We start from the raw sequence: 56668 nt of genomic DNA, 5'->3' as shown, positions 1-56668 counted from the left end.
ACCTCGCGTGCTTCCGCCCGGCCCTGGTCGGGAATGTCCGCAAGGGCCAGGCGTATCGGTTAACATGGGCGGGTTCGCCGGCTCCCACGGTCGAACCCATCTGATTCAATGAAGCCATGAAAACCGATCCATTAAAAGACACCGAACTGCACGACAAGATCAACCGCGAGACCGCCCGCATCAACTGGTCGGAACTGGAGCGCCATTTCGCCCACGGCGCGGTGATCTACGTGAGCCAGGAACTCGACCTGGTCGAGGTGGCCCTGCGCATCGCCCACGACGACAAGGCACACATCGCGCGCTGGATGAGCGAAGGCAAGGTCGCCAAGGTGTCGGACGCCCAGGCCCTCGAGTGGCAGGCGACCGACGCCCGCCTGTGGGCCTCGGTGGTCAATCCCTTCGTGCTGGTGCAGGCCGACAAGGCAGCCCCCGCCGATACCCTGCACTAAGCGGCTCGGCCAAGCATCCGGTAGCACGATGCCGCCGGCTGCTCCAGCTGGAAGGTGTTCACCACCGACGCCAGCTGCTCGGCCTGGATGCGCAGCGATTGCGCGGCGGCCGATGCCTCCTCCACCAGGGCCGCGTTCTGCAGCGTCATCTGGTCGAGCCGGGCGATGGCGCTGTCGACCCTTTCGATTTCGTCGCATTGCGCGCGCGTCGCAGTCGACATCTCGCCCATGAGATCGTTCACCCGGTGCACGCCGTCGACCACCGTGCGCATGGTTCGGCCGGCGTGCGCGACCAGCTCGGTGCCGGCGCCGACCTTGCTCACCGAATCCTCGATCATGGCCTTGATTTCCCTGGCGGCGGCGGCGGAGCGGTGCGCCAGGTTGCGCACCTCTGCCGCCACGACGGCAAATCCGCGCCCCTGCTCGCCGGCGCGCGCCGCCTCGACCGCTGCGTTCAGCGCCAGGATATTCGTCTGGAACGCGATGCCGTCGATCACGGCGATGATTTCCACAGCCTTCTTCGAGGACGCGTGGATCAGGTTCATGGTCTCGACCACGCCCTCGACCGTGTCGCCGCCCTGGCGCGAAACGCCCGCGGCGTCCCTCGCCAGCCCGGCCGCTTCGGCGGCAAAGTCCGCATTCCGGCGCACCGAAGAAATCAAGGCCTTCATGGCGCCGCCGACCTCGCCCAGTTCGGCGGCCTGGGACTCGGTGCGCTGCGACAGCTCGGCATTGCCGGTAGCGATTTGCGCTGAAGCCGAGGCGATCGTATCAGTGCCGCTGCGGACCTTTCCGACGATGCCGGACAGGCTGTCGCGCATGGCGCTCATCGCTGCCAGCAAGCTGCCGGGCCGGGCCCGGCGGGTATCGACGCCGTGCTGCAGCTCCCCCTTCGCGATCGCATGCGCAACACTGGAGGCGTAGGCCGGCTCACCCCCGAGCTCGCGCAGCAGTCCACGGGTAAGGGCCAGGCCAATGGCGGCGGCCAATACCACGCACAGCACACTCAATCCGGCAATTGTCCAGCGTGCCGACGCCGCGCTTGCGCTGGCAGCGATGCCAGCCTCCACGCTCTCCGCCTGCAACTGCTTGAGCAGGACGTCGATATCGGCGACGATCCTGCGGCGCAGCGGCGAACATTCCTTGACCAGGAAAGCACCGAAGGCGCCCATCTCGTTCGCCTGGCGGTATTTGCGCGGACGTCGCAGCTCCCGGATCATCGCCCCCATTCCCTCGCGCACCTTCGCGTACTGCGCATTGCCCTCCAAGGAACGATCCAGCTGGACAAGGGCCGCCTCCGCCTCGGCCACCTGCCTGTCGACCAGGTCGAGTTCACGCAGGGCGTCGCCGGCATCGGCGAAGATGTAGGCGTTGCGCGCCGCGATACCGGTCTGGTCGAGCGCCTCGCGCAGTGAATACAGCGGTTCGAGACGCGTGCTGCGCAGGCCGTCGGCATTCGCCAGGGCGTCTCCGATCCCATTCACGCGCGAGATGGCAAATCCCGCCAGCACCAGGGTCACCAGCACCACGAGAGCGAAGGCACTGTACAGCTTTGTCGAAATTGGTATTCTTGTCGACACCCTGCGCCCGTTCGTGCCATGATTGTCGTTCATCTCGCCGCTCAATTTGAGGAAATTGCCGATTCTGCCTTAGAAATTACAGATTAGCAACCTTTTTGATAGTTTTCGCGAGATTTTATATTGCTATTTAAGCGTGATTTTCTTCCTCTGGCGTCATAAGATCGTGGTATCGACAAGAAAGAAGATTTGAACAAAGTTATCCGCTATACTCACGGGATAAGAGGAAAGTTTATGCAGAGCAATACGAAACCCGACGATCCGGTGATGACCACGAGCGAAGTGGCCCGCCTGCTAGGCGTTGCTACCAGCACCGTGCAAATCTGGATGGAAAGTGGCGCGATCGAGTCCTGGAAAACGCCGGGAGGGCATCGCCGTACACGCTTGAGCCTGGTCCAGGGTCTACTGCATGGAAAGGACGACAACGCCCATCTGCGTCCCGCGGCCAGCAACGACAAGGAATTCCTGCCGGCGGCCGATCCAGGGTATCCGGTCCCGGCCGACGAACGCGCGCGCCTCGCGGCCGTCGGCGCGAGCGGCCTGGTCGACACCGACGAGGAAACCCGCTTCGACCGCATCGTCCGCCTCGCCACCATGGTGACCGGTTCGCCGATCGCCCTGATCTCCCTGTTGACTTCAAGCCGCCAGTGGTTCAAGGCCAGGGTCGGCCTCGAACCGCGTGAAACGCCGCGCGACTGGGCCTTCTGCTCGCACGCCGTGATGCAGGACGAGATGTTCGTGGTCGAAGACGCCCTCGACGACGAACGCTTCCGCAACAATCCCCTGGTCCAGGGCGATCCGCAAATCCGCTTCTACGCCGGCGTGCCGCTGCGCGACCGCTCCGGCCACGCGCTTGGCACCCTCTGTGTGATCGACCGCGAACCGCGCCGCCTGCGCGCCGCCGAGGTGCAGGGCCTGCTGGACCTGGCTGCGATTGCTTCAGGTGAGATTCAGGCTAGCCGGCCGAACCGGTTCTAAAGCGCCCCGTCGTGCCGGGCAACGTCCGGCACGACCGTTCATTTTGCCAAGTCCACCGCATACAACGCAAACCCCTTCCCCAAGCCATCGTCTGCAGCCAGCTGCGTCACATTCCCCAACCCGGCCGCGCGCGCCAGCTCCAGCTTGCCCGGCGCCGAATGGAACACCACCGGTCCCTTGGTCGCCACCTTCGCAAAGCGCCAGCTGCGCTGCGAACCATTGGCCTCACGGCTCAGGCGCTTCGCTTCCTTGATGTACGCGATCAGCACGTCGCGGCTGGCGTCCGGCGCCGTGAACACCGTCTTCGCGCCGCCCTCCAGGCCCGGGAAATTGCCGCCGCCGCTGGCGCGGTAGTTATTCGTCGCGACCAGGAATTCCTGCCCCGCCGGCAGCGGCGCGCCGTGCAGCTGGAGATTGCGGATGCGCTGGCCCGGCGGCCGGGTCAGGTCGATCTCGTAGCCGAGTTCCGGCGAGGTCACGGTGTCAAAGTTATAGCCGGGGAAGCCGGTGTTGACCAGCTCCTGCGGCTCGCTCCGGTCCGGATCGATGGTATTGAAGCGGCCCGCCGCCTTTTCCAGCCAGGCCTTCAGGCCGGCGCCGTCGACCTTCACCACCGCCAGCGCGTTCGGATACAGGTAGAGGTCGGCCGCGTTGTTCAGGGCCAGGTCGCCGGCGGCGACGTCGGTGTAGTCAAGCACGCCGGCCGAACCGGTCTTGAAGGGCGCCGATACCGACAGCACCGGCAGCTTCGCGAACTGCGGCAGATTCTCCGCCACGTAATGGCGCACGTAGGCGGCCTGGGCCTGGTTGACGATCTGGATCGCCGAGACGTCGCCGACGTCGGCGAAATAGGTCGACATGCGGAAGTCCGCGCTGCCGATCGGCGTCTTCACGTAGCGGATCGTGGCTTCGTGCTCGTCCTTCACCAGCGACATCACCGCCGGATCGGCCGACACATAGCTCTTGTCCGGCTGCTGGGTCGTGCGGTTCTCGACGATGGCGGCGTCCTGGTCGGCGCGCCAGCGCTTGCCGTCGTAGCGCAGCTGCAGGCGCACCACGCCCAGGTTCTTGCCCCAGAGGTTGGCCATCACGGTCGGCACGCCAAACACCCTGCCCTTCGCCTTGTCGACGTGCGGCAGGTTGAACTGGGCGACGGTGCTCGATGGATTCGGGAACAGCTGATGCGAATGACCAAGCAGCAGCGCATCAATACCACCCAATGCGCCGCCCGCCTGGGCCAGGTAGTAATTCCCGTTCTCCATTGTCGGCGAATACGGGCTGGCATCCAGGCCGCCGTGCGAGATCGCCACGATCAGGTCGGCGCCCTTGGCGCGCATCTCCGGCAGGTAGCGCTTCGCGGTCTCGACCAGGCCTTCGGTGTAGACCTTCCCCTCCAGCCAGCGGCGGTCCCAGTTGACGATGGCCGGCGGCGTGAAGCCGATGATGCCGACCTTGACGGTGGCCTCGAAGGATTTGCCCTTGGCGTCGACCGCCTTGATGCGCTTGCTGAGGATACGGTAGGGCTCGAAGAGGGGCTTCTTGGTCCTGGTGCTGTAGACGTTGGCGAGCACCACCGGCAAGCCCGGTCCGGCGCACTGCCTGCCAGGAACGCCCTCGACATCGAGGCGCTGGCCGGTCACCTGGCCCAGGTAGGCCAGGCCGAAATTGAAATCGTGGTTGCCGATGCCGATGCCGTCGTAGCCGATCTTCTTCATCGCCTTGTAGATGCCCAGCAGCTGGCCGCAGCGCAGCGGATCGACGGTGGCCTGGTAGTCGCCCAGCGCATTGCCCTGGATGGTGTCGCCGTTATCGAACAGCAGCGTGTTCGGGAAGTCGCGGCGCGCCTGGGCGATCAGCGAAGCGGTGCGGTCCAGGCCCAGCGAAGGGTCGGCGGCCAGCTTGAAGTAGTCGTAGCCGACCACCGCCGAGTGCAGGTCGGTGGTTTCCAGGATCGCCAGTTCGGCGCTGCTGCCGGCCGGTACGCGTGCGGCCGGCGCCGCGCTGGACAGGGAGCTCGCGCTCAGCGCGAACAGGACGAGGAAGCTCGATCGGGAAACCATAGGCGATATCTGAAGGATGACGGCCCGGATTATAAACGCCCGCTCACTTCTTCTCGGTATTGAAGGTCTTGTTCGCGATGAGCCAGCGTCCGTCCTTCTTCAGCAGCGCCATGTGGTCCGTGAATTTCATGTCGGGATAGTCGAGCGTGATCTTGGCCACCGCGGCGTCGCCGGTCAGGTCCAGCACTTCGATGCTGCGCCGGCGCTGGGCTTCGTCGGCGGCCGGCTTGCCGTCGAAGCGCGTGACGAATTCATCCACCGACAGGTTCACCTTGCCGCCGATGATGCGGGCGTCCGGACGGAAGGCCTCATGGACGTAGCGCCGCTCACCGCTCGCATGCGCGCGGATATAGGCCTCGAGCGGCACACAGACCGCGGCCAGTTCGCCGCTGGCACCGGCACACCCTTGCGTGGAAGCGGCCGCCGCACCGGCGGCGGCCAGCATGGATAGGCCGGCGATGCCGGCCGCTAGCAAGTTGTACATATTGCCTCCAAATAAACATTTTTATGGCGGCATGCTAGCAGAAACCGGCGCGCCTGCAGTGGGGTATAATCTCCGGTTCGATTCAACCTACTAAAAATACGTCACCGACCATGGAAGCTGAACGCATCAACGCCCTTTCCGCCCTGCTGAACGACCTGAGCAGCCGTGAAGCCGAACTTCGGAGGTATCTTTGACTTCGATAAGAAGTCGGAGAAACTAGAACAGGTCAACCAGGAACTGGAAGACCCGACCGTCTGGAACGACCAGAAGCGCGCCCTCGACCTGGGCAAGGAAAAGAAGGCGCTGGAAGGCGTCGTCCTGACGCTGGAAAAAGCCCGCGCCGACATCGACGACTCGCGCGACCTGTTCGAAATGGGCCGCGAAGAAGGCGATGACGACACCATCGAATCCGTCGAAGGCGACGCCGCCGAGATCGCGAAGGTCATCGAGCAGATGGAATTCCGCCGCATGTTCAGCAACCCGATGGACCATGCGAACTGCTTCATCGACATCCAGGCCGGCGCCGGCGGCACCGAAGCCCAGGACTGGGCCTCGATGCTGCTGCGCCAGTACCTGCGCTATTGCGAGCGCAAGGGCTTCAAGGCCGAAGTGATGGAAATCTCCGAGGGCGAGGTCGCGGGCATCAAGACCGCCACCATCAAGGTCGAGGGCGAGTACGCCTACGGCCACCTGCGCACCGAGACCGGCGTGCACCGCCTGGTGCGCAAGTCGCCGTTCGACTCGGCCAACGGCCGCCACACCTCGTTCACCTCGCTGTTCGTGTACCCGGAGGTCGACGAGTCCTTCGAGATCGAGATCAACCCGGCTGACGTGCGCATCGACACCTACCGCGCATCCGGCGCCGGCGGCCAGCACATCAACAAGACCGACTCCGCGGTGCGCCTGACGCACGCCCCGTCGGGCATCGTGGTGCAGTGCCAGAACGACCGCTCGCAGCACCGCAACAAGGCCGAAGCCTTCGACATGCTGCGCGCCAAGCTGTTCGAACTCGAGCTGCGCAAACGCATGGCCGAGCAGCAGAAGCTGGAAGACTCGAAGACCGACGTCGGCTGGGGCCACCAGATCCGTTCCTACGTGCTGGACCAGTCGCGCATCAAGGACCTGCGCACCGGCTTCGAGACCGGCAATACCAAGAACGTGCTGGACGGCGACCTCGACGACTTCATCTCGGCTTCGCTGAAGCAGGGAGTGTGATGAGCAAGCCCGCCTTCATCTTCGACATGGACGGCACCATCGTCGACAACATGGCCTTCCACACCAGGTCCTGGCTCGAGTTCTTCGCCCGCCGCGGCAAGGAGTACGAGGCCGAGGCCTTCTTCCGCGAGACCGCCGGCGCCCAGGGCCGCGAGATCCTGCGCGCCCGCCTGGGCGACGAGGTCACGGACGAGGAAATCGCCGCCCTGGCAGCGGAGAAGGATGCGCTGTACCGCGAGATGTACGGTCCGCACCGCGCCGCCATCAAGGGCTTCGACGACTTCGTGACCGCGGCCGACGAGCGTGGCGTGGCGCTGGCCGTGGCGACGTCCGCGCCGCCGAAGAACATCGTCTTCACCCTCGACGAACTCGACCTGCGCCGCCACTTCGGGGCCGTGGTCGGCGCGACCGACGTCAAGCAGGGCAAGCCGCATCCGGACGTGTTCCTGAAGGCCGCCGAGAAGCTGGGCGCGAATCCCGCCGACTGCATCGTCTTCGAAGATGCGCCGATGGGCGTGGAAGCCGCGCGCCGTGCCGGCATGCGCGCCGTGGTCATCACGACCACCCTGCCTGCCGACGCGTTCGCGGAGTTCGACAACGTGCTCAAGATCGTCAACGACTACGACGAGCTGTCCGTTGAGGACCTGCTGGGCGTCCTCTGACCTGCACGTGAACCAAACATAGATAGATACCTGATATGAGCACCGAAAACCAAGAACAAGGCCAGGAACAGCAAGCGGCTTCGCTGCAGCTTGATGACAACAAGATCATCGCCGAGCGCCGCGCCAAGCTGGCAGCGATCCGCGAAAAAGGCGTGGCCTTCCCGAACGACTTTGTCCCCCAGCACAAGGCTGCCGGCCTGGTCGAGACCTATGGCGGCTGGACCCGCGAGCAACTCGAAGCCGAACCCCAGCAGGTGGTGCTGGCCGGCCGCATGATGCTCAAGCGCGAAGCCGGCAAGAAGGCCGCCTTCGCCACCCTGCAGGACGCCTCGGGCCCGCGCGCCGACGGCCGCATCCAGATCTACGTCACCCTGGACAACACCGGTGAAGAAGCGATGGAAGCCTTCCGCCACTACGACCTGGGCGACATCCTGGGCGTGGAAGGCACGCTGTTCAAGACCAAGGTCGACGAGCTGACCGTCAAGGTGACGAAGCTGCGCCTGCTGTCGAAGTCCCTGCGTCCGCTGCCGGACAAGTTCCACGGCCTGGCAGACCAGGAGACCAAGTACCGCCAGCGCTACGTCGACCTGATCATGAACGAAGAGACGCGCCGCACCTTCAAGGCGCGCACCGCCGCGATCGCGTCGATCCGCCGCTTCATGCAGGACAACCAGTTCATGGAAGTCGAGACCCCGATGCTGCACCCGATCCCGGGCGGCGCCGCGGCCAAGCCTTTCATCACCCACCACAACGCGCTGGACATGCAAATGTTCCTGCGTATCGCGCCGGAGCTGTACCTGAAGCGCCTGGTGGTCGGCGGCTTCGATCGCGTGTTCGAGATCAACCGTAACTTCCGCAACGAGGGCGTCTCGATCCGCCACAATCCGGAATTCACGATGATGGAGTTCTACGCCGCCTACACCGACTACAAGTGGCTGATGGACTACACCGAGGCCGTGATCCGCCAGGCCGCGATCGACGCCCACGGCACCGCCGAAGTCACCTACGGCGGCCGTCCGCTGGACCTGGGCAAGCCCTTCCACCGCCTGACCATCGTCGAAGCGATCAACAAGTACGCGCCGGAGTACACCAGCGAACAGCTGAACGACGCCGAGTTCCTGAAGAAGGAACTGCTCGAGAAGTTCGGCGTCAAGCCGCACATCATTTCGGGCCTGGGCGCGCTGCAGCTGGCCCTGTTCGAAGAGACCGCCGAAGCCCAGCTGTGGGAGCCGACCTTCATCATCGACTACCCGGTCGAAGTCTCGCCGCTGGCGCGCGCTTCCGACAACCGCCCCGGCATCACCGAGCGCTTCGAGCTGTTCATGGTGGGCCGCGAGATCGCCAACGGCTTCTCGGAGCTGAACGATCCGGAAGACCAGGCAGCCCGCTTCCAGGCCCAGGTGGCCGCCAAGGATGCCGGCGACGAAGAAGCGATGTTCTATGACGCCGACTACATCCGCGCACTGGAATACGGCCTGCCCCCGACCGGCGGCTGCGGCATCGGCATCGACCGCCTGATCATGATCCTGACGGATTCGCCGAATATTCGCGATGTGCTGCTGTTCCCGCACCTGCGCAAGGAAGACTGAGCTTGAGTGACGCGTGATGCGTCACAAAAAAGGCGCGAAACGGGAGACCGTTCGCGCCTTTTTTAATGCCGTCATCCGTAAAACCGTCATCCCCGTGAAAACGGGGATCCATACGTCGCGTGATCTGTGCCTCAGGACGGTGGCTATTAACGGACCACCCGATAGCAGGGAATATACTCTTTGCCCGGCAACTTCATCCGGCTCTGCTCCACGAACGACTGCAGCAGCTTGTCCATCGGCGCCATGATCTCATCCTCGCCATGGATCTCGAACTTCCCATACTTCTCGATCGCCCGGATCCCCTCCTCCTTCACGTTACCGGCCACCACGCCCGAGAACGCACGGCGCAAATTGGCCGCCAGCAGGTGGGTCGCCTGGTTCTTGTGCAGCGACAGGCTGCGCATGTTCTCGTGATTCGGGCGGAAGGGATGCTGGAACTCGGGGTCGATCTTCAGGCCCCAGTTGAAGTAGTAGGCGTCGCTGCGCGACTTGCGGAATTCGCGCACCTGGCGGATCCCGGTGTGCATCTCCTGCGCCACCGCTTCCGGATCGTCGACGATGATCTTGTAGCGGCGCTGCGCCTCTTCGCCCAGGGTCAGGCCGATGAACTGGTCGATCTGCTCGAAGTATTCCCTGGCCGTCGACGGGCCGGTGAACACCAGCGGGAACGGCATGTCCGCGTTCTCGGGATGCAGCAGGATGCCGAGGATGTAGAGGATCTCTTCGGCGGTGCCGGCGCCGCCCGGGAACACCACGATGCCGTGGCCGGTGCGCACGAAGGCTTCCAGGCGCTTCTCGATGTCCGGCATGATGACCAGGTCGTTCACGATCGGGTTCGGCGACTCGGCCGCGATGATGCCCGGTTCCGAGATGCCGAGGTAGCGGCCGCCCTGCAGGCGCTGCTTGGCGTGGCCGATGGTGGCGCCCTTCATCGGGCCTTTCATCGCGCCCGGGCCGCAGCCGGTGCAGATGTCCAGTTCGCGCAGGCCGAGCTGGTAGCCGACGTGCTTCGAGTAGTTGTACTCGACGCGGTTGATCGAGTGGCCGCCCCAGCACACCACCAGGTTCGGATTGCGCTGCGGCTGGATCACGTTGGCGTTGCGCAGGATGTGGAACACGGCATCGGTGATGCCTTCCGGCCGCTGCAGGTCGAAGCGCGGATTGTCCGTCACTTCGAAGCTCACGTAGACGATATCGCGCAGCACCGCGAACAGGTGCTCGTGGATACCCTTGATCATCTTGCCGTCCACGAAAGCGTGGGCCGGCGCGCTGCGGATATCGAGCTTGATGCCGCGCTCGCGCTGGATGATCTTGATGTCGAAATCCTTGTAGCGTTCGAGCAGTTCCTTGCCGTCGTCGATCGAACTGCCGGAATTCAGTACCGCCAGCGCGCATTTGCGAAAGACCTGGTACAGGCCACCCTGGCTGGTATCGAGCAGCTTTGCCACTTCCGCCTTCGACAGCACTTCCAGGCGCCCCTCCGGGGATATCAATGTGTCGACAACGTCGTTCGTCATATTCCTCTTCCCTTTCTGTTCAGTGTTTCCGTACAGCCTTTTCGCCAATATACGACATCTCCCACGAGTTTGCCCCCACACTTGCGCAGCCTTTTCTCGTCAATACTATTGATCCGGAAAAAGTTGCCTTAACGAGCAGAATTTCCACTAAAATGCGACGCTATTGGATTTGCGCCCGCACACGATGCGGGCATGCGGCCCAATCATTCCTATTCTTATAAAACGTATTTGGGGAGGAACCGCATGAGCGGTGCAGCTACTTCTACCGTCGAACAGAAAGCGATCCCGGAATTCAAACAGATCATGGGACACCCAGCGCCGCTGTGGATGCTGTTCATGACCGAATTCTGGGAGCGCTTCGCTTTCTACGGCATCCGTTGGGCCCTGGTGCTCTACATCGTCGCCCAGTTCTACGGCGGCAGCGGCGTCGGCCAGGCCGACGCCAACCTGACCTACGGTTCCTACCTGGCGCTGGTCTACGCCGGCGCCGTGTTCGGCGGCTACATCGCCGACCGCGTGATCGGCTACCAGCGTTCGATCCTGGTCGGCGCAGCCTTCATGGCGGCCGGCCTGTTCGCCATCACCGTGCCCGATCCGAACGTGTTCAAGCTCGGCCTGGCCACCATCATCGTCGGCAACGGCATGTTCAAGCCGAACATCTCGACCATGGTCGGCCAACTGTACGGCATCGGCGACGAGCGCCGCGACTCCGGCTTCACCATCTTCTACATGGGCATCAACAGCGGCGCCTTCGTCGCGCCGATCCTGACCGGCTGGCTGGCCGGCGCCATGTCCGGCAGCACCGGCGTGCCGGCCTACAAGGTCGTGTTCTTCGCCGCCGGCATCGGCATGCTGCTGTCGCTGGTCTGGTTCCAGATCGGCCGCAAGGGCCTGAAAGGCATCGGCGCACCGGTCGGCGAACTGGCCAGCCCGACCCGCCTGATCGGCGTGATCGTCGGTTCGCTGGTCGTGATCCCGCTCGTCTACTTCCTGCTGAAGCTCGGCGCCGACACCATCCAGTACATTCTCTCGGCGCTGTTCGTCGCGCTGGCGGTCATGCTGCTGGTCGAAGGCATCCGCAACGGCAAGGTCGCGCGCGACAAGGCCATCGCCATGCTGGTCATCTTCTTCTTCAACGTGATGTTCTGGTGCTTCTTCGAGCAGGCCGGCAGCTCCTTCACCTTCCTGGCCGACAACATCGTGCGCCGCGACTTCGGCGGCTGGATCTTCCCGACCGGCTGGTTCCAGTCGGTGAACTCGATCGCCATCATCGTCTGCGCACCGATCGTGGCCGCAGTCTGGGTCTGGCTGGGCCGCGCCAATCCGTCGATCCCGCGCAAGTTCGGCCTGGGCCTGATCTTCAACGGCCTGGCCTTCCTGCTGCTGATGTTCGCGCTGCAGCACCTGGTCGGCGCCGACAGCAAGATCCCGTTCTGGACCCTGTTCATGGTCTACGTGATCCAGTCCATCGGCGAACTGTGCCTGTCCCCGATCGGCCTCTCGATGGTCACCAAGCTGGCGCCGGTGCGCCTGGTCGGCCTGGGCATGGGCGGCTGGTTCCTGTCGACCGGCATCGGCAACAACCTGTCGGGCATTTTCGCCAGCCACATCTCGGGCGAAAAAGGCATGAGCGTGGAATCGGCACTGAGCGGCTACACCTTCGGCTTCTACGCGCTGATCGGTTCCGGCATCCTGCTGTTCCTGATCGCGCCGCTGATCCAGAAGTTGATGCATGGCGTGAAGTAAACTTCCCGCGTCCCTGACGACACGGCGGCCTGCGGGTCGCCGTTATTTCTTCTACATCCGAACATCCCTGGATTCAGCATGAAAAGCAGTTCGATTAGCCGCCTCGTCTACTCCACCGAAAGCGGCCGCATGTGCCCCGATTGCCGGCAGCCGGCCGCGGAATGCATTTGCAAGGCCAGGACCGCGATCCTCGGCGACGGCGTCGTCCGCGTCTCGCGCCAGACCAAGGGCCGGGGCGGCAAATGCGTCACCATCGTCAAGGGCCTGCCGCTGGACGCGATTGCGCTGGCGGCGCTGGGCAAGCAGTTGCGCACCGCCTGCGGTTCCGGCGGCACCGTCAAGGATGGCGTGATCGAAATCCAGGGCGACCACTGCGAGCTGGTCGTCGCGGCACTGGCGAAACATGGACACCACGCCAAGCGGGCCGGCTGAACGAAGCCCCGATTATTGATTCGGTGTCGCCCTGGAATAACTGGCGATATAGAGCTTGGCCAGCTTTTCGGCCGCCTGGAACTCGGCCGGTGAGAGCTTGGGTAAGAGCCTTGCGAGCGACTGGCTCGCGTCGCGTGCAATCCGGGCCTCCAGCTCATCGGCGGCCGCAGACGCCTGGTTGGCCGTGGCTGCGCACCGATACCAGGCATACGCCTTGACGACACTTTGTTCGACGCCCTTGCCATCTTCGGCTGCATGACCAAGATGCCACTGGGATTCCCGATCGCCACTTTCCGCCGCCTGCGTCCACAGCGAAATAGCCTGGCTGATATCGGCCTTGCCTCCCAAACCGTAGTAAAGCAGATACCCGAGGTTGTTCTTGGCTGAGGTTTCGGGCTCTTCCGTGATTGCTTTTGCCCAGTGTTGGCGTGCCGAAGCGTAGTCCTTCGTTCTATAAGCCTGGACGCCGAGATTATATTCAGACGCTTTCGGCGTTGAACCGGCGCACCCGCAGAGCGCTGAAAAGCACAGGAACGCGACGGTCTTTTTAAACGATAGCTTGCTCATGTTGCCATTATAGCCAAAGCAACAGGGACTGGAACGGCGCCGCGTTCCGAACCTCCGCACGCCTGGATACGCGGCGAAATCCGACTCGTGGCATCCTACGACCTCGACCGGGCCGGCCCGGGAAAGGAGACTGCATGGCGAAGCATCCAGGAATATTTCCAACATTCTTCCTGTCCGGTTTTGAATGCTCCAATTTCCTCTGGGGCGAGCGTCCCGGGGTGCGCCGCAACCTGATCGCGGAAACCCGGCACGACCGCCACGCCGCCGAGGATTACCGTATCCTCGCCGAGCTCGGCATCGCCGTCTCGCGCGAAGGCATTCCCTGGCCCCTGGCCGATCGCGCCGGCGGCGGACAATACGATTTCTCGATGGTCGATCCCTTCATCGAGGCCATGAACGCGTCGAAGATCATTCCGATCTGGGACCTTTTCCATTACGGCTATCCGGACGACCTCGATCCGTACGACGACGCCTTCGCCAGCCGCTTCGCGGCCTATTGCCGGGCCGCCGCCGAATACGTGGTCCCGAAAGTGCGCGGGCCGCACTTCTTCACGCCGATTAACGAGATCACCTTCTTTTCCTTCTGCGCCGGCGAATGGGGATGGGCCGCGCCCTACCGCTGCAGCCGCGACGACCGGATGCGCCTGCGGCTGGCGCTGTGCCGGGCCGCGATCGCCGGCGTGAAGGCGATCCGCGAAGTCGATCCGGATGCACGCATGGTCCACATCGATCCGCTGGTGCGGGTGGTGGCGCCGCGCGACCGTCCCGACCAGATCGAGGCCGCGCGCCACGAGACCGAGGTCGACACCTTCCTGGCCTGGGACGTCATCTATGGCCGCGAGCATCCGGAGCTCGGCGGCGCGCCCGAGATCCTCGATATCGTCGGCGCCAACAATTACTCGTTCGGACAGATGGAATACCGCGAACACGGACCGCACAAGCCCCTGGACCCCGGCGACGACCGCATCGCCCCGCTGTGCGACATGCTGCAAACCGTCTGGGAACGCTACCGCCGGCCGATGATCATCGGCGAAACCAGCGGCATGCGCGACGGCCGCGCCGACTGGCTGCACGACGTGATGTGCGAATCGCTGGCGGCGGTGCGGCGCGGCATGGACCTGCAAGGGATCTGCCTCTTCCCCGCCGTCGACATGCCGGACTGGCATACCGGCGAGTGGCTGCACAACGGCATCTGCGACCTGGCCGAAGAGAACGGCGACCTCAAGCGCGTGCCGGACGGCAAATACGTCGACGAACTGCGGCGCTGGCAGAAGGAGCTGAACCGGGTCACCAGGCTGGACGAGGATCCGTTCAGCGACCCGGTTGAACTGCAGGACGTGGTCGATGCGGCCCAGCGCCTCGACATGCAGCCGGATAAAGACTGGTGCTGAGGGACTGGCGCTGAGCCGGCAGCCGCTTACTGCTTGTCGGACGGCTGCGTCTGGGCCGGCGTGGTGGCTGGCTTGGCAGCCGGTGTAGCAGCCGGTACCGGCGCACCCTTCTGCGCTTCGCTCGCAGCCTGGGCCTGCGCCTGCTGCATCTCCTGCGCCCGGCGCATCGCTTCGCGCGCCTGCGGGCTGTCGACGTTGATGCCGGCCGCCTGCATCGCATTGCGCACCGCGTCGTTGCCGGTCGTGCCGCCGAAGGTGTAGCGCAAGCCTACGTAGAGGCGGCGCTGGTGCACGGTGGTGTCGGTGCGGTCGCGCAGCACATCGGTCTCGACGCGGAATTTCTGGTCGGTCGAGCGCAGTACGTCGTTGGCGCGAATATTCAGCGACAGGCGCTTGTCGAACTTGTGTTCGTAGGCCAGGTTCATCATGCCGAAGGGCTCGCGGTAACCCTCGCCCGACAGCAGCTTACCCTGGCGGAAGGTCATCAGGGTCAGCACGTCGTCGGGGCCGATCTGCCATTGTCCGCCGCCCTGCAGCTGCAGCGAGGGCGAGGAACGCTTGCCGCCCGCCAGGCCCATGGCATCGGTGCGGTCCTGTTCGATGAAGCCGTAGTTACCGTTGAACATGAAGCGGATGTTCGGCAACGCGATTCCCCTGATGCGCATGTTCGGCGGGATCATGCCCATCACCGAGAACTCGATGCCGCCGGAGCGGCGGTCGCCCAGGTTCTCGCGCGTGGTCAAGAGCGTGTTCGCGTCGAGGAAAACGCGGCGGTCGGTGATGACGTCGGATTCCTTGCGCAGGTAGCCGCGCACGCTCACCGGCATCAGGCCCTTGATCTTGGTTTCGTAACCCAGCTCCAGCGAGTGCAGCTTGACCGCATGCAGGTGCGGATTGCCCGAGCTGACGTAATAGTCGTTGGCGTAGTTGACGAAGGGGTTCAGGTCGCCCGAGGTCGGGCGCGAGATGCGGTCGGCGTAGGACAGGCGCAGGTTCGAGTACTGGTCCAGCTTGTACGTCAGAAACAGGCTGGGCAGGTAGCTGGTGTACTGGTTGGTGGCCTGGACGCCGGTGGTGACCTGGTCCAGGTCCTGGTCGGTGCGCTCGACCCGCAGGCCGCTCTTGAAGGACCACAGCTTATTCAGCGGCATCTCGTAGGTGCCGTACACCGCCACCACGTCCTGGTCGAGGTCGAACAGGTTGCTGCGCCGGGTGTCCAGGCCGCCGCCGGTCAGGAACAGGTAGCGGTTGTCGGCGGTCTGCTGCAGGCGCTGCAGGCGTGCGCCCGCGTTCAGGAAGCCGGGGCCGGCCTTGCCCGAATAATCGGCGCTCAGGTCGGTCATGCGCACGCGCGTGTCGACGTTCTGCGCGTAGTCGCGCAGGGTGGGCGCGCCGGTGGCCGGCATCGCCAGGGCCTGGTACAGGGTCGAGGTGTCCGCGCTGTTGTTGTTCGACGAGTGGCGCAGGTCGATCTTCAGCGTCTCGCCATCGGAGTTGAAGCGGCGCTCGAAGCCGGTGACGATCTCGTGGTTGCGCGAATCGCCGTCGGTCTTGCGGCGCGTGGTGTAGTCGACGACCGGCGACTGGGTCGTGCGGAAGTCCGTGAAGTGCTGGTTCGAGTCGGCGTCGTTGCCGCGCTTGTTGACCGAGAACGAGCCGGTGATGGTATCGCGCTCGTTGTAGTTGTAGCGCCCGCCCATGCCGGCCTGGACGAAGGTATTGATGCCATGGTTGTGCGAATCCTGGCGCAGGCGGCTGATCGCGCCGGTCGTCGGATCGATGCGCTCGCGCAGCTGTTCGGTGTCGGTGTCGTTGCCGTCGCGGCGCACGTTCAGGGTGCCGTTCACGGAGGCATAGCCGGCGCTGTAGCTGCCGTTGGCGAAGGCGTTGGCGCGGCCGCCCGGGCCGACGTTACTGGCCACCGTGCCGTTCCCGCCCGGCTTGGTGTAGCGGCGCGAGATCAGGTTCAGGATCGGGCCGCCGCCCGCCTCGTTGCCGAACTCCGCGCCCGGGTTGTTGATCACCTGGACCGATTCATAGTTCTCGGCCGGCAGCGCATTGATGGCGGCGGCGCGGTTCTCGCCCTGCAGCTGGGCGGTCGGCTTGCCGTCGACCAGCACCGTCACGCGCTCGCTGCCGCGCAGGCGCACGGTGCCGTTCGGGTCGACGTTCACCGAAGGCACGTTGTTCAGCACGTCGCCGATCGATGCGCCGGCCGTGCTGGCGTCATTCTTGATGTCGTACACTTGGCGGTCGACGCGGTTGGTCTGGCGTTCGCTGACCACGTTCACGGTGGCGATCTGGCCCTGCGGCTGCTGCGGCGCATCGGCGCTCACCGCGGCCGGAGCTTTCGCATCCGCCTCCTTCGCTTTCGCCGTTGCGGCCGGCTTGGCGGCGTTGGTTTCGAGGGGCTTGTCGGCGGCAGGCGCCGTTTGCGCGCCGGCGTCGACGCTCAGGAACAGCAGGGCGATGGCCGCCGGGATGGCCTTGCAGGCGGAGGGAACAGTGACCGCGGAGTGACGAGACATATGTATAAGGAAAGATGATGAAAAGTAAAAAGATTAACCGTAGGAAAATATCATCTTTCGTACGTACATGCTAGAGAGGAAACATGAAAAGAACGATCGGCATCCTGCTTTGGCTCGCCGGACACGCCATCAACCTGCTCGTGCTGCTGGCGGGCGCCGTCTATCTGTTCGGTGCCGTCATCTGGATGCATGCGCCGCTGCTGGGCGCCCTTGTGACCGGTGCGCCGATGGCGCTGCCGGCTCTCGGCCTGGCCTGGCTGTGCACGCGGTTCGGGAAACGCCTGCGCGACGATGCGCCGGCACCGGCGCGATCGCCCGCCAAACGCTGGCTGCTGGCGGGAGTCGGCCCCGTCGCGATCGGCGCCTGCGCAATGGTGGTCCGCTCCGGCGTCAAGGAATATGAATGCCAGGCGGGCCGCTCGCGAAACGGCGACGGCCAGCTCGAGGCACAGCGCAACGGTTTCGAGCGTGTCTGTCCGGGCGATCTCGAGCGCTTCGACGTCGGCTTCCTGCCGGACGCCATCGCCACCCGCAAGCTGGCCTTCACGCCGGTCGACCTGCGCCACACGCCATTTACACTGCTCGAAGGCCTCGGCAGCCGCGCCGAAAAGGTCGGCGACGTCCGTTCCCGCCTGTACCGGGGCTTTCGCACACCGGACGGGCACCGGCTGACCCTGTTCGAACAGGACATGTCGGCGGACGGCAGCACCAGCTGGCGCGATCCGAAGGACGAACCGGAGCGCATCAATGGCCTGCCGGCCCGGCTGGTCGTGCTAGAAGACCCGTCGGGAAAGGCAGTCTCGCTGCTGTCGTGGAAGGAAGGCCGCCGCGATTACCAGCTATGGATCGATGCGAACCTCGTGCGCGAGCCCTTGCGCGATCGCCTGTTCGCGCTGGCGGCATCGCTGCCGCATGCGGCGCCGGCATGTCCGAACGAGCCGCCGCCCAGGCCTGTCGACGAGCCGATGCCGAAGGTATTGAGCGCGGCGCAGCTGGACGCGATGATGGACAGGAGCAAGCGGCCCTGTAAATAAGGGCGCTGCTTACTTCGCCGGAGGTTCGCCAGCGCGGCCATTGCCGGCATCGAGCGTGCGCCGCATCGCCTCCATCTCCGCATCGACCCAGGCACGAAACTGCTGCACCTTGGCCATCGCCTCCTTGTGCGGATTGACCAGGAAGCGGTAGCCGTTGCCATAGGGCGCGCTGCGGCATTGCAGCACCCGCAGGCTGCCGGAGGCGATGTCCTCGAAGGCGATCCCGTAAGGCACCAGGGCGATCCCCTGCCCGGCCACCGCGGCCTGGGCCAGCACGCCCCAGTGGCTGAAGGTGCGCGAAAAATCGTATTTGCCCTCGAATTTTCCCTTCAAGGCGCGGTTCTCGTTCAAGAGTTGCAGCCAGGCTTCCGGCGTGCGCTCGCACAGCAGCGGAAAGCGGGACAGGTCGGCAAGCGTGAGTTCCTGTTGGCCCTCGGCCAGCAGCTCCGGGCTGTAGACCGGCACCAGCCGCTCGCGGAACAGCAACGCCGGATCGCCGTCCTTCACCGGACCGAAGCGGATCGCGACGTCGACGCCATCGTCTTCCAGGTCGACCGGGGTGTCGTTCGAATCGATGCGGATGTCGAGTTCCGGATGCCGCTTGGTGAAGCGCGGCATCCGCGGCACCAGCCATTTGATGGCGAAGGAGTGCGTGGTCGAGATGCGCAGGATGGCTTCCTCGTCGCCACGCTGCAGTGCGGCGACCTTGGCGCGCAGGTCGCCGAGCGAGCGCCCGACCGCAATCGCCAGTTCCTGGCCCTTGGCGGTCAGCGCGATATGGCGCGGATGACGCACGAACAGGGGAAAGCCGACCGCATCCTCCAGGTGCTTGACCTGCAGGCTGACGGCGGCCGGGGTCTTGTGCAGCTCCTGTGCCGCCAGCTTGAAGCTGCCCCAACGCGCGGCACATTCGAAATCGATCAGCCCGGACAGGCTGCGCAGGGGCTTCAAGCCCCCACCATGCATAAGTTTTTCTTATTCATTGCAATGTTTTTTTCTTGTTTGAACAATTGCTGCGCTGCATACAAAATATAGCGGATTCACCACGAACCCGCCAGCTTTTCAGCGTCTTCAGCGTAAGGAAAACCATGTTCAAGAACATTCTGGTGATCGGCGGTACCCGTTTCATCGGCAGGCTGCTCGTCCAGCGGCTCCTGCACGCCGGCCACCGTGTCACCATCGCTACGCGCGGCTACGCGCCCGATCCCTTCGGCGGCCGCATCCAGCGCATCCGCGCCGACCGCCGCAACGAGCTGGCGATGCGCGCCGTGGCCAAGGCCGGCCCCTTCGATATCGTCTACGACCAGATGAGCTACAGCCCGCTGGACGCGGCGATCGCCGTGCGCACCTTTGCCGGCCAGGTCGGCCGCTATGTGATGACCTCGACCATCGACGCCTACCGTGTGCTGGGCTTCGGCGCAGCCGGGCTGCTGACGGAAGCCGGGCTCGCGGTCGAGGCCCAGCCCATCGACACCCAATACCCCTGGCACGACCCGCGCCGCGCCACCGAATGCTATGTGAGCGGCAAGGTGCAGGCCGAAGCCTACCTGGTGCGCGACGGCTCGCTGCCGCTGGTCACGCCGCGCCTGGCCCACGTGCTGGGCGGCCCGGAAGACTTTACAGGCCGCCTCGCCCACTACGTCGAACTGGCGCGCGCCGGCGCGACGCTGCCGTATTCGAACGAGAGCGCGGCCGTGTCCTTCATGACCGCGCATGCGGCGGCGGACTTCCTGTTCTGGAGCGGCATGCAGGACTTCACCGGTCCGGTGAACGCGGCCTGCGATGGGGCGCTGTCGGCTTCGCAACTGTACGAGCGCGTCGGCGAGGTGCTGGAGTCGCCGGTGCGGATGCGCCGTGCGGCGGCGCCGGCGGAGGCCGGGCGGCTGTCGCCCTTCGATTTGCCGGGGCCGATGGTGCTGGATACGTCGCGCGCCAAGGCACTGGGGTACAGCTTCGGGCATACCGATGAGTGGTTGGATCACACCATCCGGCAGCACGACCTCGCCTTCGTCTGAGTCGCCCGAACGCTAACGAACCCCGCGCCTCATAAACGTCGTCCCCGCCTGCGCGGGGACGACGATCATTTCGCCGCCTTCTCCCGACCCACCCAATACAACAACACGATCAAGGCCGCATACGGCAGGATCGACAGCGCATCCGAATTCACCCCCGCAAAGAAGGGATTCGCAGCCTCCGCCCACTTGTTCATCGCATTGTCGAAATCGGTCAGCACACCCGCCGTGATGGCGATGATGATGCCGGCCAGGGCGCCGCCGGCGATGTAGCCGGATGCCAGCAGCGTGCCCGAGCTGCGGTCGCCGGCGGCCTGCAGTTCTTCTTCGTTCAGGCCGGCGTACTGCGGCAGCTTGTTGTTGCGGCGGTCGACCATCCAGCGGATCAGGCCACCGATCGCGATCGGCAGGGTCGACACCAGCGGCAGGTACACGCCCACCGAGAACGCCAGCGCCTGCACGCCCGCCATCTCCAGCACCACCGCGATCATCACGCCGAACAGCACCAGGGTCCAGGGCAGCTGCTGGTCGAGGATGCCCTTGATGATGTAAGACATCAGCACGGCCTTGGGCGCGTCGTATTTCTTGACCTCGGAGCCGTCCGGACGGGTGTGGAACTGGCCGTTGATGCCAGGGTCGACCAGGTAGGCCAGCGAGCCGTCGTCGCGCACCAGGTATTTGCCGGCCGGCCCGCCGTTGGTGTCCGTCTTCTGCCAGACTTTATACCTTGCGTGGTCGGAGGAAGCCTGCGGACCCTGCAGCTGGGCGGTCTGGCTCAGCTTCGACGCATCGGTGGTGACGTGCGGCGCCACCTGAGCGGCCGGCACGTAGACGGTGCCGGCATCGTTCAGCTTCAGCAGGATCGGGCCGAGGATCAGGCTTGATGCCAGGGCGCCGGCCAGGATCGCGTACTGCTGCAGGCGCGGGGTCGAGCCCACCAGGAAGCCGGTCTTCAGGTCCTGCGAGGTGGTGCCGGCATTGCTGGCGGCGATGCAGACGATGGCGCCGACCGACAGCGCGGTCACGTAGTAGCGGCCGCCGGTCCAGCCCATCACCAGGAAGATCAGGCAGGTGAACAGCAGGGTCGCCACGGCCATGCCGGAGATCGGATTCGAGGACGAGCCGACCTCGCCGGTCAGGCGCGACGACACGGTCGAGAACAGGAAACCGAACACCAGGATCAGCAATGCGCCCAGCAGGTTCATGTGCAGCGGCGTGGCGAAGGTGATCACGGCGATGATGCCCAGGCAGCCGATCACGACCCATTTGAGCGGGATGTCCTGGTCGGTACGCAGTGGTGCGGCATCCCCCTTCGAGTCGCCGTTGCCGCCGCCCTTGAAGCCGGTCAGGCCGCCCTTCAATCCATTCCAGATGGTGGGCAGCGAACGCGCGAGGCTGATCAAACCGCCGGCGGCAACCGCACCAGCGCCGATGTAGAGCACGTAGGCGCTGCGGATGTCGTCCGGGCCCATGTCCTTGATGAGCATGGTTCCCGGCGCCAGCGGAACGCTCAGGAGCTCGCCGAAGAATTTGATCATCGGGATCAGCAGCAGATAGGACAGCACGCCGCCGGCCGCCATCGTCATCGCGATGCGCGGACCGATGATGTAGCCGACGCCCAGCAGTTCGGGCGAGATCTCGGCGCCGGCCGAACCGGCCTTCAATGGCGCGTTGAAGACGAAGTTGACGGTGTCCTTCCACAGCTTGAGCGAGATGCTCAACACCTTGTACAGCAGCCCGATGCCGAAGCCGCCGAAGATGAGGAAGGCGCGATGGCGGGCGGCCTTCTCCTCATCGGATCCTTCGATGCGCACCTCGCCCGCGGCTTCGCGCGACGAGGGCGTGGCGGCGGCCTTCAGCACCTCGGCGCAGGCCGTGCCTTCCGGGTACTTGAGTTCGCGGTGCTGGTCGACGATCATGGTGCGGCGCATCGGGATCATCATCAGGATGCCCAGCAGGCCGCCCAGCACACCGACCAGCATGACGCGCGAGATCTCGAGGTCGAAGCCGAGGATCATAATCGCCGGCATGGTCACGCCAAGGCCGAAGGCCAGCGATTCGCCGGCCGAACCGGCGGTCTGGGTGATCGAGTTCTCGAGGATGGTCGATTCGCGCCCGCCGGCCTTCTTGGCCATGCCGAACAGGGTGATCGCGATCACCGCCACCGGGATCGAGGCGCTGACCGTGAGGCCGACCTTCAGCACCAGGTAAAGCGAGGAAGCGCCGAAGATCATGCCCAGCACCGTGCCCATGATCAGGGCGCGCAGGGTGAATTCCGGGAGGTGGGCGGACGCCGGGATATACAGCTTGACCGCGGGTGGATGGGGATCGTACGGCATCTTTTCCTTGGGACGTATCGTGTTTCTGAACTGCAGGGACTGCTTAGCAGTGCCTTGAACTCGCACTATGGCACATGCCGTAATGGAAGAAAAGCGGATTATAATTTTGGCGTAGACCGTGTTTACGCCCTGTCGGCACGGCGATCTGCCGGTCATCTGACCGTCATCAGAGAGACAAGTTTGGCAACTAAGAGTACTCCGGCCCCGCGCCGCCCCAACCGCCTCCGTGGTTTTATATTTCTGGCCCTGGCCCTCATCCTCCTGTTCGTCGCCGGCGTGGTCGGCTACGTCGTGTTCCGCGTGCTGCCGAATGTGCCCGCACTGGACGCCGTCACCGACTACCGGCCCAAGATCCCGCTGCGCGTCTACACGGCCGACAAGGTCCTGATCGGGGAGTTCGGCGAGGAGCACCGCGATTTCGTCCCGATCCAGAAGATCCCCGACCTGATGAAGAAATCGCTGCTGGCGATCGAAGACGCGCGCTTCTACGAGCACGGCGCGATCGACTTCCAGCGCGGCATCGGCGCCGTCTATTCGAACCTGCGCCACGGTTTCGGCGCCGGCGGCGGCTCGACCATCACGATGCAGGTGGCGCGCAACTTCTTCCTGTCGCGCGAAAAGCACATCGGCCGCAAGGTCAACGAGATCGCGCTGGCCTACAAGATCGAGGCTGCGCTCAGCAAGGACGAGATCCTCGAGCTGTACATGAACCAGATCTACCTGGGCCAGCGCGCCTACGGCTTCTCGAGCGCCGCGCGCACCTATTTCAACAAGAACCTCGACCAGCTCAGCGTGGCCGAGATGGCGATGCTGGCCGGCCTGCCGCAGAACCCGTCGCGCCATAACCCGGTGGCGAATCCGAAGCGTGCGCGCGAGCGCCAGCATGCGGTGCTCAAGCGCATGCGCGAGCTGAATTACATCAGCGGGGCGCAGTACCAGCAGGCGCTGGCCGAGCCGCTGCGCGTGAACACCCGCGGCCAGGAATTCGACACCCATGCCGAGTACGTGGCCGAACTGGCGCGCCAGGCGGTCTACAACCAGTTCAAGGACGACGCCTATACCAAGGGCATCAAGGTCTACACGACCATCCTGAAGGCCGAGCAGGAAGCGGCCTACGCTTCGGTGCGCCGCAACGTGCTGGCCTACGACCAGCGCCACGGCTACCGCGGACCGGAAGGCCGCATCGAGCTGCCCGAGGACCCGCAGGAGCGCGAGGATACGATTACCGATGCCCTCAACAGGCGCCCCACCAGCGACGGCCTGATTCCGGCGGTGGTGCTGTCCGCATCCGGCAAGGCGGTGCGGGTCGAGACCATCGACGGCGACGACGTCACCATCAGCGGCGCCGGCCTGAAGTTCGCGGCCGCCTCGCTGGCCTCGAACGCCAAGGAAGAGCGCCGCATTTCTACCGGTTCGATCATCCGCGTGGCCAGGGATGCCAAGGGCGCCTGGGCTATCACCCAGGTGCCGCAGGTGGCCGCGGCCTTCGTCGCGATCGACGCCGACACCGGCGCCTACCACGCGCTGGTGGGCGGCTTCGACTACAACTTCCAGAAGTTCAACCACGTGACCCAGGCCTGGCGCCAGCCGGGTTCCGGCTTCAAGCCCTTCATCTACTCGGCCTCTCTGGACAAGGGCTATTCGCCGGCCACCCGCATCCTCGACGCCCCGCTCGACATGCCGGGCGAGGACGCCGGCAAGACCTGGTCGCCGCAGAACGACGATTTCAAATGGGACGGTCCGATCACCATGCGCCGCGCGCTGGCGGAATCGAAGAACGTGGTGTCGGTGCGCCTGTTGCGCGCGATCTCGGTGCCCTACGCCCATGATTTCATCGGCAAGTTCGGCTTCGACGTCGCGCGCCAGCCGGCCAACTACACGATGGCGCTGGGCACCGGCGCCGTCACCCCGCTGCAGATGGCCGGCGCCTACGCCGTGTTCGCGAACGGCGGCTACCGGGTCCAGCCCTACCTGATCGAGAAGATCGTCGACGCCGACGGCAAGGTGATCCAGGAGACCAAGCCGCAGGCGGCGCACCAGGAAGAGCAGCGCGTTCTGGATGCGCGCAATGCCTTCATCACCGACAGCATGCTGCGCGACGTGGCCCGCTACGGCACCGGCGCCGCCGCCACCAAGGCCCTGGGCCGCACCGACATCGCCGGCAAGACCGGCACCACCAGCGACGCCGTCGACGGCTGGTTCTCGGGCTACGGCGGCAACGTCGTGGCGGTGGCCTGGATGGGCTATGACGATCCGAAATCCCTGGGCGGCCGCGAGTTCGGCGCCACCCTGGCGCTGCCGATCTGGATCGACTACATGAAAGTGGCCCTGGCCAAGCGCCCGCAGGAAGAGCGTCCGCAGCCGGAAGGCCTGGTGCGCGAAAACGACGACTGGGTCTACGCCGAGTTTGCCGAAAGCCCGACCTTCGGCGGCGTCGACCTCGACCAGCAGCCGGCCGTGGACCCGAACGCCGATCCGAACGCGCCACCGCCACCGCAGCAGCAGGCGGCGCAGCCGCAACCGCAACAGCAGCAGCTCCAGAACAGCCTGTTCTAAGCCCGTTCCGCTTCCCTGCCCCCAAGGCCCCGCCACCCGCGGGGCCTTTTTCTTTGTGCGAACACTTCAAGCCAAATGCAGTTCTTGTAGGGAAATTTGTAGCAAGAGCGTCGTCTTTATCCTACATGGCTGGACGGACCCATCCTATTTTGGAACCCCATCCCCCACCCCATGATGGCGTCATCCACCACCGAAGGAGTAGATCATGAAACAATATCAAAGCGTGATGATTGCTGCCGCGATGGCCATGGGCCTGGCAGCCTGCAGCTCGACCGGCAGCAACTCCGACAGCGGCTCGATGGAAGGCAGCTCGAGTGGCAGCAGCGCGACCGGCACGTCCAACTCCGGCACCATGGGCACCTCAGGCAACGGCGCCGCCGGCACCGCCACCTCGGGCGCCAGCGGCAACACCGGCACCTCGGGCCGTAACGACTGGGGCACCGGCAGCGGCACCTCGGGTTCCGGCACTTCCGGCACCACCAATTCGGGCACGACCAGCGGAACCACCCCGCCTCCCACCAATACGCAGTGAGATAAGGCGCGAGGCAGGCCTACAGCCTGCCGGTGCCTCCCTCCTGCTGGCGGTGTCCCTGGCGGCGTGCGGCCCGAACGAAGGCAATAGCGACCATGGCGGCACCCCGCCTTACCGGTCGCCGCGACCCGGTTCGCTTGCCGCCAGCCTTACCGTGGCCTCCACCATGCGATCAACATAGGGAAACCGCTATGCAGCCATTCCAGACCGCATTCATCGGCGCCGCGCTGTCCTTCAGCCTGGCCGCCTGCAGCTCCACCAACCCGCATTCGAACGACAGCGCGACCGGCGCTTCCACCACCGGCACGGCCACCGCCACCGGCTCGGCGGCGGCGAAAGACAATTCCGACGCCAACCGCACCGGAAATACCACCCCCTCCGTGCGCGCTTCCAGCGACAGCGGCGCCGCCGGCCACTGAGCTCTGCAAACGCAATCCGGTCCGCCGCCGCCCCTCGGGTAGAATGGCCCCTGGCATAGTCGAGGGGCGTGGCGATGAAAAACTGGATTGCGCGGCTGTTTGGCGGCGTCGATGCCCCCGCGTCCTGCACGCCTGTGCCGGCCGCCGCACCCGCTCCCCAAGCGCCGGTGCAGGCGCCCGACCGGGCGCCCCTGGACCATGGCGATGCCTGGTGGCGCTGGCTGACCGCCGGCGCGGCGGCCGCGGCGTCGACCGCACGGGCGCAGCGGCACAGCCAGCTGGTGCTGGCCGAACTCGACCGCCTGCTCGATTCCCCGGACCACGCCGCCGACCTGGTCCCGCGCGTCCCCGAAGTCATTCCGCAGCTGCTGCGCAGCCTGCGCGACGAAGCCGCGTCGAGCGCCGAGCTGGCGCGCCAGGTGGCCCGCGATCCGTCCCTGGTCGCGGAACTCATCCGCGAAGCCAACAGTCCCTACTACCGTTCTTCCGGCCAGGTGCGCACCATCGACGCCGCCCTGCTGGTGCTGGGCCGGAACGGCTTGCGCATGCTGCTGGCCCGAGCCGCTTTCCGCCCGCTGATCGGGACCCAGAACGGCCGCCACAGCCGCCAGGCCGCCGCGCGCATCTGGAGCCATACCGAGAAATGCGCGCTGGCCGCCAGCCTGCTCGCGCCCGGCCTGGGCGCCGATCCTTTCGAAGCCTACCTGGCGGGCCTGATGGACGACCTCGGCCTGATCGTGGCCCTGCGCCTGTTCGACGGCATGCTCGACACCGACGCCCTGCCCCAGGACCCGGCCTTCGTCGCCGCGCTGCTGGCGCGCACCCGCACGCTGGCGGCCCGCATCGCCCTGCAGTGGGAACTGCCGCCGCCGATCGCCGCCGCGATCCTCGGCGCGGCGGGCAGCGGACCGTCGGCCGCCCAGCCGCTGTCCGTCAGCCTGGGCCGGGCCGAAAATCTGGCCCTGCTGCGCCTGCTGTTGGACGACGGCATGCTGGCCGGCGACGACCCGGCCGTGGCCAGCCTCGACGCCGGCTCGGCGCGAGTGCTCGGCGGCCTCGTTCGACTATAATTCCAGCATGCCTTTCGACCTGAAAAAACACCTCCCCAAACCCGGTCAACGCTTTGCCCTGCCGGCGCTGCATGGTTCTTCGGATGCCTATGCGCTGGCCCTTGCCGCGCTCGAGCTGAAGGCCGGCGGGCAGATGCTGACCGTGATCGTGGCGAACGCCAGCGACGGCCAGCGCCTGCTCGACGAAATCCCCTGGTTCGCGGACGGCAAGCTGTCCTGCCACCTGCTGCCGGACTGGGAAACCCTGCCCTACGATGCGTTCTCGCCGCACCAGGACCTGGTGTCCGAGCGGCTGGCCACCCTGCACGAGATCCGCAACGGCCAGTGCGACGTGCTGGTGGTGCCGGCCACCACGGCGCTGGTGCGCCTGGCGCCGCCTTCTTTTCTCGCCGCCTACACCTTCTTCTTCCGCCAGGGCGAGAAGCTGGACGAAGCCAGGCTGAAGGCGCAGCTGACCCTGGCCGGCTACAGCCACGTGACCCAGGTGATGTCGCCGGGCGAGTACTCGGTGCGCGGCGGCCTGATCGACCTGTTCCCGATGGGATCGAGCCTTCCCTACCGCCTCGACCTGTTCGGCGACGAGATCGAAACCATCCGCACCTTCGACGCCGATACCCAGCGCTCGCTGTACCCGGTCAAGGAAGTGCGCCTGCTGCCGGGCCGCGAGTTCCCGATGGACGAGCAGGCGCGCACCGCCTTCCGCGGCCGCTGGCGCGAGCGCTTCGAGGGCGACCCGACCCGCTCGCCGGTCTACAAGGATATCGGCAGCGGCATCGCCTCGGCCGGCATCGAATACTACCTGCCGCTGTTCTTCGACCAGACCGCGACCCTGTTCGACTACCTGCCCGAGGAATCCCCGCTGGCCCTGGTCGGCGACATCGAAGCCGCGATCCAGCGGTTCTGGGCGGATACGGAATCGCGCTACAAGTTCCTGAAGGCCGACCGCGAACGCCCGATCCTGGAGCCGAAGGAGATCTTCCTCGGCGCCGAGGATTTCTTCGTCAGCGCCAAGCCGCACGGCCGCTGGGCCATCGCGCGCGATCCCGCCGCCGCCGCTTCCGAATTGTCGGCGCCGATCCCGGACATCGCCGTCAACCGCCGCCTCGAAGATCCGCTGTCGAATCTGCGCTCCTACCTGATGCGCGTGGACACCCGCGTGATGATCTGCGCCGAATCGGCCGGCCGCCGCGAGACCCTGCAGCAGTACTTCAACGAGTACAAGCTGGACCTGGCCCTGATCGAAGGCTTCGAGGGCCTGCGCGCCAGCGATGCCAGAGTGGCCCTCGGCGTCGCGCCCCTGCAGGCCGGTTTCGAGCTGTCCGAGGAGTCGACCGGCCGCCTGGTCTTCATCACCGAGACCGAGCTGTATGCGGGCGGAGGCAAACGCGCCGGCAAGAAGAAACAGGAAGCCACGTCCCAGGTCGAGTCGATGGTGCGCGACCTGTCGGAGCTGAAGGTCGGCGATCCTGTCGTGCACATCAACCACGGCATCGGCCGCTACATGGGCCTGATCAGCATGGACCTGGGCGAAGGCGATACCGAGTTCCTGCACCTAGAGTACGCCAAGGAGACCAAGCTCTACGTACCGGTGTCGCAGCTGCACGTGATTTCGCGCTACTCCGGCGCCAGCCCGGAAGACGCGCCGCTGCACGCCCTCGGCTCCGGCCAGTGGGACAAGGCCAAGAGAAAAGCCGCCGAACAGGTGCGCGACACCGCCGCCGAGCTGCTGAACCTCTACGCCCGCCGCGCCGCGCGCCAGGGACACAGCTTCGAATACTCCGCGGTCGACTACGAGAACTTCGCCCAGAGCTTCGGCTTCGACGAGACGCCCGACCAGCGCGCCGCGATCCAGAACGTGATCCAGGACATGACCTCCGGCCGCCCGATGGACCGCCTGGTCTGCGGCGACGTCGGCTTCGGCAAGACCGAGGTCGCGCTGCGCGCCGCCTTCATCGCCGTCATGGGCGGCAAGCAGGTGGCGATCCTGGCCCCGACCACCCTGCTGGCCGAGCAGCATGCGCAGACCTTCAGCGACCGCTTCGCCGACTGGCCGGTGAAGATCGCCGAGCTGTCGCGCTTCCGCACCGGCAAGGAGATCAACAACGCGATCAAGGGCATGGCCGACGGCACCGTCGATATCGTGATCGGCACCCATAAACTGCTGTCGCCGGACGTGAAGTTCACGCGTCTCGGGCTCGTCATCATCGACGAGGAACACCGCTTCGGCGTGCGCCAGAAGGAAGCGCTGAAGGCCCTGCGCGCCGAGGTCGACGTGCTGACCCTGACCGCGACGCCGATCCCGCGGACCCTCGGCATGGCGCTGGAAGGCCTGCGCGACTTCTCGGTGATCGCCACCGCACCGCAGAAGCGCCTGGCCATCAAGACCTTCGTGCGCAGCGAAGACGGCTCCATCATCCGCGAAGCCGTTCTCCGCGAGCTGAAACGCGGCGGCCAGGTCTACTTCCTGCACAACGAAGTCGAGACCATCGAAAACCGCCTGGCGATGCTGCGCGAACTGGTGCCGGAGGCGCGCATCGGCGTGGCCCACGGCCAGATGCACGAGCGCGACCTCGAAAAGGTGATGCGCGACTTCGTGGCCCAGCGCTTCAACATCCTGCTGTGCACGACCATCATCGAGACCGGCATCGACGTGCCGACCGCGAACACCATCATCATGCACCGCGCCGATAAATTCGGCCTGGCCCAGCTGCACCAGCTGCGCGGCCGCGTCGGCCGTTCGCACCACCAGGCCTACGCCTACCTGCTGGTGAACGACGCCCTGAACATGACCAAGCAGGCGCAGCGCCGCCTGGACGCGATCCAGGCAATGGAGGAACTGGGCAGCGGCTTCTACCTCGCGATGCACGATCTGGAAATTCGCGGCGCCGGCGAGGTGCTGGGCGAGAACCAGTCCGGCGAAATGCTGGAGGTGGGGTTCCAGCTCTATTCCGATATGCTGAACGAGGCGGTGAAGGCGCTGAAGGCCGGCCGCGAGCCGGACATGAGCGCGCCGCTGTCTTCGACCACCGAGATCAACCTGCACGTGCCGGCCCTGCTGCCGGCCGACTTCTGCGGCGATGTCCACGAGCGCCTGTCGATCTACAAGCGCCTGGCCAACTGCGAAACCCAGGACCGCATCGACGACATGCAGGAAGAGCTGATCGACCGCTTCGGTAAACTTCCGGATGCGGTGAAGGCCCTGATCGAGACCCACCGACTGCGCATCTCGGCCAAGCAGGTCGGCATCGTGAAGATCGACGCCCACGCGGAAGCCGCCAACCTGCAGTTCATGGAAAAGCCGCCGATCGATCCGATCAGGATCATCACGCTGATCCAGAAAAACCGCCAGGTCAAGCTGGCCGGCCAGGACAAGCTGCGCATCACGGCCGCCATGCCGGACCTGCAGGCGCGCGTGAACCAGGTCAAGCAGACCATCAAACAATTACTAGCTTAAGTTCGCCATGTCCAAGAAACTGATCCTCCAGGGCCCCGCGGCCGACCAGGCCGTGCTCGCACAGGTCGCCGCGCCGGCCTGTCCGCGCAGCAGCACGCCCATCCACGCGCACGCGCTGCGCTGCGAAGGCCTCGACTTCACGCCCGCGCTGAAGGCGACGGTCGAATCCGCCGCCCACGCCGCCGGCGTCGACGCCACCTTCGTCGATACCGGTCTCACCCTGGCGGACTTCAGGCTGGTCGCGATGGACATGGACTCGACCCTGATCACCATCGAATGCATCGACGAGATCGCCGACATGCAGGGGCTGAAGCCGCAGGTGTCCGCCATCACCGAAGCCGCCATGCGCGGCGAACTCGATTTTTCGGAGAGCCTGAAGCGCCGCGTGGCCCTGCTGGAAGGCTTGCCGGTGGAAGCGCTGGAGCGCGTGTACGCAGAGCGCCTGCGCATTTCCGCAGGCGGCGAAGCGATGCTCGAGGCGGTGCAGGCGGCCGGCCTGAAGACCCTGCTGGTGTCGGGCGGTTTCACCTTCTTTACCGAGCGCCTGAAGACCCGCCTGGGGCTGGACTACGTGCACGCCAACGTGCTCGAAGCCGAGGGCGGCGTGCTGACCGGACGGGTGGTGGGCGGCATCGTCGATGCCGAAGAGAAGATGCGCACCGTGCAGCGCGTCTGCGCCGAACTCGGCATCGATCCGAAACAGGCGATCGTGATGGGCGACGGCGCCAACGACCTCAAGATGATGGGGATTGCCGGCCTGTCGGTGGCCTTCCGCGCCAAGCCGGTGGTGCGCGCCCAGGCCGATGTGGCCCTGAATTTCTCCGGGCTCGACGGGCTGCTGACCATCCTGCAATAAACCCTGCGCCACTCGCACGAGGTGTGAGGTGGCGCAAATACTTTTCCTGTTCCGGCTCCGCGATTGGCAGTCTAACGCTTGTCCAACCCCCAGGAGCCGAACATGAAACCGACCCAGTTTGCCGAAAACGATGGCGTCGAGAATGACGCCGCTCCCCCGGTTCAAGTTCCCCGGAGTCCGCGACGCCGCGATTTTCTCCGCGCCGGCCCCGCCCTCGCCGCGGCGCTGGCCCTGCCTGCCGCGGCACAGGAGCTGCAGGCCCAGGCGGTGGAAGCCTGGGCGGCCACCTGGGGGGCGGCGCCGGCCGGCCCGCCGCCCGCGGCCTCGACGATGGTGCTGGTCAACCAGACCCTGCGCCTGATCGCGCATGCCAGCGCCGGCGGCAGCCGGGCGCGCATCCGCATCTCGAACGAAATGGGCAGCGCGCCATTGTCCATCGGCGCCGCGCGCATCGCCCTGCGCGCCAGCGGCGCGGCGCTGGTTGCCGGCACCGACCGCCAGCTGCTGTTCGGTGGGCGGACCCCGGTCACGATCGCCGCCGGTACCGCCGTGCTGTCGGATCCGGTCAGCTTCAACCTGCCGCCCTTTGCCGACCTCGCGGTCAGCCTCTACCTGCCGGCCTCGACCCGCATCACGACCCTCCACAACCTGGCGCTGCAGGCCGGCTATGTCTCGAGCGCCGGCAACTACAGCGCGGCATCGAACCTGCCGGTCGCGCGCAGCATCGCCACCTGGCCTTTCCTGACCGAGGTCGACGTCAGCGGCGCCTATTCCGGCCTGGCCGCCACGGCGGCTGTCGCCACGCTCGGCGACTCGATCACCGACGGCCAGGGCAGCAGCGCGAATACCAACCGGCGCTGGCCGGACCTGCTGGCGCGGCGCCTGCAGCTGGAGCTGGGCGTGGCCGGGAATATCGGCGTGGCGAACCGCGGCATCGCCGCCAACTCCCTGTTGAAGGATTATCCGGAGGCGATGCTGACCGGCCAGAAGGCGCTCGACCGCTTCGACCGCGACATCGCGGCCACCTCCGGCGTGCGCTGGATGGTCGTGCTCATCGGCATCAACGACATCGTCTACAGCCCGGGGACGAATCCGATCCCGGTCGGCAGCCTGATCGCCGGCCACCAGCAGCTGGTGGCGAAGGCCCGCGCACGCGGCCTGCGCGCGGTCGGCGCCACCCTGACGCCTTTCGAAGGCCACGTCTACTACACGGCGGCGCGGGAGAACGTGCGCAAGAGCTTCAATGCCTGGATGCGCAGCGGCGGCACCTACGACGCCGTGGTCGACTTCGAGCTGGCGCTGCGCGATCCGGCCCGCATCACGCGCCTGCGCGCCGCTTACGACAGCGGCGACCACCTGCATCCGAACAGCGCCGGCTACCAGGCGATGGCGCAGGCGGTACCGCTGGCCCTCTTCACGCAGTGAAGGACGGGGTCACCGAGGGCGAGCGCTTCAGGCAGCGCAGCGTGAAGGTCGAGCGCGTGTGGCGCACGCCGGGCAGCTTGTACAGCTTCTGGCGCAGGAAGCGCTCGTAACCCTCGGTGCCGGCCACCGCCACCTTGATCAGGTAATCGTATTCGCCCGACAGCAGATAGGCTTCCATCACTTCCGGCAGCTCGGCAAGGGCGTCGGAAAAGGCCTTGAAGATTTCGTCGTCGTGGCGGTCCACCGTGACCTCGATGATCACGGTATCCGGCACGCCCATGCGGCGCTGGTCGAGCAGGGCCGCATAGCCGGTGATGTAGCCGCCGTCCTCGAGCGCCTTGACGCGGTGCCAGCAGGGGGTCGGCGACAGGTTCACCGTATCGGCCAGTTTCTGGTTGCTGATGCGTCCGTCGCGGCCCAGGGTGCGCAGGATCTGGCGGTCGATTTCGTCGAGTTGGCCGTCTTTCATGTCGTCTTCCTTGTCTATACAGGCATGGTTGAAGATAATTCTTTCGCATTTTACTCCAGACGCAAAAGAATCATCCATATTCCCCCGCTCAGGCAGCCGCAACAGAAGCACATTTTTTGTGCGCTGCAGTATGATTCCGGCGTCTTATGTAAGGAGTACTTTGTGTCGGAAGCAGTATCCCGCGGCGGGCTCGGTGTCCAGGGCGCCGCCTTCAATGCCGAATTGCCCCTCATGCTCATCACGCCCGCGCTGTTCGCCGCCAATCTGGTGGTCGCGCGCTGGGCACAGGGTGCGGCGATTCCTCCCGTGTTCCTCGCTTTCGGCCGCTGGGCGCTGGCCTTCCTGATCCTGATGCCGACCGTCGGCCCGCGCATGTGGGCGTTGCGCGGCACCCTGCTGGCCAACTGGCCGCGCATCCTGCTGTTGTCCACGCTGGGCATGGGCATGGCGGTGGCCCCGCAATACATCGGCGCGCGCCACACCGGCGCCGCCAACGTCGCCATCATCCTGGCCGCCTGTCCGGCCCTGGTGACCCTGGTCGAACGCCTGGTGTGGAAGGCCCCGCTGGGCCGCCGCCAGGGCTGGGGCCTGCTGGTGGCGATCGCCGGCGTGCTGGTGGTGCTGACGAAGGGCGACCTCGGCGCCCTCGGCCAGCTCGAGTTCGGCCGCGGCGACCTGTGGGTGGTGCTGGCCGCGATCGGCTGGTCGCTGTACACGGTCTTCAACAAGCGCGTGCCGCTGCCGCCGCTGCCCGGCACCGTCAAGCTGGCGGCCCTGATCGGCGGCGGCGCGCTGGTGCTGGCACCGTTCGCGGCCCTCGAAGCGGCCAGCGGCGATGTGCCGTCCTTCGGCGACGGCCGCCTCTACGTGGCGCTCGGCTTCCTGGCCATCGTCCCCAGCCTGGGCGCCTACTTCTGCTTCGACCGCCTGGTGGCGGTGGCGGGGCCGGCGCGGGCCAGCATGTCGGTCTACCTGATCCCGCTGTTCGCGACCCTGGCTGCCTGGCCGCTGCTGGGCGAAGCGCCCCACCTTTATCATGTGGCGGGCTTCGGGATGATCCTGGCCGCGGTGGCCCTGTCGAGCCGGCGCCGCCGCTCCTGAGCTTGCCTCACGTTTCAGGAGAGTGAACAGGTGTAACAGCCTGTAAATCAAAAAGCGGGCGCCACAAGAAACTGGGTAGTATGCAGGTGAGGAGAACTGCCATGAAAAAACTCGCCATCATTCTTGCAGTTGCCGCACTGAGCGGCTGCGCGACCCAGTATCCCGGTCCCGCCAACTACGGCACGCGCGCCTACGCGCAAGCGCCGGACGCGAACGGCTGGCAGGTCGTCTCGGTGACCCCGGTCCCGAACGGTACCGCGGCCCAGGCCGCCGCTTCGGGCAATGCCGGCCGCGTCACCACCTCGGACGCCGTCACTTACAGCCCGGCGCCGAGCGGCCCTACCTACGTGACCCAGCCGGTGTACGTGCCGGCTCCGATCTATGCGCCGGCGCCGGTCTATGATCCGTTCTGGTATCCGCCGATCTCGATCGGCCTCGGCTTCAGCTGGAGCAACTGGGGCGGCCATCGCGGCTACCACGGTGGCGGCCGCTGGCGCGGCCATCGCTAAGCCGTAAAATTTGCACTACAATGGGGAGGTCGCACTGCGGTGCGGCCTCTTTTTTTTCGCCCTGCCATACACCCTCTTCCTTACGTTTTTCTTACGCATTTGCATGAATGACGCATGGTGCAACGCGTCACATGAATCGTTTGCTGTTGCCCAATTGCTATCCTAGAATGGCTCGACGACGGGTCTGCGCCGGCCTCGGTGCGCGCCAGCGTGCGGCATAAAAATCAACTACGGAGACAGCAATGGATTTCAGACTGAAAGCATTGGTTGCAGGGGTAGCACTGGGTTTTTCGATGTCGGGCATGGCGGCGGAGCCGATCAAGATCGGCGTGTCGGGCCCCTTCACCGGCGGCTCGGCGCCGATGGGCGTGTCGATGCGCGACGGCGTCCGCCTGGCGGTAAATGAAATCAATGCCAAGGGTGGCGTGCTGGGACGCCAACTCCAGATGGTCGAACGCGACGACGAGGCCAAGCCGGAACGCGGCGTGCAGATCGCCCAGGAACTGATCAACAAGGAAAAGGTGGTGGCCACCGTCGGCTACATCAACACCGGCGTGGCCCTGGCTTCGCAGCGCTTCTACCAGCAGGCCAAGATCCCGGTGATGAACAACGTCGCCACCGGCTCGATCGTCACCAAGCAGTTCGCCAACCAGCCCGAGAACTACGTCTTCCGCAACTCCGCCAACGACACCATCCAGTCGACCATGATCGCCGAGGAAGCGATCCGCCGCGGCTTCAAGAAGCCGGCGATCCTGGCCGATTCGACCAACTACGGCCAGCTCGGCCGCGAAGACCTCGAAAAGGTCCTGGCCGCGAAGAGCGTGAAACCGGTCTCGGTCGAGAAGTACAACATCGGCGACGTCGACATGACGGCACAGCTGCTGCGCGCCAAGCAGGCCGGCGCCGACGTCGTGCTCACCTACGGCATCGGCCCCGAACTGGCGCAGATCGCCAACGGCATGCAGAAGCTGGGCTGGAAGGTGCCGATCGTCGGCAGCTGGACGCTCGCAATGGCCAACTTCATCGACAACGCCGGCGCCAACGGCAACGGCACCCGGATGCCGCAGACCTTCATCCAGAACCCGGATACGCCCAAGCGCAAGGCCTTCATCGACGCCTACGTGAAAGCCTACAACCCGCCTAACGGCCGCATGCCGTCGGCGGTGTCGGCAGCCCAGGGCTACGACTCGATCTACCTGCTGGCCGCCGCAATCCAGCAGGCCGGCAGCACGGAAGGCCCGAAGATCGCATCCGCCCTGGAAAACCTGAAGACCCCGATCGAAGGCGTGGTCACCACCTACAACAAGCCCTACAGCCACACCGACCACGAAGCCATCAACTTCGACAACACCAAGTTCGGCGAAGTGCAGAATGGCCGGGTTGTGCCGGTGAAGTAAGCCCGCGCACCTAGCGCACTTATCCGTCGCCCCCGCCTGCGCGGGGCGACGGGCAGACGTATCGGTCACTAGGGTAAAAAATGGACATCCTCCTCCAGCTGGTCTTCTCCGGGATCGCGCTCGGCATGATCTATGCCGTCATCGCCTTCGGCTATCAACTCACTTTCGCCACTTCCGGCACGCTGAACTTCGGCCAGGGCGAGGCCCTGATGCTGGGCGCCCTGGTCGGCTTGTCCCTGGTCGGGACCATCCATGGCGGTCCCTATATCAGCTACTGGCTGATGGTCCCGCTGGTGATGGTATTCGGCGCCCTGCAGGGCATGTTCGTCGAATGGATCGGGGTGCGCCCGGCGATCCGCATCAAGTCCGAATTCGGCTGGATCATGTCGACCATCGCACTGGCCATCATCTTCAAGAACGTGGCCGAGAATATCTGGGGCAAGGACGTGCTGCCCTTCCCCTCGCCGCTGTCGTCCGAGCCCTTCACGGTGCTGGGCGCGAACGTGCAGCCGATGCAGGTGGCGGTCATCATCGGCGCCGTCGCCATCATGCTGGCGGTCGAGATCTTCAACCGCAAATCGATCTACGGCAAGGCGGTGGTCGCCACCGCCAACGACCGCGACGCGGCCGGCCTCATGGGCATCAACACGCGCATGGTGATCACCTTCTCGTACGCCCTCTCCTCGGCGACGGCGGCCTTCGCCGGCGCCCTGATCGCGCCGCTCACCCTGACCTCCGCCACGATGGGCGCCTCGCTGGGCCTGAAGGCCTTCGCGGTGGCGATCATCGGCGGCCTCACCTCCGGCATGGGCGCGATCGTCGGCGGCATCATCCTCGGCATCGCCGAAACCGCCACCGGCTTCTACCTGTCGACCGGCTACAAGGAAGTGCCGGGCCTGGTGCTCCTGCTGCTGGTGCTGGCGGTGAAGCCGTCCGGCCTGTTCGGCAAGGCCGCGATCAAGAAGGTATAGAGCATGAACAAAAAACTCGCCGCCGCCGTCGCGCTGGGCATCGTCCTGGTCGCGGCCTATCCGCTGCTGTTCGCGAATCCCTACTACATCCACCTTGCCGAGACCATCCTGATCTACGCCATTCTGCTGTACGGCCTGGACATCGTGGTCGGCTACACCGGCCAGGTCTCGCTGGGCCACGCCGGCCTGTTCGGCATCGGCTCCTACATCACCGGGGTGCTGGTGCTGAAACTGGCCATGCCCTGGTACGCGACCCTGCCCGCCAGCGTGATCGGCTGCGCCCTGTTCGGCGTGATCCTTGCCCTGCCTGCCCTGCGCGTGACCGGCCCCTACCTGGCGATGGTGACGCTGGCCTTCGGCACCATCGTGCAAATCCTGATCAACGAGATGACCTTCCTGACCGAAGGCCCGCTCGGCATCCAGCTGCAGAAGCCCACCGTGATGGGCACGGAACTGACCGAGGTCCAGTACTACTACGCGGTGGCCGGCTTCATGTTCCTGTCCCTGCTACTGGTGCACCGACTGCTGCGCTCCCACATCGGGCGCGCCTTCGAAGCCCTGCGCGACAGCCCCATCGCCTCGGACTGCATGGGCGTGTCGGTGTACCGCTACAAGGTCTATGCCTTCGTGATCAGCGCCGGCTTCGCGGGCCTGGCCGGCAGCCTGTACGCCTATTCGGAGCAGTACATCTCGCCGAACAGCTACAACTTCGAGCTGACCATCCTGTTCCTGCTGGCCGTGATCATGGGCGGCCGCAAGAGCCGCCTCGGCTCGCTGATCGGTGCCACCATCGTGGTCATGCTGCCCAGCCTCCTGTCCGACATCGAGGTGTTCCGCAAGATCGCGATCTCGGCCGCCGTCGCCGCCGTCGTCATCGCCGCGCTGATGCTGGCCAAGCGCCGCACCACCGTAGCGCGCGCCGCGGTGCCGGTGGTGGGGACGATCGCGATGGCCGTCTTCGCCTACAGGCTGGACAGCATGGTCGACTGGCGCCTCACCATCTTCGGCCTGATGACCCTGTTCGTCGTCTACTACCTGCAGGACGGCATCGTCGGCTTCTTCAAGAGCCTGTTCGGACGCGGCCGCGTCCACGTCGCCGCGGTCCAGGGCGCCGGCGAGGCCGATCCGTTCGCCGGCATGAAGGCATCCGGTGCGCGTGCCGAAGCCGGCGCCGAGGGCGGCGAGCTGCTGCGCGTGGAGCAGGTGCTGATGCAGTTCGGCGGACTGAAGGCGCTGAACCAGGTCGACCTGAACGTGGCGCGCGGCTCGGTGCACGGCCTGATCGGACCGAACGGCTCGGGCAAGAGCACGATGATGAACGTCCTGACCGGCATCTACAAACCGACAGCCGGCGGCGTCGTGTTCGCCGGCCACGCCATCACCGGCCGCACGCCGTCGCAGATCGCGCTGGGCGGCATCGCCCGCACCTTCCAGAACGTGCAGCTGTTCGGCGAGATGACCGCCACCGAGAACGTGCTGGTCGGCCTGCACCACAGCTTCCGTTCGACGGTGGGTGACGCCATGCTGTCCACCCCGCGCTACAAGCGTGAGGAAGCGGCGGCCCGCGTGCGCGCGGCGGCCATCCTCGAATTCATCGGCCTGGCCGACCTGGCGATGGAAGAAGCGCGCAACCTCCCTTACGGCAAGCAGCGCCTGCTGGAGATCGGCCGCGCGCTGGCGCTGGATCCGCGCCTGCTGCTGCTGGACGAACCGGCGGCCGGCCTGACCGCGCCCGACATCCGCGAGCTGATGGCGATCATCCGCAAGATCCGCGACCACGGCATCACCATCGTGCTGATCGAGCACCACATGGACGTCGTGATGTCGATCTCGGATACCGTGACCGTGCTCGACTTCGGCCAGAAGATCGCCGAGGGCACGCCGGGCATGGTGCAGTCCGATCCGAAGGTCATCGAGGCCTACCTGGGCGGCGCCGCCGAAGCGCCGCCGCAAGCCGCCGCACATTGAGAGGACAAGCCAAGATGCTATCGATCCAGAATCTGCACGCCGCCTACGGCAAGGTCGACGTCCTGCACGGGATCTCCCTCGAGGTCCCGAAGGGCAAGCTGGTGACCCTCATCGGCAGCAACGGCGCCGGCAAGACCACCACCATGCGCGCCATCTCCGGCATGATCAAACCGAAGAGCGGCAGCGTGCAGCTCGGCGGCCGCGACATCACCGGCCTCGACTCGCACCGCATCGCGCGCGCGGGCCTGGCCCACTCGCCGGAGGGCCGGCGCGTGTTCGCCACCATGAGCGTCACCGACAACCTGCTGCTGGGCGCCTTCCCGCGCTTCACGCGCGCGCGCCCGAAAGGCGACATCCAGCACGACCTCGAACGCGCGCTCGAACTGTTTCCGCGCCTGAAGGAGCGCCGCCTCCAGCTGGCCGGCACCCTGTCCGGCGGCGAGCAGCAGATGCTGGCGATGGCGCGCGCCGTGATGCTGAATCCGGATGTCGTGCTGCTCGACGAACCCTCGATGGGCCTGGCGCCCATCCTGGTCGACGAGGTCTTCCGCATCATCGCGCGGCTGAAGTCCGAGGGCGTGACGATGCTGCTGGTGGAGCAGTTCGCGCAGGCGGCCTTGAACGTGGCCGATTATGGCTATGTGCTGGAGAACGGCACCATTGCCGTGCACGGGCCGGCGGCGGATTTGAAAAGCGATCCGAAGGTGGTGGCGGCTTATTTGGGGGGCGGGCAGGCGCATTGAGGACGCTACTGGCCCGTGCCTCCCCCGAGCTCGGGCCAGCTGTCGGGCGGTTTACTCTGTCTTCACCGCGTCGAAGATGAAGCCCTGCCAATAGATCACGAAATGGTTCTATCCCTTGATGAGGGCTTCGGTGCACGCCAGATCGACTGCCCCTACGACAGTCGGAATGCCGAGACGATCGACCGGCGCGTGCGCCGTCTTTCAAACGTACTTCGCAGCGTCTTCGTAGTGTCGGGCGAACTTCGGCGGTTTGCGGCAGCTTTTCCCCGCCACCGTGATGTTGTTTGGCGCGATGACCAGCTTTTTACCGATACGAGCTGCCACTTCCGCATCACCGATCGATGAGATTTCCGACGAATCGGGTACTTTCGTGAGGGTCCACGTGCCCAGCAAGTGGTTCCTCTTCGGTTCGTTCGCAAGCGCCGTTTCGGATACGCAGGTAACGACGCTCGGCGATACGGCTATCGTCGAGGTCTGCAGGTCCGCCATTAGTCGCCGAAAGGACAGGTGGGGCGCCAGGTGCAGCGTTCAGCGTGTCAGACAATCCAAACGCGTTGCTACCTTCATCTGTTGGCGCCGCACGAGCAGCACCCGGACGGCACTCGCAATCGACAGCGTAGCTGAGCAACGCCGGTCTCGGTAGCGCAAGACGATACCGCCGGCGTCGATTATCGACGCTTCGGATTCATCAGTTGATCGTCCAGTTCAAAATGTCATCATTCCCCGGTCCGCCGTCTACCGGCCACCACTGAAAGGCATGCATGAACCGCTTCAAGACCCTCCTTTGCGCCCTCGCCCTGCTCGCGCTGGGCGGCTGCGCATCGATGTTCCAGCACACCGGCGAGCGCCAGGCCGGCAGCATCGTCGACTACCTGTATCCGAACGCGAAAGAGGCGCCGAAGATGGAGCCGACCGTCACCAGGCTGCGCCTGCCGGTGCGTGTCGGCATCGCCTTCGTGCCGGGCGGCGGACGCGCCGCGCCGCAGGACGCCGAGCAGATGCAGCTGCTCGAGAAGGTCAAGGCCTCGTTCTCGGAGTATGACTACATCGGCAGCATCGAGGTCATCCCGAGCGCCTACCTGCGCCTGCGCGGCGGCTTCGACAACCTCGACCAGGTGGCGCGGATGTTCAACGTCGACGTGATCGCGCTGGTGTCGTATGACCAGATCCGCTTCAACGACACCAACCGGATGGCGGTGCTGTACTGGACCGTGGTCGGCGCCTATCTGATCAAAGGCGACCAGTACGACGTGCAGACCATGGTGGATGCCGCCGTGTTCGATGTCCGCAGCCGCAAGCTGCTGTTCCGCGCGCCAGGCATGAGTCAGGTGAAGGGGTCGTCGACCCTGGCCGGCTACAGCAGGGAGGTCCGCGGTGCGCAGTCGGACGGTTACGCGCAGGCGGTCGAGCGGATGATTCCGGCGCTGCAGATGCAGCTGGCGAGTTTCAAGGAACGGGCGAAATCCGATCCGGGCATCCAGGTCGAGCGCGGCGAGGGATACCGCGGCGGACGCGGCGCCGGCGGATTCGGCTGGACGGCGGCCCTGCTGCTCGCCGGCGCGGCTTGCTGGATCGTGCGCCGCCGTGCTTAAGACTGCGCCCGTCTCGTTAGCGCTGGCCGGCATCTGCCTGCTGCTGGCCTGCGCCGGCGAGCAGGCAGCGTCCGGACTCGCCTGGGAGCGCGCCGCCATCCTGCACGGCGAGCTGTGGCGCCTGTGGAGCGGCCACCTCGTGCATTTCTCGGCCTCGCATGCGGGCGCCGATGTGCTGGCGCTGCTCACGCTGGGTGCGCTGACCGAAGCGTTGATCGGCTCGCGGCGCTATGCCCTTGTGCTAGGTAGCGGCGCCTTGCTGCTGTCGCTCGGCCTGTTGATCTTCGTACCGGGGATGCACGAGTACCGCGGCGCCTCCGGCCTGGCCGTGCTGACCGCGGTGCTGGGCGGCGTGCCGGCCTGGGACCGCTACCCGGACAGCCGGCCCGTGCTCGCCTGTGCCGCGCTTGCGCTGGCCAGCAAGACGCTGTGGGAAGCCTGCGCGAACATGGCTGCATTCACCGACCTGCCGGCGGGCGTGGCCGTGGCCTGGCAGGCGCACGTGCTGGGCGCGCTGCTGGGTGGCTGCGCCGCGGCGGCCCTCTGCCGGTCAGCGCCTGAGGAAACCCATGCTTGAAATCGCTGTCGTACAGCCCGGCAAACTCGCCAGGATTGCCGGTTTCTACGAGGCCGCAGGATATGGCGGCGGCGTGTCGGCAGCCGACCTGACGTTCGCCGCAGACCTGGACGGCCGCCTGGCCGGCGCCGTTCGCTTGTGCGAGGAGCACGGCGACATCGTCCTGCGCGGCATGCAGGTGGCGCAGTCATTCCAGCGCCAGGGCATCGGCCGCGCGCTGCTGGCCCGCTGTATTCCCTGGCTGGACCGCGGCACGGCCTGGTGCCTGCCCTACGAGCACCTGACGGGATTCTACGGCGAGGCCGGCTTCGAACCCGCGCCGGAGGATGCGCTGCCGCCCTTCCTGTCCGAGCGCCTGGCCCGCTACCTGGCGTCGGGCCAGCGGGTGCTGGCGATGCGGCGCTCAGCCTCGGCCTGACTCCAGCGCCGCGCCCATCCGCAGCGCCTGCGCCACATTGCGCGCCGCCGAACGCAGGTTCTCGCGCGCCTCGGCCAGCGCCTCCTGCACGGTGCACGGCCGGCACACCGCCGCGAACACCGCATCGATGCCGTGCGCGTGCACGGCCGACGCATCCCGCGCCAGGCCGCCGCCGATCGCGATCACCGGCGTGCCGAAGCGCTTGGCCACCCGCGCCACCCCGACCGGCGTCTTGCCGCTGACGCTCTGGCCGTCGATCCGCCCTTCTCCCGTGATCACGAGATCGGCGTCGCGCACGGCCTGCTCCAGCCCGACCGCCTCGGCGATGATCTCGATGCCGGGCCGCAGGCGGCCGCCCAGGAAGACCACCATCGCCGCGCCGATGCCGCCGCCGGCCCCGGCGCCCGGCATGTCGGCCACGTCCTGGCCGAGGTCGCGCGCGATGAGGCGGCCATAGTTCGCCAGGCTGGCATCCAGTCGAGCGACCATCTCCGGCGTCGCGCCCTTCTGCGGCCCAAAGATGGCCGACGCGCCGTTCGGCCCGGTCAACGGATTGCTGACGTCGCAGGCGATATGGAATTGGCTGTCCTTCACGCGCGGGTCCAGCCTTGAAACGTCGATACGGTCCAGCCGCGCCAGTTCGGCGCCCCCCGGACCGATCTCCGCGCCGCCGGCATCGAGCAGGCGCACGCCGAGGGCCTGCAGCATCCCGGCCCCGCCATCGTTGGTCGCACTACCGCCGACGCCGAGCACGAAGCGGCGCACGCCGGCATCCAGGGCGTGCAGGATCAGTTCTCCGGTGCCGCGGCTGGTCGCGCGCAAGGGATCGCGGCGTTCCGATGGCACCAGTTCGAGCCCGCTGGCGGCGGCCATCTCGATCACGGCCAGCGGCGCGCCGCCGTCCGGTGACGAAGCCATGCCATAGAAGGCCCCGACCTGCTCGCCCAGCGGCCCGGTGGCCCTCAGCTCGACGCGGTGGCCGCCGGTGGCGTCGATCATCGCCTGTACCGTGCCCTCGCCGCCGTCGGCCACCGGCAGCTTGACGATCTCGGCGTCCGCGAACACCTCGCGCAGGCCGGCCTCGATGGCCTCGGCCACCTGCAGCGCCGACAGGCTTTCCTTGAACGAATCCGGGGCAATGACGATCTTCATGGGTCTCCTGGCTTGTGGACTTCCCTGCGAGTATAGGTGATCGACGATGCCCGGCACAGCCCCGACGGCAGCGCCGCCTACATGCCGAACAGGTCGTGTGAATCGAGAATGGCCCAGGTGATCTCGGGATGGCGGTCGAGCACCTTGCGGATCGCCGCCGGAATCGACTGCCTGACCTTCTTGCACAGGCCCGGCCGGTCTTCCAGCAGGATGACGATGCCGCGCAGGGTGCGCACCTCGTTCGGGCCCGGCACGATCTTCAGCTCGACGCCGAGGTTGGCGCGGATCTTCTCCTGCAGGCGCTTGAGCTCCTCGTAGCTCGAGATGTTCTCGATCCGGCCGATCAGCTTCTGCTCCTCCATGCGCGTCAGGCGCAGGGGCCGCAGGTCGGCGTCGGGCTCGACGAGCAGGCGCTCGCGCTCGCAGACGCAGGCGCCTGGCGGACATTCGCTGCGAATTGGGAAGCTTACCTGTTGCAACATGCTCTCACGCTGGTCGGCAAAGGATCGTCATAGTGTACATCACGGTCGGGTTCATTCATTGTGCGGCACGCGCCAGGACGGCGCTCATGCGCTGCCAGTGCGAGCCCTTCCAGTAGACCCGCCCGCACAGGTCGCAGGTATTGAATTCGTCCTGGACCGCCGCGACCTGGGGCGGCAGGCGGTCCAGGACCTCGGCCTTGGCGACGCTGCGCAGCGGCGCGTTGTCATGCAGGCAGCGCGTGAACGGGCGGGCACGCTCGGCCAGGCCGAAGTGTTCGAACAGGTCGTGCAGCTGGGCCTCCGGCCGCTGGGCGCGCACATAGCAGCCAAAGTCTATGCCGCGGCGCTTGAGCAGTGCGCGGTCGCGCGTCAGCACCACGCGTTCCTGGTCCGCCGCCAGCGCCTCGACCTGGTCGCCGCTCAGGCTGTTGTCGTAGATGGTGTCGAACCCGGCCATTCGCAAGAGGCGCGCGAGTCCGCCGAGGTGGGCGTCGGCCACGAAGCAAATCCGCCCCGGCGGCAGCGACGGCGCCGGCCTCAGGTCGCTGACGTCGAAGCGCGTGAAGTGCGGGTAGACGGCGACGCGGTCGCCCTCTTCCAGCGGCAGATCGAGACCGGCGCAGTCGCCATTCACCAGCACCAGCTCGACCTCGGTGTGCGGCACGCCGAGGGCTTCGATCATGTGCTTGGTGGTGGCCATGCGCGCGCATGGGGTGGTGATCTCGCGCCCCTTGCGCTCGCGCGGCAGGAAGTCGTTCAACTCGCCGTAGAAGCGGAAGGTGGCGCAGACCATGGTGCTCACTTGCTCATCACAGGCTTCAGCGCGCGCAGCACCTCGAGGGCGTTCGGCACCGCCGCGAAGGCCGCCGTGTTATCGAAGATGCACCAGCAGTGGGCGCCACCGGCGGTAAGCAGCGCGATCCGCCGCTCGACTTCGCGCAGGAATTCGGGCGGATAGCTCGAGTAATACACCTTGGGCGTGCCGTGCAGGCGGATATAGCCGGCCTCCGTGGTCGRCACATGCGGTCCGGGCTGGCCGGCGGGCGGATCGGCCATCACGCGGGTCACCCCGTGTTCGCGCAGGACGTCGGTGGCGGCGTCCGAAAACCAGGTCGGATGGCGGGCTTCGAGCGCCAGCATGCAGCCGACCCTTTCGCGCAGGCGCGGCAGGAAGTCGCGCGCCGCCTCTTCGTCGAACACGCCCTTCGGCGGCAGCTGGATCAATATACAGCCGAGTTTCGCGCCCAGGTGGTTGACCTCGCCGGCAAAGCGGTCGAGCAGCTCGTCGGCGTCGCGCAGGCGGGCTTCGTGGCTGATCGACTTCGGCAGCTTGACGGAAAAACGAAAGTCCGGCGGCACGCTGTCGGCCCAGCGGGCGTAGGTTTGCGGCTGATGCGGGCGGTAGAAGGAGGAGTTGATCTCGACGGCGGGAAAGACGGCCGCATAGCGCTCGAGGTGGCTGCCTTCTTCGGGGAAGTCGGGCGCCACATCCTTGTGGAGACTCCAGCCAGCGCAGCCGATCAGGCACGCGCCGCCAGCGGAGGTGGGGGCTGGGGTTTCGCTCATGGGCAGATTCTATTCCGGGAGTGCGGGCACGCGTCGCACGGCCGGCATTACAATATGAACAATCGCATATCGACTTCGCAGGAGAAACCCAATGACCGAGCCCTTGCACATCGTCTGTCCGCATTGCGACGCCGTCAACCGCGTCGCCAGCGAGCGCCTCGCCGACCAACCCGTCTGCGGCAAATGCACGAAAGCGCTGTTCGAAGGCAAACCGCTGGACGTGAACAGCGAGCGCTTCACGCGCCACATCAGCCGCAACGACATTCCGGTGCTGGTCGATTTCTGGGCCGCCTGGTGCGGGCCCTGCCGCATGATGGCGCCGGCCTATGCCCAGGCCGCCGGCCGGCTGGAGCCGCGGGTGCGCCTGTTGAAGGTGGATACCGAGGCCTCGCAGGACCTGGCGGGGCGCTACGGCATCCGCAGCATCCCCACCATCGCGCTGTTCCAGGGCGGCCAGGAGATCGCACGCCAGGCCGGGGCGATGGATGCCGGCAGTATTATTTCTTGGGTACAATCCCGGGCGCGCGCCGCCTGAGCGCGCGATCGGCTATCGTCGGCTTTACGACGTCACCAACTCAACACAGGAGGACGCCATGTCCCAGGAACTCGTCTACGAACGCGGTATCGAGGATGCAAAGCAGTTCGCCCGCATCCTGTATCTCGCCCATGCCGCGACCTTCTTCTTTTCGCTGGGGCTGCTGAACATCATCGTCCTGATCGTGAATTACATCAGGCGTCCGGACACGGCCGGCACCATCGTCTATTCCCACCACACCTGGATGATCCGCTCGTTCTGGTGGTACGTGGTGGCGATGGCGGTCGCCTTCGTGCTGGCGATCACCATCATCGGGATTCCGCTGGCCTGGCTGGTCGGTGCGGCGGCCTGGCTCTGGATGGCCTACCGCATCATCCGTGGCTTCCTCGACCTGAACAACAACCGGCCGATGCCGGTATAAGCCAGGCTCAGTTGTTCGGCCCGTCCCTGCGCAGGCGGGCCTCCAGTTCGCGCAGCCGCACGTAGTAGGCGCGGCCCAGGCGTCCGACCGGCCGCGTGCCGGTCTGCTCCAGCAGGTCGATGCGATGATCCTGCTCGCCCTTGCGGCCGGTGTACACGGCCTCGTCGATGTGCACGTGCTGCACGCTTCCCATGATCCACTTGTTGGCGCCCATGTCGAGGATGTCGTGCAGCTTGCACTCGTAGGCGACCGGGGCGCGGGCCACGCGCGGCGCCTTCACGATGCTGCTGGGCGCCTCCGCCAGGCCGGCGTAGCGGAACTCGCTGTCGCCGGGCGCGAGGTCGGCGGCGGTCTTGACCATCTCGTCCATCAGCTGTTCGGGCACGATGTTCACCACGAACTCGCGGGTGGCCACGATGTTCGCATAGGTGTCCTTCGGCACCCATTCGCCGGCGTGGTTGTCGCCGCGCGGACCGCAGCTGAAGCCCAGCACCGGCGGCGACGGCGACACCACGTTGAAGAAGCTGAAGGGCGCGATGTTCGGCACGCCCTCGGCCGACACCGTCGACACCCAGGCGATCGGGCGCGGCACGACGGAGTCGCGCAGCAGGAAGTACATCTCGGTCGGCTGGAAATCGGCGGCGGAAAGCGATATGGTCATGATGGTATCCGGCTGGTTTATTACTGCTGCGGGTCGTACAGCTTTTCCTTGATGAACAGCGCCGGCACGATCCCGCACAGGAAGTAGGCCACGCCCATCACCAGGAAGCCGAGGCCGATCGAGCCGTTGGTGGCCAGGTAGCCGATGCAGGCAGGTGCGATCGCCGCGCCGACGCGGCCGACGTTGTAGGCGCCGCCGACGGCCGAACCGCGGATGGTGGTCTCGAAGCTCTCGGTCATGTAGGTCGCGTTCACGCCATACGGAATCCCGTACAGGAAGCCGAAGATGGTCAGCAGGTAGACGATGTTGTCCGGCGTGTTGTACAACACGATCAGCGGCAGGAACACGGCGGTGCCGAGGGCGCCGAAGGCGAAGATCGCGCGGCGGCCGAAGCGGTCGGCCAGCCAGCCGGCGACGATCTTCCCGAGGATCATGGCGACGTAGGTGCCGACCATATAGCCGGTCATCGCCTTGAAGTTCATGTGCAGTTCTTTTTCCAGGTAGGTCGGCATCCAGTTGTTGACGCCGTAGTAGCCGAACTGCAGGAAGCCGGCGGCCAGCGACCACAGGATGAACATGCGGCGGTGGGCCGGGTTCGAGAAGATCAGCTTCATCGCGCCGGCCGGCTTGCCGCCGGTGCGCGTGCCGGCTGCCTTGTCCGCGGCCAGCTTCTGGCGCGAGGCGATCCAGGCGGCCGGTTCCGGCACCACGCGCCGCATCAGCACGGCCAGCACCACCGGGATGATGGCGATGTAGAACAGCCAGCGCCAGCCATAGGTCGGCAGGATCCAGCTGGCCAGCAGGGTCGCCACCACGTAACCGACCGACCAGCCGGCCTGCAGGCTGCCCAGCACCGTGGTACGGCGCTCGGTCGGCACGTACTCCGCCATCAGGGTGTTCGACACCACGTAGACGGCGCCCAGTCCGACCGAGGCGATGAAGCGGAACAGTGCGAACTGTTCGAAGTTGTGGGTGGCGCCGAGCACCGCGGTACCCACCGAGAACAGCATGATCGTCCAGACGACCGTGCGCACCCGGCCGAAGCGGTCCGCGGCCCAGCCGCCGAAGATGCCGCCGAGGGCCATGCCCACCAGCGTGACCGTGCCGAGCGTGCCCGCCTGCACCTTGGTCAGGCCGAACTCCTTGGTCAGGCTGCCCAGGCTATAGGACAGGAACATCAGGTCGGCGCCGTCGATCATCAGCGCCAGGAAGGCGAAGACAAAGACGATCTTCCATGTGTTTTTGTTTGCCGCGGCAATCACCGCGCGGTTTGCTGCTACTTCCATGTCTCCTCCAATTGTCTTGCTGTCTTGCTTGCTTATGGCTGCACGGCGCGGATCATGTTGCGCGCGATGACGAGCTGCTGGATCTGGGTGGTGCCCTCGTAGATGCGGAACAGGCGCACGTCGCGGTAGAAGCGCTCGATCGCGTACTCCGACACGTAGCCGGCGCCGCCGTGGATCTGCACCGCGCGGTCGGCCACGCGGCCGCACATCTCGGACGCGAACATCTTGCAGCAGGCGGCTTCGGTCGAAATGTCTTCCTTGTTGTCGCGGCGGCGCGCGGCATCCAGCACCATCGAACGGGCCGCGTAGACCTCGGCCTTGCTGTCGGCCAGCATGGCCTGGATCAGCTGGAAGTCGGCGATCGCCTTGCCGAACTGCTGGCGCTCGACCGCATAGCGCAGGGCATCGTCCAGCATGCGCTCGGCCACGCCGACGCAGATCGCGGCGATGTGCAGGCGGCCTTTGTCGAGCACCTTCATGGCGGTCTTGAAGCCCACGCCTTCTTTACCGCCGATCAGGTTGGCGGCCGGGACGCGGCAGTTCTCGAAGATGACGTCGGCGGTGTGCGCGCCCTTCTGCCCCATCTTCTTGTCCGTCTTGCCGATGAAGACGCCCGGCGTGCCTTTCTCTACGATGAAGGCCGAGATGCCGCCCGCGCCCTTGATCTCGGGGTTGGTGCGCGCCATCACCGTGAAGATGCCGGCTTCCGGCGCGTTCGTGATGAAGCGCTTGGTGCCGTTGATGACGTAGAAGTCGCCGTCGCGGACGGCCGTCGTGCGCAGCGAGGCGGCGTCCGAGCCCGAACCCGGTTCGGTCAGCGCGAACGAGGCGATCAGCTCCCCCGAGGCCAGGCGCGGCAGGTAGTCGCGCTTCTGCTCTTCGGTGCCGTCGACGATCAGGCCCTGGGAGCCGATGCCGTTGTTGGTGCCGACCAGGGAACGGAAGGCCGGCGAGGTCTTCGCGATCTCGAAGGCAGCCAGCACTTCCTCTTCCATCGTCAGGCCAAGGCCCCCGTATTCCTCGGGAATGCACAGGCCGAACAGGCCCAGCTCGCGCATGTCGTCGACGACGTCGGGCGGGATCTGGTCGGTCTCCGCTACTTCATTTTCCGCCGGCACCAGCCGCTCCCGCACGAAGCGGGACAGGGTATCGAGCAGCACAGTCATGGTTTCCTGGTCGCGTATCATCTTCTTTCCAAATCAGTTCGTAGTTTGTCCCATCGAGCCGCCGACCTTGCGCACCAGCTCGACCAGGGCTGGTCCGAGCTCGTGCTGCAGGTATTCGCGGCTGCACTTGAAAGCGGGCTTGCCGCAGTTGAAGGCCATCATGGTGCCGTCCGGGGCCCGGAACGGCACACCGACGCCGTAGACGTCCTTGTCCCACTCGCCCAGCGACATGCAGAAGCCGAATTCCGCATAGTCGCGCAGCGCCTGTTCGACGCCGGCCTGCTGGCGCGCCCAGTCGTCACCGGCGCGCTCGCGCACCTGTTCCAGCAGCGCGGCGCGCTCGGACGCCGGCAGGCCGACCAGGTAGCCGCGCCCGAGGGCGCTGGTGGTCAGCGACAGCCGCGTGCCGACGCCGCGCTGCAGGGTGATCGAGGCGCTGCTGCGGATCGACTCGACGTACACCATCGACAGGCGGTCGCGCACGGCGATCGATACCGAAGCCTGCGCGCGCTCGGCCAGTTCGCGCATCATGGGGCGGGCGACGTCGCGCACGTCGAGCCGCGCCAGCATGCTGTAACCCAGCGCCAGCACGCCGGCGCCGAGCCGGTAGCGGCCTTCGGCTTCCATGTGTTCAAGGTAGCCGAGCTTGGCGAGGGTGCCGGCCAGGCGCGCCACGGTGGGTTTCGGGATCGCCGTGCGGCGCGCCAGCTCGGTCAGGCCGAGTTCGCGCTCCCTGGCGCCGAAGCAGCGCAGCAGTTCCAGGCCGCGGGCCAGGGCGGTGACGAACTGCCGGTCCTTGCCCTCTTCCTTGTCATCGAACTGCTCGATGTCGTTGCCTTCATCCACCATGTGCATGCCCTGTCTCCCTTGTCGTTTTGCCGGCTGCCGGCGCCGGTTCTTAATTCATCCTGTCATATCAATTCTCGTGATGTCAAGCATTTTCAAACCCACGGTCCGCTATGCGAACCACGCATGTCGACGATAGATTTTTCTGATACAGGGCGTGGATTCAGGCTTTACAAGCTGAGAATTTTTCCATATTCTGGGTCGCATCTTCATTTTTCGAACCCGCGGTTCGCTGTGCGGACCCGCGGTAACAAGCGAGACCTCGATGAACGACCTCATCCTTTCCCACCCGGAACCTGGCATCGCCTGCCTGCGCATCCACCGTCCCGACGTCCGCAATGCGCTCAACCAGAGCGTGCGCATGCAGCTGGCCGAGCACTTCACTGCCCTCGGCCAGGATCCGGAAATCCGCTGCATCGTCCTGACCGGCGGCGACCAGGTGTTCGCGGCGGGCGCCGACCTGCGCGACATCGCCGAGGCCACGCCTATCGACATGCACCTGCGCCAGGTCCAGCGCCTGTGGCAGGCCATCGCCGGCTGCCCGAAGCCGGTGATCGCCGCCGTCAACGGCTATGCCTGGGGCGGCGGCTGCGAGCTGGCCATGCATGCGGACATCATCGTGGCGGGCGAGAACGCCTCCTTCGCCCAGCCGGAAATCAAGGTCGGCATCATGCCGGGGGCCGGCGGCACCCAGCGCCTGACCCGTGCGATCGGCAAGTTCCAGGCGATGAAGATGCTGCTGACCGGCGCGCCGATCTCGGGCCGCGAAGCCTTCGCCTGCGGCCTGGCCAGCGAAGTGGTCGAGGATGCGAAAGTGCAGGAACGCGCGCTGGAACTGGCGCGCACCATCGCCGCGATGCCGCCGCTGGCCGCCAGCCAGATCAAGGAAGTGCTGCTGGCCGGCCAGGACGCCTCGCTCGAGGCCGCGCTGATGCTGGAGCGGAAGGCCTTCCACCTGCTGTTCGCCAGCCAGGACCAGAAGGAAGGCATGCGCGCCTTCTTCGAGAAACGCAAACCTTCCTACACGGGACAATAAAGCATGAGCAGCACTGAACAAAACCTCGAAGTGATCGGCATCGTCGGCTGCGGCCTGATGGGCCGCGGCATCGCCCAGATCGCCGTCCAGGGCGGCATGGCCGTCATCCTGCACGACGCCCGTCCGGGCGCGGCCGAGGAAGCGCGCGACGCCATCGCGGCCACCCTGCGGAAGCTGGCCGACAAGGGCAAGATCTCCGCCCAGGCCGCACAGGACGCCGGCGCCCGCCTGTCGGTGGCCGCGTCGCTCGACGACCTGGCGCCCTGCACCGCGGTGGTCGAGGCCATCGTCGAGAAGCTCGACGCCAAGCAGGAGCTGTTCGGCCAGCTCGAAGCCGTGGTCTCGGCCGGCTGCATCCTCGCCACCAATACCTCCTCGCTGTCGGTGACGTCCATCGCCGCCGTGTGCAAGGCGCCGGGCCGGGTCGCCGGCTTCCACTTCTTCAGCCCCGTGCCGCTGATGAAGATCGTCGAGGTGATCGCCGGACCGCTGACCGATGCCGGCGTGCCCGAGCGCCTGACCGCGATCGCCCGCCGCATGGGCCATACGCCGGTGCGCGCCAGCGACACGCCCGGTTTCATCGTCAACCATGCGGGCCGCGGCTACCTGACCGAGTCGCTGCGCATCCTGGGCGAGAACATCGCCGCGCATCCGGAACTCGACCGCATCCTGCGCGAGGCCGCGGGCTTCCGCATGGGTCCTTTCGAGCTGCTGGACCTGACCGGACTGGACGTCTCGCAGCCGGTGATGGAATCGATCCACGCCCAGTACTACCAGGAGCCGCGCTTCCGCCCCTCGCCGATCGCACGCCAGCGCCTGGCGGCCGGACTGCTGGGCCGCAAGAGCGGCCGCGGCTTCTATGTTTACCAGGACGGCCAGAAGCAGGACGCTGCGGCCGTTCCGGTTCCTTCTCGCAGCGACGTGCCGGTCTGGCTGAGCGCCGCCGATGCGGACGCCTGGCCCGCGGTCGACCGCCTGCTGGACGCGCTGGGGGCGACGCGCGACCGCGGCGAGCGTCCGGCCGGGGACTCCCTGTGCCTGGTGCTGCCGGTGGGCCAGGACGCGACCAGCCTGGCCGTGGCCGCGCGCCTGGATCCGGCCCGCACCGTGGCGCTCGATCCACTGTTCATTTCCGGCCGCCGTACCCTGATGACCACGCCGCTGACCGATGACGCCTTCCGCGATACCGCCCACGCGCTGTTCGCCGCCGACGGTACGCCGGTATCAAGGATCCGCGACAGCGCCGGCCTGGTGTGCCAGCGCGTGCTCGCCACCATCGTCAACATCGGCGCCGACATCGCCCAGCAAGGCATCGCCAGCCCGGAAGACATCGACAAGGCGGTGACCCTCGGCCTCGGCTACCCGAAAGGACCGCTGGCGCTCGGCGATGCGCTCGGCGCCGCCACCGTGCTGCGCATCCTGGACGGCCTGTTCGACTTCTACCGCGATCCCCGCTATCGCCCGAGTCCGTGGCTGAAGCGCCGCGCCCTGCTGGGCGTCTCGCTGCTCACCCCGGAAAACTGATCAATCAAGGAATATCATGCTCGACGCTTACATCTACTCCGGCCTGCGCACCCCGTTCGGCCGCCTCGCCGGCGCCCTGGCCCCGGTCCGTCCCGACGACCTGGCCGCTTCCGTCATCCGCAAGCTGGTCGACGATTCGCCCTTCGATCCGGCACAGGTAGAGGACGTGATCCTCGGCTGCGCCGGCCAGGCCGGCGAGGACAGCCGCAACATCGCGCGCCACGCGGTACTGCTGTCCGGCCTGCCGCATACGGTGCCCGGCCAGACCGTCAACCGCCTGTGCTCCAGCGGCCTGGCGGCCGTGCTCGACGCCGCACGCGCCATCACCAGCGGCGAAGGCGAGCTGTATGTGGCCGGCGGTGTCGAGAGCATGAGCCGCGCGCCCTTCGTGGTCGCCAAGAGCGAGTCCGCCTTCGGGCGTGAATTCAAGGTCTTCGACTCGGCCCTCGGCGCGCGCTTCCCGAACCCGCGCATCACCAAGGAGTTCGGCGGCGACACCATGCCCGAAACGGCCGACAACGTGGCCGAGGACCTCGGACTGAGCCGCGAGGACAGCGACCGCTTCGCCGCCCTCTCCCAGTCCCGCTATGCCGCGGCGCTGGCCGACGGCTTCTTCGCCGGCGAGATCATGCCGGTGGAGGTCCCGACCGGGAAAAAGACGCCGCCGCGGATCGTGGCCGCCGATGAGCAGCCGCGTCCGGAATCGACCGTGGAGTCCCTGGCGAAGCTGAAAGTGCTGCAGGAAGGCGGCGTGGTCACCGCCGGCAACGCCTCCAGCCTGAACGACGGCGCCGCCGCCCTGCTCATCGGCAGCCGCGCGGCCGGCGACAAGGCCGGCGCCAAGCCGGTCGCGCGCATCCTGGCCGGCGCCGCCGCCGGGGTCGAGCCGCGCGTGATGGGCCTCGGCCCGGCCTACGCCATTCCGAAAGCATTGGCGCGCGCCGGCCTGACCCTGGCCGACATGGACGTCATCGAGATCAACGAAGCGTTTGCCACCCAGGTGCTCGGCTGCCTCAAGATGCTGGATGTGTCCTTCGACGACCCGCGCGTGAATCCGAACGGCGGCGCGATCGCGATCGGGCACCCGCTCGGCGCGTCCGGCGCCCGCCTGGCCCTGAGCGCGGCGCGAGAACTGCAGCGCCGCAACGGCCGCTACGCCGTCGTCAGCCTGTGCATCGGCGTCGGCCAGGGCCTGGCAGTCGTCATCGAACGCGTCTGACTGGAGAGCAGCATGTCTGGAGCACTGTCACACATCCGCGTCCTCGACCTGACGCGCGTCCTCGCCGGCCCCTGGGCCTGCCAGATGCTGGCCGACCTCGGCGCCGAGGTGATCAAGATCGAAAGGCCCGGCAGCGGCGACGATACCCGCGCCTGGGGCCCGCCCTACCTGAAGGACCAGGACGGCCAGGACACCCGAGAATCCGCCTACTTCCTGTCCACCAACCGCGGCAAGAAGTCGGTCACCCTCGACATCTCGACGCCGGAGGGCCAGGCCATCGTGCGCAAGCTGGCGATGGAAAGCGATGTCTTCATCGAGAACTACAAGGTCGGCGACATGGCGCGCTACGGCCTGTCCTACGAGGATTTGAAGGAATTGAATCCGCGCCTGGTCTACTGCTCGGTGACCGGCTTCGGCCAGGACGGTCCGATGTCGGCCTTTGCCGGCTACGACTTCATCGTCCAGGGCATGGGCGGCCTCATGAGCATCACCGGCGAGCGCGACGACCTGCCGGGCGGCGGCCCGCAGAAACTGGGCGTGGCCTTTTCCGACCTGATGACCGGCATGTACTCCAGCGTCGCCATCCTGGCCGCGCTGGAACACCGCCACAAGACCGGCGAAGGCCAGTATATCGACATGGCCCTGCTGGACGTGCAGGTGGCCGCGATGGCGAACATGAACATGAACTACCTGGTGTCCGGCAAGGTGCCCAAGCGCCAGGGCAATGCGCATGCGAACATCGTGCCCTACCAGGTGTTCCGCACCCGCGACGGCCACATGGTGCTCGCGGTCGGGAACGATCGCCAGTTCGCCAAGTTCTGCGCGATCGCCGGCTGCCCGCAATTCGCCGCCGATGAACGCTTCGCGACGAACAACAACCGGGTGCGCAACCGCGAGACCCTGGTGCCGATGCTGGAAGAAGTGCTACTGGGCCGCACCACGGCCGAATGGGTCGCGCCGCTGGAAGCCGCCGGCGTGCCTGCCGGGCCGATCAACGACATCGCCCAGACCTTTGAGCATCCGCAGGTCAAGCACCGCAAGATGAAGCTGGACCTGCATGAAAGTCCTGGTACCCGTCAAACGCGTGGTCGACTACAACGTCAAGGTCCGCGTCAAGTCCGACGGCAGCGGTGTCGATATCGCCAACGTCAAAATGTCGATGAACCCGTTCGACGAGATCGCCCTGGAAGAAGCGACCCGCCTGAAGGAAGCCGGCAAGGTCACCGAGATCGTGGCCGTGACCTGCGGCGTGACCCAGGCCCAGGAAACCCTGCGCACCGGCATGGCGATCGGCGCCGACCGCGGCATCCTGGTCGAGACCGGTGCCGAGATCGAGCCGCTGGGCGTGGCGAAAGTGCTGAAGGCGCTGGCCGACAAGGAACAGCCGCAGCTGATCATCCTGGGCAAGCARGCGATCGACGACGATTCGAACCAGACCGGCCAGATGCTGGCCGCCCTGCTGGGCTGGCCGCAGGCGACCTTCGCCTCGAAAGTCGTGCTGGAAGACGGCAAGGTGACCGTGACCCGCGAAGTCGACGGCGGCCTGGAAACCGTGGCCCTGAGCCTGCCGGCCATCGTCACCACCGACCTGCGCCTGAACGAGCCGCGCTACGTGACGCTGCCGAACATCATGAAGGCGAAGAAGAAGCCGCTCGAGACCATCAAGCCGGAAGACCTGGGTGTGGACGTGACCCCGCGCCTGAAGACCCTGAAAGTGTCGGAGCCGGCCAAGCGCTCGGCCGGCATCACCGTGCCRGACGTGGCGACCCTGGTGTCGAAGCTGCGTACYGAAGCCAAAGTCATYTAAAGAATATAAGGGAACATCATGGTCGCACTCGTTATTGCTGAACACGACAATGCCTCGCTGAAGGCCGTCACCCTGAACACCGTCACCGCCGCCGCCCAGTGCGGTGGCGAAGTCCACATCCTGGTCGCCGGCTCGGGCTGCGGCGCGGTCGCTGAAGCAGCCGCCAAGGTCGCCGGCGTCTCGAAAGTGCTGGTCGCCGATGCGCCGCATTTCGCCGACGGCCTGGCCGAGAACGTCGCCGAGCAGATCCTGGCGGTGGCCGGTTCGTACTCGCACATCCTGGCCCCGGCTTCGGCCTACGGCAAGAACATCCTGCCGCGCGTGGCCGCC

The 56668-nt window shown here is 66.2% G+C and carries 51 protein-coding genes and 2 pseudogenes (1 of these 53 cut by a window edge); 35 read left to right on the top strand and 18 right to left on the bottom strand.

Going from position 1 to position 56668, the window contains the following annotated elements:
* Both AB4Z32_RS11735 and AB4Z32_RS11730 read left to right on the top strand, forming a co-directional pair.
* Positions 1–104 carry the final stretch of an RES family NAD+ phosphorylase gene (locus tag AB4Z32_RS11735; protein ID WP_442122022.1) on the top strand. Its footprint begins 592 nt before the window's first position, so only the last 104 of its 696 coding nucleotides appear in the window; the start codon falls outside the window, past its left edge; it ends in the stop codon at positions 102–104.
* A gap of 12 nt (positions 105–116) precedes the next feature.
* Positions 117–449 carry a DUF2288 domain-containing protein gene (locus AB4Z32_RS11730; protein ID WP_442122021.1) on the top strand — a complete coding sequence of 111 codons (333 nt, stop codon included), beginning with the start codon at positions 117–119 and terminating at the stop codon, positions 447–449.
* Here the strand turns inward: AB4Z32_RS11730 and AB4Z32_RS11725 are convergent.
* The gene (locus AB4Z32_RS11725; RefSeq protein ID WP_442122020.1) at positions 446–2062 is read right to left on the bottom strand and encodes a methyl-accepting chemotaxis protein; all 1617 of its coding nucleotides are present in this window, start codon (positions 2060–2062) and stop codon (positions 446–448) included. The genes AB4Z32_RS11730 and AB4Z32_RS11725 overlap by 4 nt on opposite strands.
* Positions 2063–2260: 198 nt before the next feature.
* On the opposite strand from AB4Z32_RS11725, the gene AB4Z32_RS11720 reads away from it, so the two are divergent.
* Positions 2261–3004: a GAF domain-containing protein gene (locus AB4Z32_RS11720; RefSeq protein WP_442122019.1), complete on the top strand. Its 744-nt coding sequence runs from the start codon at positions 2261–2263 to the stop codon at positions 3002–3004.
* Positions 3005–3042: 38 nt separating this feature from the next.
* Here AB4Z32_RS11720 and AB4Z32_RS11715 read toward each other — a convergent pair whose 3' ends face one another.
* Both AB4Z32_RS11715 and AB4Z32_RS11710 read right to left on the bottom strand, forming a co-directional pair.
* The gene (locus AB4Z32_RS11715; protein WP_442122018.1) at positions 3043–5064 is read right to left on the bottom strand and encodes a bifunctional 2',3'-cyclic-nucleotide 2'-phosphodiesterase/3'-nucleotidase; all 2022 of its coding nucleotides are present in this window, start codon (positions 5062–5064) and stop codon (positions 3043–3045) included.
* A gap of 43 nt (positions 5065–5107) precedes the next feature.
* Positions 5108–5548, bottom strand: coding sequence for a nuclear transport factor 2 family protein (locus AB4Z32_RS11710; protein ID WP_442122017.1), 441 nt, complete (start codon positions 5546–5548; stop codon positions 5108–5110).
* A 110-nt stretch (positions 5549–5658) separates the two neighbouring features.
* Between AB4Z32_RS11710 and prfB the strand changes: the two genes are divergently transcribed.
* The 3 genes from prfB to lysS all read left to right on the top strand — a co-directional run bounded on the left by prfB (position 5659) and on the right by lysS (position 9014).
* Positions 5659–6763, top strand: a protein-coding gene (gene prfB, locus AB4Z32_RS11705) for a peptide chain release factor 2 (RefSeq protein WP_442122016.1) whose coding sequence is annotated in 2 segments (ribosomal slippage) — positions 5659–5739 and positions 5741–6763 — 1104 coding nt in all. Because the reading frame shifts where the segments join, the coding sequence is not laid out codon by codon here.
* Positions 6763–7425 carry an HAD family hydrolase gene (locus tag AB4Z32_RS11700; protein WP_442122015.1) on the top strand — a complete coding sequence of 221 codons (663 nt, stop codon included), beginning with the start codon at positions 6763–6765 and terminating at the stop codon, positions 7423–7425. The genes prfB and AB4Z32_RS11700 overlap by 1 nt, the downstream gene beginning before the upstream one ends.
* A 35-nt stretch (positions 7426–7460) precedes the next feature.
* A complete protein-coding gene (gene lysS / locus AB4Z32_RS11695) occupies positions 7461–9014 on the top strand; it encodes a lysine--tRNA ligase (RefSeq protein WP_442122014.1) in 1554 nt (517 codons plus the stop codon).
* 146 nt (positions 9015–9160) lie between these two features.
* On the opposite strand, the gene ppnN is transcribed toward lysS, so the two are convergent.
* Positions 9161–10531 carry a nucleotide 5'-monophosphate nucleosidase PpnN gene (gene ppnN, locus AB4Z32_RS11690; RefSeq protein WP_442122013.1) on the bottom strand — a complete coding sequence of 457 codons (1371 nt, stop codon included), beginning with the start codon at positions 10529–10531 and terminating at the stop codon, positions 9161–9163.
* A gap of 243 nt (positions 10532–10774) precedes the next feature.
* On the opposite strand from ppnN, the gene AB4Z32_RS11685 reads away from it, so the two are divergent.
* Positions 10775–12277, top strand: a complete 1503-nt coding sequence (locus tag AB4Z32_RS11685; protein ID WP_442122012.1) for a peptide MFS transporter — start codon at positions 10775–10777, stop codon at positions 12275–12277.
* A 78-nt stretch (positions 12278–12355) separates the two neighbouring features.
* Entirely contained in the window at positions 12356–12709 is a 354-nt protein-coding gene (locus AB4Z32_RS11680) for a translation initiation factor Sui1 (protein WP_442122011.1), read from the top strand.
* Positions 12710–12721: 12 nt separating this feature from the next.
* Here the strand turns inward: AB4Z32_RS11680 and AB4Z32_RS11675 are convergent, their stop codons facing one another.
* Entirely contained in the window at positions 12722–13276 is a 555-nt protein-coding gene (locus tag AB4Z32_RS11675; protein ID WP_442122010.1) for a hypothetical protein, read from the bottom strand.
* A gap of 134 nt (positions 13277–13410) precedes the next feature.
* Between AB4Z32_RS11675 and AB4Z32_RS11670 the strand changes: the two genes are divergently transcribed.
* Entirely contained in the window at positions 13411–14667 is a 1257-nt protein-coding gene (locus tag AB4Z32_RS11670) for a b-glycosidase (RefSeq protein ID WP_442122009.1), read from the top strand.
* Between the two features lie 26 nt (positions 14668–14693).
* Here the strand turns inward: AB4Z32_RS11670 and AB4Z32_RS11665 are convergent, their stop codons facing one another.
* Positions 14694–17195, bottom strand: a complete 2502-nt coding sequence (locus AB4Z32_RS11665) for a TonB-dependent receptor domain-containing protein (RefSeq protein ID WP_442122008.1) — start codon at positions 17193–17195, stop codon at positions 14694–14696.
* Between the two features lie 83 nt (positions 17196–17278).
* On the opposite strand from AB4Z32_RS11665, the gene AB4Z32_RS11660 reads away from it, so the two are divergent.
* Positions 17279–18229 carry a hypothetical protein gene (locus tag AB4Z32_RS11660; protein WP_442122007.1) on the top strand — a complete coding sequence of 317 codons (951 nt, stop codon included), beginning with the start codon at positions 17279–17281 and terminating at the stop codon, positions 18227–18229.
* Between the two features lie 9 nt (positions 18230–18238).
* Here the strand turns inward: AB4Z32_RS11660 and AB4Z32_RS11655 are convergent, their stop codons facing one another.
* The gene (locus AB4Z32_RS11655; protein WP_442122006.1) at positions 18239–19180 is read right to left on the bottom strand and encodes a LysR substrate-binding domain-containing protein; all 942 of its coding nucleotides are present in this window, start codon (positions 19178–19180) and stop codon (positions 18239–18241) included.
* Between the two features lie 137 nt (positions 19181–19317).
* Here AB4Z32_RS11655 and AB4Z32_RS11650 point away from each other — a divergent pair, with 137 nt between their 5' ends.
* Complete coding sequence (locus AB4Z32_RS11650; protein WP_442122005.1) at positions 19318–20244, top strand: NAD-dependent epimerase/dehydratase family protein; 927 nt, start codon at positions 19318–19320, stop codon at positions 20242–20244.
* Between the two features lie 65 nt (positions 20245–20309).
* Here the strand turns inward: AB4Z32_RS11650 and AB4Z32_RS11645 are convergent, their stop codons facing one another.
* Positions 20310–22580, bottom strand: coding sequence for an OPT family oligopeptide transporter (locus AB4Z32_RS11645; protein ID WP_442122004.1), 2271 nt, complete (start codon positions 22578–22580; stop codon positions 20310–20312).
* A 180-nt stretch (positions 22581–22760) separates the two neighbouring features.
* Between AB4Z32_RS11645 and AB4Z32_RS11640 the strand changes: the two genes are divergently transcribed.
* From AB4Z32_RS11640 to AB4Z32_RS11610, 7 genes are all read left to right on the top strand, one after another.
* A complete protein-coding gene (locus tag AB4Z32_RS11640) occupies positions 22761–25136 on the top strand; it encodes a penicillin-binding protein 1A (protein WP_442122003.1) in 2376 nt (791 codons plus the stop codon).
* A gap of 205 nt (positions 25137–25341) precedes the next feature.
* Positions 25342–25668: a hypothetical protein gene (locus tag AB4Z32_RS11635; protein WP_442122002.1), complete on the top strand. Its 327-nt coding sequence runs from the start codon at positions 25342–25344 to the stop codon at positions 25666–25668.
* Positions 25669–25859: 191 nt separating this feature from the next.
* Positions 25860–26087 carry a hypothetical protein gene (locus AB4Z32_RS11630; protein ID WP_442122001.1) on the top strand — a complete coding sequence of 76 codons (228 nt, stop codon included), beginning with the start codon at positions 25860–25862 and terminating at the stop codon, positions 26085–26087.
* 74 nt (positions 26088–26161) lie between these two features.
* Positions 26162–27157, top strand: coding sequence for an HDOD domain-containing protein (locus AB4Z32_RS11625; RefSeq protein WP_442122000.1), 996 nt, complete (start codon positions 26162–26164; stop codon positions 27155–27157).
* A gap of 7 nt (positions 27158–27164) precedes the next feature.
* Positions 27165–30611, top strand: a complete 3447-nt coding sequence (mfd, locus tag AB4Z32_RS11620; protein WP_442121999.1) for a transcription-repair coupling factor — start codon at positions 27165–27167, stop codon at positions 30609–30611.
* A 7-nt stretch (positions 30612–30618) separates the two neighbouring features.
* Positions 30619–31467, top strand: coding sequence for a phosphoserine phosphatase SerB (serB, locus tag AB4Z32_RS11615; RefSeq protein ID WP_442121998.1), 849 nt, complete (start codon positions 30619–30621; stop codon positions 31465–31467).
* A 102-nt stretch (positions 31468–31569) separates the two neighbouring features.
* Positions 31570–32892: an SGNH/GDSL hydrolase family protein gene (locus tag AB4Z32_RS11610; RefSeq protein WP_442121997.1), complete on the top strand. Its 1323-nt coding sequence runs from the start codon at positions 31570–31572 to the stop codon at positions 32890–32892.
* On the opposite strand, the gene AB4Z32_RS11605 is transcribed toward AB4Z32_RS11610, so the two are convergent.
* The gene (locus tag AB4Z32_RS11605; RefSeq protein WP_442121996.1) at positions 32882–33361 is read right to left on the bottom strand and encodes an Lrp/AsnC family transcriptional regulator; all 480 of its coding nucleotides are present in this window, start codon (positions 33359–33361) and stop codon (positions 32882–32884) included. The genes AB4Z32_RS11610 and AB4Z32_RS11605 overlap by 11 nt on opposite strands.
* A 162-nt stretch (positions 33362–33523) precedes the next feature.
* On the opposite strand from AB4Z32_RS11605, the gene AB4Z32_RS11600 reads away from it, so the two are divergent.
* From AB4Z32_RS11600 to AB4Z32_RS11575, 6 genes are all read left to right on the top strand, one after another.
* On the top strand, positions 33524–34462 hold the full coding sequence (locus AB4Z32_RS11600; protein ID WP_442121995.1) for a DMT family transporter: 939 nt from the start codon (positions 33524–33526) through the stop codon (positions 34460–34462).
* A gap of 101 nt (positions 34463–34563) precedes the next feature.
* A complete protein-coding gene (locus AB4Z32_RS11595; protein ID WP_442121994.1) occupies positions 34564–34971 on the top strand; it encodes a hypothetical protein in 408 nt (135 codons plus the stop codon).
* A 242-nt stretch (positions 34972–35213) separates the two neighbouring features.
* Positions 35214–36368 (top strand): ABC transporter substrate-binding protein, encoded by a 1155-nt coding sequence (locus tag AB4Z32_RS11590; protein WP_442121993.1) that lies wholly within the window; start codon positions 35214–35216, stop codon positions 36366–36368.
* 80 nt (positions 36369–36448) lie between these two features.
* Complete coding sequence (locus AB4Z32_RS11585; RefSeq protein WP_442121992.1) at positions 36449–37339, top strand: branched-chain amino acid ABC transporter permease; 891 nt, start codon at positions 36449–36451, stop codon at positions 37337–37339.
* Between the two features lie 3 nt (positions 37340–37342).
* Positions 37343–39307, top strand: a complete 1965-nt coding sequence (locus AB4Z32_RS11580) for a branched-chain amino acid ABC transporter ATP-binding protein/permease (protein ID WP_442121991.1) — start codon at positions 37343–37345, stop codon at positions 39305–39307.
* 14 nt (positions 39308–39321) lie between these two features.
* Positions 39322–40050, top strand: coding sequence for an ABC transporter ATP-binding protein (locus AB4Z32_RS11575; RefSeq protein ID WP_442121990.1), 729 nt, complete (start codon positions 39322–39324; stop codon positions 40048–40050).
* Between the two features lie 201 nt (positions 40051–40251).
* Here AB4Z32_RS11575 and AB4Z32_RS11570 read toward each other — a convergent pair whose 3' ends face one another.
* Positions 40252–40539, bottom strand: coding sequence for a hypothetical protein (locus AB4Z32_RS11570; RefSeq protein WP_442121989.1), 288 nt, complete (start codon positions 40537–40539; stop codon positions 40252–40254).
* 272 nt (positions 40540–40811) lie between these two features.
* Here AB4Z32_RS11570 and rhlP point away from each other — a divergent pair, with 272 nt between their 5' ends.
* Genes rhlP through AB4Z32_RS11555 form a run of 3 tightly spaced genes read left to right on the top strand, consistent with a single transcriptional unit; the run spans position 40812 to position 42637 of the window.
* Complete coding sequence (gene rhlP, locus AB4Z32_RS11565; RefSeq protein ID WP_442121988.1) at positions 40812–41642, top strand: rhombotarget lipoprotein; 831 nt, start codon at positions 40812–40814, stop codon at positions 41640–41642.
* The gene (rrtA, locus tag AB4Z32_RS11560; RefSeq protein ID WP_442121987.1) at positions 41635–42219 is read left to right on the top strand and encodes a rhombosortase; all 585 of its coding nucleotides are present in this window, start codon (positions 41635–41637) and stop codon (positions 42217–42219) included. The genes rhlP and rrtA overlap by 8 nt, the downstream gene beginning before the upstream one ends.
* Entirely contained in the window at positions 42212–42637 is a 426-nt protein-coding gene (locus AB4Z32_RS11555) for a GNAT family N-acetyltransferase (RefSeq protein ID WP_442121986.1), read from the top strand. The genes rrtA and AB4Z32_RS11555 overlap by 8 nt, the downstream gene beginning before the upstream one ends.
* Here the strand turns inward: AB4Z32_RS11555 and AB4Z32_RS11550 are convergent.
* The 4 genes from AB4Z32_RS11550 to AB4Z32_RS11535 all read right to left on the bottom strand — a co-directional run bounded on the left by AB4Z32_RS11550 (position 42623) and on the right by AB4Z32_RS11535 (position 45837).
* Positions 42623–43789, bottom strand: a complete 1167-nt coding sequence (locus AB4Z32_RS11550; RefSeq protein ID WP_442121985.1) for a glycerate kinase — start codon at positions 43787–43789, stop codon at positions 42623–42625. The genes AB4Z32_RS11555 and AB4Z32_RS11550 overlap by 15 nt on opposite strands.
* 77 nt (positions 43790–43866) lie before the next feature.
* Positions 43867–44271, bottom strand: coding sequence for a hypothetical protein (locus AB4Z32_RS11545; RefSeq protein ID WP_442121984.1), 405 nt, complete (start codon positions 44269–44271; stop codon positions 43867–43869).
* 55 nt (positions 44272–44326) lie between these two features.
* Positions 44327–45064: a Mut7-C RNAse domain-containing protein gene (locus AB4Z32_RS11540; RefSeq protein WP_442122152.1), complete on the bottom strand. Its 738-nt coding sequence runs from the start codon at positions 45062–45064 to the stop codon at positions 44327–44329.
* Positions 45065–45069: 5 nt separating this feature from the next.
* Positions 45070–45837: a DUF72 domain-containing protein gene (locus AB4Z32_RS11535; protein WP_442121983.1), complete on the bottom strand. Its 768-nt coding sequence runs from the start codon at positions 45835–45837 to the stop codon at positions 45070–45072.
* Between the two features lie 91 nt (positions 45838–45928).
* Between AB4Z32_RS11535 and trxC the strand changes: the two genes are divergently transcribed.
* Positions 45929–46372, top strand: a complete 444-nt coding sequence (trxC, locus tag AB4Z32_RS11530) for a thioredoxin TrxC (protein WP_442121982.1) — start codon at positions 45929–45931, stop codon at positions 46370–46372.
* Positions 46373–46430: 58 nt separating this feature from the next.
* Positions 46431–46793, top strand: a complete 363-nt coding sequence (locus AB4Z32_RS11525) for a DUF4870 family protein (protein WP_442121981.1) — start codon at positions 46431–46433, stop codon at positions 46791–46793.
* A 7-nt stretch (positions 46794–46800) separates the two neighbouring features.
* On the opposite strand, the gene AB4Z32_RS11520 is transcribed toward AB4Z32_RS11525, so the two are convergent.
* From AB4Z32_RS11520 to AB4Z32_RS11505, 4 genes are read right to left on the bottom strand one after another with little or no spacing between them, the layout of a single operon-like run.
* Positions 46801–47454, bottom strand: a complete 654-nt coding sequence (locus tag AB4Z32_RS11520) for a flavin reductase family protein (RefSeq protein WP_442121980.1) — start codon at positions 47452–47454, stop codon at positions 46801–46803.
* A 20-nt stretch (positions 47455–47474) separates the two neighbouring features.
* Positions 47475–48740, bottom strand: a complete 1266-nt coding sequence (locus AB4Z32_RS11515) for an MFS transporter (RefSeq protein ID WP_442121979.1) — start codon at positions 48738–48740, stop codon at positions 47475–47477.
* A gap of 32 nt (positions 48741–48772) precedes the next feature.
* On the bottom strand, positions 48773–49927 hold the full coding sequence (locus AB4Z32_RS11510; RefSeq protein ID WP_442121978.1) for an acyl-CoA dehydrogenase family protein: 1155 nt from the start codon (positions 49925–49927) through the stop codon (positions 48773–48775).
* A gap of 12 nt (positions 49928–49939) precedes the next feature.
* Positions 49940–50761 (bottom strand): IclR family transcriptional regulator, encoded by an 822-nt coding sequence (locus AB4Z32_RS11505; protein WP_442121977.1) that lies wholly within the window; start codon positions 50759–50761, stop codon positions 49940–49942.
* 256 nt (positions 50762–51017) lie between these two features.
* Between AB4Z32_RS11505 and AB4Z32_RS11500 the strand changes: the two genes are divergently transcribed.
* The 6 genes and pseudogenes from AB4Z32_RS11500 to AB4Z32_RS11475 all read left to right on the top strand — a co-directional run.
* Positions 51018–51788: an enoyl-CoA hydratase gene (locus AB4Z32_RS11500; RefSeq protein ID WP_442121976.1), complete on the top strand. Its 771-nt coding sequence runs from the start codon at positions 51018–51020 to the stop codon at positions 51786–51788.
* Positions 51789–51791: 3 nt separating this feature from the next.
* On the top strand, positions 51792–53312 hold the full coding sequence (locus AB4Z32_RS11495; RefSeq protein WP_442121975.1) for a 3-hydroxyacyl-CoA dehydrogenase: 1521 nt from the start codon (positions 51792–51794) through the stop codon (positions 53310–53312).
* A gap of 16 nt (positions 53313–53328) precedes the next feature.
* Positions 53329–54531: a 3-oxoadipyl-CoA thiolase gene (locus AB4Z32_RS11490; RefSeq protein WP_442121974.1), complete on the top strand. Its 1203-nt coding sequence runs from the start codon at positions 53329–53331 to the stop codon at positions 54529–54531.
* A gap of 12 nt (positions 54532–54543) precedes the next feature.
* Positions 54544–55605: pseudogene (locus AB4Z32_RS11485) on the top strand (CaiB/BaiF CoA transferase family protein); the annotation flags it as partial.
* Positions 55589–56338: an electron transfer flavoprotein subunit beta/FixA family protein gene (locus AB4Z32_RS11480; protein ID WP_442121973.1), complete on the top strand. Its 750-nt coding sequence runs from the start codon at positions 55589–55591 to the stop codon at positions 56336–56338. The pseudogene AB4Z32_RS11485 and the gene AB4Z32_RS11480, both read left to right, overlap by 17 nt.
* A gap of 18 nt (positions 56339–56356) precedes the next feature.
* Positions 56357–56668, top strand: a pseudogene (locus tag AB4Z32_RS11475) (electron transfer flavoprotein subunit alpha/FixB family protein); the annotation flags it as partial.

The sequence above is a fragment of the Massilia sp. 2TAF26 genome, assembly GCF_052115005.1.
In the GTDB taxonomy this organism is placed as follows: Bacteria; Pseudomonadota; Gammaproteobacteria; order Burkholderiales; family Burkholderiaceae_D; genus Telluria.
The sequence above is the reverse complement of the archived record's forward strand: the minus strand, read 5'-3'. Positions and strand labels throughout refer to the sequence as shown.

Bases quoted from the DNA above. Each gene is read 5' to 3' on its own strand.
- AB4Z32_RS11580 (WP_442121991.1), top strand. From the start codon at position 37,343: ATGAACAAAAAACTCGCCGCCGCCGTCGCGCTGGGCATCGTCCTGGTC.
- AB4Z32_RS11645 (WP_442122004.1), bottom strand. From the start codon at position 22,580: ATGCCGTACGATCCCCATCCACCCGCGGTCAAGCTGTATATCCCGGCG.
- AB4Z32_RS11715 (WP_442122018.1), bottom strand. From the start codon at position 5,064: ATGGTTTCCCGATCGAGCTTCCTCGTCCTGTTCGCGCTGAGCGCGAGC.
- rhlP (WP_442121988.1), top strand. From the start codon at position 40,812: ATGAACCGCTTCAAGACCCTCCTTTGCGCCCTCGCCCTGCTCGCGCTG.
- trxC (WP_442121982.1), top strand. From the start codon at position 45,929: ATGACCGAGCCCTTGCACATCGTCTGTCCGCATTGCGACGCCGTCAAC.
- AB4Z32_RS11660 (WP_442122007.1), top strand. From the start codon at position 17,279: ATGAAAAGAACGATCGGCATCCTGCTTTGGCTCGCCGGACACGCCATC.
- AB4Z32_RS11505 (WP_442121977.1), bottom strand. From the start codon at position 50,761: ATGCACATGGTGGATGAAGGCAACGACATCGAGCAGTTCGATGACAAG.
- AB4Z32_RS11710 (WP_442122017.1), bottom strand. From the start codon at position 5,548: ATGTACAACTTGCTAGCGGCCGGCATCGCCGGCCTATCCATGCTGGCC.
- AB4Z32_RS11730 (WP_442122021.1), top strand. From the start codon at position 117: ATGAAAACCGATCCATTAAAAGACACCGAACTGCACGACAAGATCAAC.
- AB4Z32_RS11555 (WP_442121986.1), top strand. From the start codon at position 42,212: ATGCTTGAAATCGCTGTCGTACAGCCCGGCAAACTCGCCAGGATTGCC.
- AB4Z32_RS11630 (WP_442122001.1), top strand. From the start codon at position 25,860: ATGCAGCCATTCCAGACCGCATTCATCGGCGCCGCGCTGTCCTTCAGC.
- AB4Z32_RS11665 (WP_442122008.1), bottom strand. From the start codon at position 17,195: ATGTCTCGTCACTCCGCGGTCACTGTTCCCTCCGCCTGCAAGGCCATC.
- AB4Z32_RS11635 (WP_442122002.1), top strand. From the start codon at position 25,342: ATGAAACAATATCAAAGCGTGATGATTGCTGCCGCGATGGCCATGGGC.
- AB4Z32_RS11720 (WP_442122019.1), top strand. From the start codon at position 2,261: ATGCAGAGCAATACGAAACCCGACGATCCGGTGATGACCACGAGCGAA.
- AB4Z32_RS11700 (WP_442122015.1), top strand. From the start codon at position 6,763: ATGAGCAAGCCCGCCTTCATCTTCGACATGGACGGCACCATCGTCGAC.
- AB4Z32_RS11515 (WP_442121979.1), bottom strand. From the start codon at position 48,740: ATGGAAGTAGCAGCAAACCGCGCGGTGATTGCCGCGGCAAACAAAAAC.
- AB4Z32_RS11585 (WP_442121992.1), top strand. From the start codon at position 36,449: ATGGACATCCTCCTCCAGCTGGTCTTCTCCGGGATCGCGCTCGGCATG.
- AB4Z32_RS11575 (WP_442121990.1), top strand. From the start codon at position 39,322: ATGCTATCGATCCAGAATCTGCACGCCGCCTACGGCAAGGTCGACGTC.
- AB4Z32_RS11490 (WP_442121974.1), top strand. From the start codon at position 53,329: ATGCTCGACGCTTACATCTACTCCGGCCTGCGCACCCCGTTCGGCCGC.
- AB4Z32_RS11605 (WP_442121996.1), bottom strand. From the start codon at position 33,361: ATGAAAGACGGCCAACTCGACGAAATCGACCGCCAGATCCTGCGCACC.
- AB4Z32_RS11545 (WP_442121984.1), bottom strand. From the start codon at position 44,271: ATGTTGCAACAGGTAAGCTTCCCAATTCGCAGCGAATGTCCGCCAGGC.
- AB4Z32_RS11540 (WP_442122152.1), bottom strand. From the start codon at position 45,064: ATGGTCTGCGCCACCTTCCGCTTCTACGGCGAGTTGAACGACTTCCTG.
- AB4Z32_RS11680 (WP_442122011.1), top strand. From the start codon at position 12,356: ATGAAAAGCAGTTCGATTAGCCGCCTCGTCTACTCCACCGAAAGCGGC.
- ppnN (WP_442122013.1), bottom strand. From the start codon at position 10,531: ATGACGAACGACGTTGTCGACACATTGATATCCCCGGAGGGGCGCCTG.
- AB4Z32_RS11625 (WP_442122000.1), top strand. From the start codon at position 26,162: ATGAAAAACTGGATTGCGCGGCTGTTTGGCGGCGTCGATGCCCCCGCG.
- AB4Z32_RS11525 (WP_442121981.1), top strand. From the start codon at position 46,431: ATGTCCCAGGAACTCGTCTACGAACGCGGTATCGAGGATGCAAAGCAG.
- AB4Z32_RS11520 (WP_442121980.1), bottom strand. From the start codon at position 47,454: ATGACCATATCGCTTTCCGCCGCCGATTTCCAGCCGACCGAGATGTAC.
- AB4Z32_RS11675 (WP_442122010.1), bottom strand. From the start codon at position 13,276: ATGAGCAAGCTATCGTTTAAAAAGACCGTCGCGTTCCTGTGCTTTTCA.
- lysS (WP_442122014.1), top strand. From the start codon at position 7,461: ATGAGCACCGAAAACCAAGAACAAGGCCAGGAACAGCAAGCGGCTTCG.
- AB4Z32_RS11495 (WP_442121975.1), top strand. From the start codon at position 51,792: ATGAGCAGCACTGAACAAAACCTCGAAGTGATCGGCATCGTCGGCTGC.
- AB4Z32_RS11685 (WP_442122012.1), top strand. From the start codon at position 10,775: ATGAGCGGTGCAGCTACTTCTACCGTCGAACAGAAAGCGATCCCGGAA.
- AB4Z32_RS11610 (WP_442121997.1), top strand. From the start codon at position 31,570: ATGAAACCGACCCAGTTTGCCGAAAACGATGGCGTCGAGAATGACGCC.
- AB4Z32_RS11500 (WP_442121976.1), top strand. From the start codon at position 51,018: ATGAACGACCTCATCCTTTCCCACCCGGAACCTGGCATCGCCTGCCTG.
- AB4Z32_RS11510 (WP_442121978.1), bottom strand. From the start codon at position 49,927: ATGATACGCGACCAGGAAACCATGACTGTGCTGCTCGATACCCTGTCC.
- AB4Z32_RS11590 (WP_442121993.1), top strand. From the start codon at position 35,214: ATGGATTTCAGACTGAAAGCATTGGTTGCAGGGGTAGCACTGGGTTTT.
- mfd (WP_442121999.1), top strand. From the start codon at position 27,165: ATGCCTTTCGACCTGAAAAAACACCTCCCCAAACCCGGTCAACGCTTT.
- AB4Z32_RS11725 (WP_442122020.1), bottom strand. From the start codon at position 2,062: ATGAACGACAATCATGGCACGAACGGGCGCAGGGTGTCGACAAGAATA.
- serB (WP_442121998.1), top strand. From the start codon at position 30,619: ATGTCCAAGAAACTGATCCTCCAGGGCCCCGCGGCCGACCAGGCCGTG.
- AB4Z32_RS11570 (WP_442121989.1), bottom strand. From the start codon at position 40,539: ATGGCGGACCTGCAGACCTCGACGATAGCCGTATCGCCGAGCGTCGTT.
- AB4Z32_RS11550 (WP_442121985.1), bottom strand. From the start codon at position 43,789: ATGAAGATCGTCATTGCCCCGGATTCGTTCAAGGAAAGCCTGTCGGCG.
- AB4Z32_RS11595 (WP_442121994.1), top strand. From the start codon at position 34,564: ATGAAAAAACTCGCCATCATTCTTGCAGTTGCCGCACTGAGCGGCTGC.
- AB4Z32_RS11670 (WP_442122009.1), top strand. From the start codon at position 13,411: ATGGCGAAGCATCCAGGAATATTTCCAACATTCTTCCTGTCCGGTTTT.
- AB4Z32_RS11650 (WP_442122005.1), top strand. From the start codon at position 19,318: ATGTTCAAGAACATTCTGGTGATCGGCGGTACCCGTTTCATCGGCAGG.